The organism is Paenibacillus sp. FSL R5-0490, assembly GCF_001956215.1.
Lineage (GTDB): Bacteria > Bacillota > Bacilli > Bacillales > Cytobacillaceae > Cytobacillus.
In genome coordinates, this window is record NZ_MRTQ01000001.1 from 57,672 (window position 1) to 115,342 (window position 57,671).

General features: G+C 41.9%; 54 protein-coding genes (2 of these 54 cut by a window edge). 53 read left to right on the forward strand and 1 reads right to left on the reverse strand.

Features of this window, described 5'->3' with window-relative positions; genetic code table 11:
* The 4 genes from rsgA to spoVM all read left to right on the forward strand — a co-directional run.
* Positions 1-600: the 3' portion of a ribosome small subunit-dependent GTPase A gene (gene rsgA, locus BK139_RS00275; protein ID WP_076255709.1), read on the forward strand. Its footprint begins 282 nt before the window's first position; only the last 600 of its 882 coding nucleotides appear in the window; the start codon falls outside the window, past its left edge; the stop codon is at positions 598-600.
* 3 nt (positions 601-603) lie between these two features.
* On the forward strand, positions 604-1,254 hold the full coding sequence (rpe, locus tag BK139_RS00280; RefSeq protein ID WP_048007933.1) for a ribulose-phosphate 3-epimerase: 651 nt from the start codon (positions 604-606) through the stop codon (positions 1,252-1,254).
* A gap of 71 nt (positions 1,255-1,325) precedes the next feature.
* On the forward strand, positions 1,326-1,973 hold the full coding sequence (locus BK139_RS00285; RefSeq protein WP_076255711.1) for a thiamine diphosphokinase: 648 nt from the start codon (positions 1,326-1,328) through the stop codon (positions 1,971-1,973).
* Positions 1,974-2,150: 177 nt separating this feature from the next.
* The gene (gene spoVM, locus BK139_RS00290) at positions 2,151-2,231 is read left to right on the forward strand and encodes a stage V sporulation protein SpoVM (protein ID WP_019381739.1); all 81 of its coding nucleotides are present in this window, start codon (positions 2,151-2,153) and stop codon (positions 2,229-2,231) included.
* Positions 2,232-2,375: 144 nt separating this feature from the next.
* Here the strand turns inward: spoVM and rpmB are convergent, their stop codons facing one another.
* Entirely contained in the window at positions 2,376-2,564 is a 189-nt protein-coding gene (gene rpmB, locus BK139_RS00295; RefSeq protein ID WP_019381740.1) for a 50S ribosomal protein L28, read from the reverse strand.
* Between the two features lie 448 nt (positions 2,565-3,012).
* Here rpmB and BK139_RS00300 point away from each other — a divergent pair, with 448 nt between their 5' ends.
* The 49 genes from BK139_RS00300 to fliJ all read left to right on the forward strand — a co-directional run.
* Positions 3,013-3,375 carry an Asp23/Gls24 family envelope stress response protein gene (locus BK139_RS00300; protein WP_009330806.1) on the forward strand — a complete coding sequence of 121 codons (363 nt, stop codon included), beginning with the start codon at positions 3,013-3,015 and terminating at the stop codon, positions 3,373-3,375.
* Positions 3,376-3,391: 16 nt separating this feature from the next.
* Entirely contained in the window at positions 3,392-5,068 is a 1,677-nt protein-coding gene (locus BK139_RS00305) for a DAK2 domain-containing protein (protein ID WP_076255712.1), read from the forward strand.
* A gap of 229 nt (positions 5,069-5,297) precedes the next feature.
* A complete protein-coding gene (gene recG / locus BK139_RS00310; RefSeq protein ID WP_076256220.1) occupies positions 5,298-7,346 on the forward strand; it encodes an ATP-dependent DNA helicase RecG in 2,049 nt (682 codons plus the stop codon).
* A gap of 111 nt (positions 7,347-7,457) precedes the next feature.
* Entirely contained in the window at positions 7,458-8,018 is a 561-nt protein-coding gene (gene fapR / locus BK139_RS00315; protein ID WP_076255713.1) for a transcription factor FapR, read from the forward strand.
* A 20-nt stretch (positions 8,019-8,038) separates the two neighbouring features.
* Positions 8,039-9,043, forward strand: a complete 1,005-nt coding sequence (plsX, locus tag BK139_RS00320) for a phosphate acyltransferase PlsX (protein WP_076255716.1) — start codon at positions 8,039-8,041, stop codon at positions 9,041-9,043.
* 26 nt (positions 9,044-9,069) lie between these two features.
* A complete protein-coding gene (gene fabD, locus BK139_RS00325) occupies positions 9,070-10,017 on the forward strand; it encodes an ACP S-malonyltransferase (protein ID WP_076255718.1) in 948 nt (315 codons plus the stop codon).
* Positions 10,014-10,757, forward strand: a complete 744-nt coding sequence (fabG, locus tag BK139_RS00330) for a 3-oxoacyl-[acyl-carrier-protein] reductase (RefSeq protein ID WP_076255720.1) — start codon at positions 10,014-10,016, stop codon at positions 10,755-10,757. Before fabD ends, fabG begins: the two co-directional genes overlap by 4 nt.
* Positions 10,758-10,848: 91 nt before the next feature.
* The gene (locus BK139_RS00335) at positions 10,849-11,082 is read left to right on the forward strand and encodes an acyl carrier protein (protein WP_009330799.1); all 234 of its coding nucleotides are present in this window, start codon (positions 10,849-10,851) and stop codon (positions 11,080-11,082) included.
* Positions 11,083-11,648: 566 nt separating this feature from the next.
* Positions 11,649-12,389 (forward strand): ribonuclease III, encoded by a 741-nt coding sequence (gene rnc / locus BK139_RS00340; RefSeq protein WP_076255722.1) that lies wholly within the window; start codon positions 11,649-11,651, stop codon positions 12,387-12,389.
* A gap of 60 nt (positions 12,390-12,449) precedes the next feature.
* Positions 12,450-16,016: a chromosome segregation protein SMC gene (gene smc / locus BK139_RS00345; protein ID WP_076255724.1), complete on the forward strand. Its 3,567-nt coding sequence runs from the start codon at positions 12,450-12,452 to the stop codon at positions 16,014-16,016.
* Between the two features lie 69 nt (positions 16,017-16,085).
* The gene (gene ftsY / locus BK139_RS00350; protein ID WP_076255726.1) at positions 16,086-17,087 is read left to right on the forward strand and encodes a signal recognition particle-docking protein FtsY; all 1,002 of its coding nucleotides are present in this window, start codon (positions 16,086-16,088) and stop codon (positions 17,085-17,087) included.
* A gap of 305 nt (positions 17,088-17,392) precedes the next feature.
* On the forward strand, positions 17,393-19,768 hold the full coding sequence (locus tag BK139_RS00355) for a hypothetical protein (protein ID WP_076255728.1): 2,376 nt from the start codon (positions 17,393-17,395) through the stop codon (positions 19,766-19,768).
* Positions 19,765-20,700 (forward strand): ABC transporter ATP-binding protein, encoded by a 936-nt coding sequence (locus BK139_RS00360; RefSeq protein ID WP_076255730.1) that lies wholly within the window; start codon positions 19,765-19,767, stop codon positions 20,698-20,700. Before BK139_RS00355 ends, BK139_RS00360 begins: the two co-directional genes overlap by 4 nt.
* Positions 20,697-21,545, forward strand: coding sequence for an ABC transporter permease (locus BK139_RS00365; RefSeq protein ID WP_076255733.1), 849 nt, complete (start codon positions 20,697-20,699; stop codon positions 21,543-21,545). Before BK139_RS00360 ends, BK139_RS00365 begins: the two co-directional genes overlap by 4 nt.
* A 397-nt stretch (positions 21,546-21,942) precedes the next feature.
* On the forward strand, positions 21,943-23,553 hold the full coding sequence (locus BK139_RS00370) for a hypothetical protein (RefSeq protein ID WP_076255735.1): 1,611 nt from the start codon (positions 21,943-21,945) through the stop codon (positions 23,551-23,553).
* A gap of 5 nt (positions 23,554-23,558) precedes the next feature.
* Positions 23,559-24,563, forward strand: a complete 1,005-nt coding sequence (locus BK139_RS00375) for an AAA family ATPase (RefSeq protein WP_076255738.1) — start codon at positions 23,559-23,561, stop codon at positions 24,561-24,563.
* Positions 24,563-25,429 carry a DUF58 domain-containing protein gene (locus BK139_RS00380; RefSeq protein WP_076255740.1) on the forward strand — a complete coding sequence of 289 codons (867 nt, stop codon included), beginning with the start codon at positions 24,563-24,565 and terminating at the stop codon, positions 25,427-25,429. Before BK139_RS00375 ends, BK139_RS00380 begins: the two co-directional genes overlap by 1 nt.
* Positions 25,430-25,436: 7 nt before the next feature.
* A complete protein-coding gene (locus BK139_RS00385; protein ID WP_076255742.1) occupies positions 25,437-27,209 on the forward strand; it encodes a vWA domain-containing protein in 1,773 nt (590 codons plus the stop codon).
* On the forward strand, positions 27,193-29,970 hold the full coding sequence (locus BK139_RS00390; protein ID WP_076255743.1) for a VWA domain-containing protein: 2,778 nt from the start codon (positions 27,193-27,195) through the stop codon (positions 29,968-29,970). The genes BK139_RS00385 and BK139_RS00390 overlap by 17 nt, the downstream gene beginning before the upstream one ends.
* A gap of 144 nt (positions 29,971-30,114) precedes the next feature.
* On the forward strand, positions 30,115-30,447 hold the full coding sequence (locus BK139_RS00395; RefSeq protein WP_076255745.1) for a putative DNA-binding protein: 333 nt from the start codon (positions 30,115-30,117) through the stop codon (positions 30,445-30,447).
* 12 nt (positions 30,448-30,459) lie between these two features.
* Positions 30,460-31,812 (forward strand): signal recognition particle protein, encoded by a 1,353-nt coding sequence (gene ffh / locus BK139_RS00400; RefSeq protein WP_035328920.1) that lies wholly within the window; start codon positions 30,460-30,462, stop codon positions 31,810-31,812.
* Between the two features lie 110 nt (positions 31,813-31,922).
* The gene (gene rpsP, locus BK139_RS00405) at positions 31,923-32,195 is read left to right on the forward strand and encodes a 30S ribosomal protein S16 (RefSeq protein ID WP_009330784.1); all 273 of its coding nucleotides are present in this window, start codon (positions 31,923-31,925) and stop codon (positions 32,193-32,195) included.
* An 11-nt stretch (positions 32,196-32,206) separates the two neighbouring features.
* Positions 32,207-32,437 (forward strand): KH domain-containing protein, encoded by a 231-nt coding sequence (locus tag BK139_RS00410; RefSeq protein ID WP_048009045.1) that lies wholly within the window; start codon positions 32,207-32,209, stop codon positions 32,435-32,437.
* A gap of 152 nt (positions 32,438-32,589) precedes the next feature.
* Complete coding sequence (locus tag BK139_RS00415) at positions 32,590-32,976, forward strand: YlqD family protein (protein ID WP_048009044.1); 387 nt, start codon at positions 32,590-32,592, stop codon at positions 32,974-32,976.
* Positions 32,977-32,988: 12 nt separating this feature from the next.
* Positions 32,989-33,510, forward strand: a complete 522-nt coding sequence (gene rimM, locus BK139_RS00420) for a ribosome maturation factor RimM (protein WP_076255747.1) — start codon at positions 32,989-32,991, stop codon at positions 33,508-33,510.
* Positions 33,510-34,247, forward strand: a complete 738-nt coding sequence (gene trmD / locus BK139_RS00425) for a tRNA (guanosine(37)-N1)-methyltransferase TrmD (RefSeq protein WP_076256222.1) — start codon at positions 33,510-33,512, stop codon at positions 34,245-34,247. The genes rimM and trmD overlap by 1 nt, the downstream gene beginning before the upstream one ends.
* A 135-nt stretch (positions 34,248-34,382) precedes the next feature.
* On the forward strand, positions 34,383-34,727 hold the full coding sequence (gene rplS / locus BK139_RS00430; RefSeq protein WP_009330779.1) for a 50S ribosomal protein L19: 345 nt from the start codon (positions 34,383-34,385) through the stop codon (positions 34,725-34,727).
* A 211-nt stretch (positions 34,728-34,938) separates the two neighbouring features.
* A complete protein-coding gene (gene lepB, locus BK139_RS00435) occupies positions 34,939-35,490 on the forward strand; it encodes a signal peptidase I (RefSeq protein ID WP_035328928.1) in 552 nt (183 codons plus the stop codon).
* Between the two features lie 44 nt (positions 35,491-35,534).
* Complete coding sequence (gene ylqF / locus BK139_RS00440) at positions 35,535-36,407, forward strand: ribosome biogenesis GTPase YlqF (protein WP_076255748.1); 873 nt, start codon at positions 35,535-35,537, stop codon at positions 36,405-36,407.
* A 309-nt stretch (positions 36,408-36,716) separates the two neighbouring features.
* Complete coding sequence (locus BK139_RS00445) at positions 36,717-37,484, forward strand: ribonuclease HII (RefSeq protein ID WP_076255750.1); 768 nt, start codon at positions 36,717-36,719, stop codon at positions 37,482-37,484.
* A 21-nt stretch (positions 37,485-37,505) separates the two neighbouring features.
* Complete coding sequence (locus BK139_RS00450) at positions 37,506-39,362, forward strand: hypothetical protein (protein WP_076255752.1); 1,857 nt, start codon at positions 37,506-37,508, stop codon at positions 39,360-39,362.
* Positions 39,359-39,655 (forward strand): EscU/YscU/HrcU family type III secretion system export apparatus switch protein, encoded by a 297-nt coding sequence (locus BK139_RS00455; protein ID WP_076255754.1) that lies wholly within the window; start codon positions 39,359-39,361, stop codon positions 39,653-39,655. Before BK139_RS00450 ends, BK139_RS00455 begins: the two co-directional genes overlap by 4 nt.
* Before the next feature lie 303 nt (positions 39,656-39,958).
* Positions 39,959-41,119 (forward strand): ADP-forming succinate--CoA ligase subunit beta, encoded by a 1,161-nt coding sequence (sucC, locus tag BK139_RS00460; protein WP_076255756.1) that lies wholly within the window; start codon positions 39,959-39,961, stop codon positions 41,117-41,119.
* 118 nt (positions 41,120-41,237) lie between these two features.
* Complete coding sequence (gene sucD, locus BK139_RS00465; protein WP_035328940.1) at positions 41,238-42,140, forward strand: succinate--CoA ligase subunit alpha; 903 nt, start codon at positions 41,238-41,240, stop codon at positions 42,138-42,140.
* A gap of 114 nt (positions 42,141-42,254) precedes the next feature.
* Positions 42,255-43,130 (forward strand): DNA-processing protein DprA, encoded by an 876-nt coding sequence (gene dprA, locus BK139_RS00470; RefSeq protein ID WP_076255758.1) that lies wholly within the window; start codon positions 42,255-42,257, stop codon positions 43,128-43,130.
* Between the two features lie 397 nt (positions 43,131-43,527).
* Entirely contained in the window at positions 43,528-45,603 is a 2,076-nt protein-coding gene (topA, locus tag BK139_RS00475; RefSeq protein WP_076255760.1) for a type I DNA topoisomerase, read from the forward strand.
* A gap of 223 nt (positions 45,604-45,826) precedes the next feature.
* Positions 45,827-47,134 (forward strand): FADH(2)-oxidizing methylenetetrahydrofolate--tRNA-(uracil(54)-C(5))-methyltransferase TrmFO, encoded by a 1,308-nt coding sequence (gene trmFO / locus BK139_RS00480; RefSeq protein WP_076255762.1) that lies wholly within the window; start codon positions 45,827-45,829, stop codon positions 47,132-47,134.
* 63 nt (positions 47,135-47,197) lie between these two features.
* On the forward strand, positions 47,198-48,100 hold the full coding sequence (xerC, locus tag BK139_RS00485; RefSeq protein ID WP_076255764.1) for a tyrosine recombinase XerC: 903 nt from the start codon (positions 47,198-47,200) through the stop codon (positions 48,098-48,100).
* Between the two features lie 73 nt (positions 48,101-48,173).
* Positions 48,174-48,716, forward strand: coding sequence for an ATP-dependent protease subunit HslV (hslV, locus tag BK139_RS00490; RefSeq protein ID WP_076255766.1), 543 nt, complete (start codon positions 48,174-48,176; stop codon positions 48,714-48,716).
* Positions 48,717-48,733: 17 nt separating this feature from the next.
* Positions 48,734-50,137: an ATP-dependent protease ATPase subunit HslU gene (hslU, locus tag BK139_RS00495; protein ID WP_076255769.1), complete on the forward strand. Its 1,404-nt coding sequence runs from the start codon at positions 48,734-48,736 to the stop codon at positions 50,135-50,137.
* Between the two features lie 147 nt (positions 50,138-50,284).
* Complete coding sequence (gene codY / locus BK139_RS00500; protein WP_035328947.1) at positions 50,285-51,064, forward strand: GTP-sensing pleiotropic transcriptional regulator CodY; 780 nt, start codon at positions 50,285-50,287, stop codon at positions 51,062-51,064.
* 427 nt (positions 51,065-51,491) lie between these two features.
* Positions 51,492-51,887 (forward strand): flagellar basal body rod protein FlgB, encoded by a 396-nt coding sequence (gene flgB, locus BK139_RS00505; RefSeq protein ID WP_076255771.1) that lies wholly within the window; start codon positions 51,492-51,494, stop codon positions 51,885-51,887.
* A gap of 2 nt (positions 51,888-51,889) precedes the next feature.
* Positions 51,890-52,342, forward strand: coding sequence for a flagellar basal body rod protein FlgC (flgC, locus tag BK139_RS00510; protein ID WP_076255772.1), 453 nt, complete (start codon positions 51,890-51,892; stop codon positions 52,340-52,342).
* 12 nt (positions 52,343-52,354) lie between these two features.
* Positions 52,355-52,660 carry a flagellar hook-basal body complex protein FliE gene (fliE, locus tag BK139_RS00515; RefSeq protein WP_076255774.1) on the forward strand — a complete coding sequence of 102 codons (306 nt, stop codon included), beginning with the start codon at positions 52,355-52,357 and terminating at the stop codon, positions 52,658-52,660.
* A 149-nt stretch (positions 52,661-52,809) separates the two neighbouring features.
* On the forward strand, positions 52,810-54,417 hold the full coding sequence (gene fliF / locus BK139_RS00520; RefSeq protein WP_076255776.1) for a flagellar basal-body MS-ring/collar protein FliF: 1,608 nt from the start codon (positions 52,810-52,812) through the stop codon (positions 54,415-54,417).
* A 12-nt stretch (positions 54,418-54,429) separates the two neighbouring features.
* Positions 54,430-55,446 carry a flagellar motor switch protein FliG gene (gene fliG, locus BK139_RS00525; RefSeq protein WP_076255777.1) on the forward strand — a complete coding sequence of 339 codons (1,017 nt, stop codon included), beginning with the start codon at positions 54,430-54,432 and terminating at the stop codon, positions 55,444-55,446.
* On the forward strand, positions 55,430-56,215 hold the full coding sequence (fliH, locus tag BK139_RS00530; RefSeq protein ID WP_083675265.1) for a flagellar assembly protein FliH: 786 nt from the start codon (positions 55,430-55,432) through the stop codon (positions 56,213-56,215). Before fliG ends, fliH begins: the two co-directional genes overlap by 17 nt.
* Positions 56,212-57,528 (forward strand): flagellar protein export ATPase FliI, encoded by a 1,317-nt coding sequence (gene fliI, locus BK139_RS00535; protein WP_076255781.1) that lies wholly within the window; start codon positions 56,212-56,214, stop codon positions 57,526-57,528. Before fliH ends, fliI begins: the two co-directional genes overlap by 4 nt.
* Before the next feature lie 3 nt (positions 57,529-57,531).
* Positions 57,532-57,671, forward strand: partial view of a flagellar export protein FliJ gene (fliJ, locus tag BK139_RS00540; RefSeq protein WP_076255783.1) — the start only. Its footprint extends 304 nt past the window's final position; the window shows 140 of its 444 coding nt (coding positions 1-140); its start codon is at positions 57,532-57,534; its stop codon lies beyond the right edge, outside the window.

Here is a 57,671-nt window from a genome sequence, read left to right on the forward strand (position 1 = left end):
CGTTTCCTGGTGCTGGTTGAATTTAATCATATAAAGCCGCTCATCTGCATTACTAAAATTGACCTGGCAGATGAAAGTGAGTATAGGAAAATTCAGCAATATGCATCTGATTACCGCAAAGCCGGCTATGATGTTTTGCTGACATCCTCTGAAACAGAAGAAGGTGTTAAAGATCTGATGCCCTATCTGGAAGGTGAGATATCTGTTTTTGCCGGACAGTCAGGTGTGGGGAAATCTTCTTTGTTAAACGTTCTAAGACCGGACCTGGAGCTGAAAACAAATGATATATCTTCGCATTTGGGCAGAGGAAAGCATACGACCAGGCATGTAGAGCTGCTCGAGGTTGGAAAAGGGCTTGTTGCTGATACCCCGGGATTCAGCTCCCTCGAATTCACGGATATCGAATTGGAGGATCTCAATTATTGCTTCCCTGAAATTCAGGAGAAAAGTGAACTTTGTAAATTTAGAGGATGCCTGCACATGGCTGAGCCTAAATGCGCTGTAAAAGCCGCCTGTGAAAACGGTGAAATTCCATCCTACAGGTATGAACACTACAAAACCTTTCTGCAGGAAATCAAAGATAGAAAGCCGAGGTATTAATTTATGGTAAAAATCGCACCTTCTATTTTATCGGCAGACTTTTCTAAATTGGGAGAAGAGATTAAAGATGTTGAACGCGGCGGAGCTGATTATATTCACGTTGATGTAATGGACGGCCATTTTGTGCCGAATATTACAATTGGTCCATTAATAGTGGATGCCATCCGTCCTGTAACAAAGCTGCCCCTTGACGTTCATTTGATGATAGAAGATCCGGATAGTTACATTGAGGCATTTGCTAATGCGGGTGCCGATTACATCACTGTTCATGCAGAAGCATGCAGGCATCTCCACAGAACGGTTCATTTTATTAAATCCTTTGGCGTCAAGGCTGGAGTGGTTCTTAATCCAGCTACACCAGTTAATATGATAGAGCATGTTATCGAAGATATCGATATGGTATTGCTTATGTCTGTTAATCCCGGTTTTGGAGGGCAGAAATTCATCCCATCCGTTCTTCCGAAGATTGCAGCCGTAAAAAAATTGGCTGACGCAAAAGGCCTAAACATTGAAATAGAAGTGGACGGCGGAGTAAATGAAGAAACAGCGCAATTGTGCATTGAAGCTGGAGCCAATGTGCTGGTTGCCGGGTCGGCGATTTATAATCAGAAAGACAGAGCAGCAGCGATTGCTGCTTTAAAGGGTTCGCAATAAAAAGAAGCCAGCTGGAATACAGCTGGCTTTTTGTCATATATAAGATACATTAATGAATGGAGCAATGTATAATGATTATCAATATTTTAGCTGGCGGCCCGGATGACTTGCTGCCTGATCTGCATTCGTTCAGTAATACAGCTGATATTTGGGTCGGAGTAGACAGAGGGGTGCTTACTCTAATTCAAAGCGGCATTCAGCCGGAAATGGCATTTGGTGATTTTGATTCTGTGTCGGATGAAGAGCTTTTACTCATTGAAGAAAATGTAAAAGAGCTGAACAGGTTCAAACCGGAGAAGGATGAAACGGACATGGAGCTTGCCTTGAATTGGGCACTCGGCCAAAAACCTGAAAAAGTCAGTTTGCTTGGTGCCACAGGCGGCAGGCTTGACCACTTATTCGCAAACATTCAGCTGTTAATAAAGCCTGCACTAGCGGAAGACTTTGTTCCTGTCGAAATTATTGACAAGTCTAATAAGATTTACATTAAGACTCCAGGTAAATACAGCATAAAGCAGCATTCAAATTTCAAATACATTTCGTTTGTTCCGATTACTATGGAAATTAAAGGCCTCACCCTGAGAAATTTCAAGTATCCACTGACAGATCGGACCGTCCCTGCCGGTTCTACTCTTTGTATCAGTAATGAACTTATTGATGATTGTGGTACTTTTTCTTTTACTGAAGGCATATTAATGGTTGTAAGAAGCAAGGATTAAGTGCCGGGCCGGTGCTTCCCTGCAAGATGCGGGAAAGCTGGATATGAGTCTTAGCATGAATTGCTTTCTGATCATTTTTTGTAATCATGAGTACTCATCTTTCATTATTTGAATAAGATGGTAAAGACGATTTAAGGACAGAATGGATGCGTAAGATCGTGAGGAGGGACACGAGTAATGAGATTTTATACAATCAAACTTCCTAAATTTTTAGGGGGCATTGTGCGTGCCATGTTAGGGACCTTCAAAAAGGGGTAGACACCCATAAATTAAAAAGAAAATAGCATCAAAACTTGGCACCTCACCTGGGGTGCTTTTATTTTTTGCCTAAATGGGGGAGAATGATAGTGGGTCAAAAAAGGAAAATAAAAAGGACATCCAAAAGGGATGTCCCTGAGCATGTTATACGCGCTCAACTTTACCTGATTTAAGTGCTCTTGCAGAAACCCAAACACGTTTAGGTTTACCGTCTACAAGAATACGTACCTTCTGAAGGTTAGCACCCCAAGTGCGCTTGTTAGCGTTCATTGCGTGAGAACGTGCGTTACCTGAAGTTGTTTTTTTACCAGTTACTACACATTTGCGTGGCATGTATGTTTCCCTCCTTACTAAAAGCATAAGCTGAAACTATTTTTCAATGCTTTCATCTGCAATAGTCAGATTCATCCATCTGAATTAATGCGGAATCCCTGTGCGGATTTCGACATTAAAAGATACTTTAATAATTTATCATACAACCCTTCTGATTGCAATAGTTTGCTTTCAAGAAAATTTCCTTGACATAGGGGGATGGAACATGAGCTATAATAGAGATGGAGAAGTATAACTTTCAATATCACAGCCCATATAGTAAAATATTATAAGGTATGCTTTAAGCTTTGAAGTTAGAAAGACCGCTGCCCAGCTAAAAAAGGTGAATTGTCTCTTGCCGGAAGGCTTAGCCTCCAGGATGCAATTCAGGGGAAAGCCAGCACTATCGTTAAGCGGCAGTGCCTGAAGAAGCTTTTATGAAAAGCAATTTCCAAAGGGGGAACGAACCATGTCCATCGAATTAAAAACAAATTTCGGGCAAATTGATATCTCTAATGACGTAATTGCAACAATCGCAGGCGGAGCAGCAGTTGACTGCTACGGCATCGTAGGAATGGCCTCTAAAAATCAAATTAAGGATGGTCTTACAGATATACTGCGAAAAGAGAATTTTACCCGTGGTGTAATTGTTCGCCAGGAAGAAGATGAAGTACATATCGATATGTATATTATTGTAAGTTACGGAACGAAAATTTCCGAGGTTGCCCACAATGTGCAATCTAAAGTGAAATACACCCTTGATAAAACAGTTGGGCTTAGCACTGACTCGGTTAATATTTACGTTCAGGGAGTTCGAGTAACGAACCCGTAGTGAGGAGGAAAGACTTGTGTCAAAAAAAGATTTAGATGGGAAGCTTTTTGCCGAAATGGTCATACAAGGAGCGAACCATTTATCTGCTAATGCAAAATTAGTGGATGCGTTAAATGTTTTCCCTGTTCCTGATGGAGACACAGGAACCAACATGAATTTGTCAATGACTTCCGGAGCAAAGGAAGTTAAAGCTAATATCCAGGAGCATATTGGAAAGGTAGGTTCTGCTCTTTCTAAAGGTTTGCTTATGGGAGCACGAGGGAACTCGGGAGTAATTCTCTCCCAGCTGTTCAGAGGCTTCTCAAAAGCGATTGAACATAAAGCTTCCATAAATGGAAAAGAGTTTGCTGATGCTCTGAATTCTGGTGTGGAGACGGCATATAAAGCTGTGATGAAGCCGGTTGAAGGAACGATCCTTACTGTTGCAAAAGATTCCGCTAAGAAAGCGGTTCAGGCTGCTAATCATGAAGATGATATTATCGTGATTATGGAGGAAGTTTTGAAAGAAGCAAGGGCTTCCCTAAACCGCACTCCAGATCTTCTTCCAGTCTTAAAAGAAGTAGGAGTTGTAGACAGCGGCGGCCAGGGCCTTGTGTTTGTATATGAAGGATTCCTTGCCGAGCTAAAGGGCGAAAAACTTCCTGATACACCGGCAGCCCTTCCAAAAATGGATGACCTGGTTAGCGCAGAACACCATAAAAATGTTCACAGTTTTATGAACACTGAGGATATTGAGTTCGGTTATTGCACTGAATTTATGGTCAAATTCGAAGATGAAAAGCTTTCTGCTAATCCTTTTTCAGAAGACAGATTCCGCCAGGACTTAAGCCAATATGGCGACTCACTTCTGGTGATTGCGGATGAGCAGCTTGTAAAAGTACATATCCACTCTGAACAGCCGGGAGATTGCCTGACATACGGACAGCGCTATGGCAGTTTAATCAATATGAAGATTGAAAACATGCGCCAGCAGCACACCAACTTAGTCGAAGACGTTCCTACACCTTTGGCTGCTCAGGCTAAGCCAAAAGAAAAGCAGGAGTACGGAATTGTGACAGTATCAATGGGCAGCGGCATCGCGGATCTTTTCCGAAGCATCGGCGCACATGCTGTCATTGAAGGCGGACAGACAATGAATCCCAGCACGGAAGATATTGTAAAAGCCATCAAAGAAGTAAATGCAAAAAAAGTAATCATTTTGCCAAACAATAAAAATATTATTATGGCTGCACAGCAGGCTGCAGAAGTGACTGAAGAAGAAGCAGTGGTTGTTCCTTCAAAGACTGTTCCTCAGGGAATGGCGGCACTTCTTGCCTTTAATCCAAGTGCTGAGCTTACAGAAAACGAAGAAGGCATGACAGATGCACTTCAGCATGTGAAAACTGGCCAAATCACGTTTGCTGTCCGTGATACAAGCATCGATGGCCTTGAGATCGAGAAAGATGATTTCATGGGCATTGCAGACGGCAAAATTGTTGTGAAAAACAAGAATAGAGTTCAGGCTGCCAAAGATCTTCTGGAAGGAATGATCGACGATGACTCTGAGATCCTTACCGTCTTAAAAGGTGAAGATGCAGCAGAAGAGGAAGTAGACTCACTTATCAGCTATATTAAAGATAAATATGATGATATTGAGGTTGAGCTTCATGATGGAAAACAGCCTCTATACTCTTTTATTTTCGCAATTGAATAACCAATAAACAAAGCGAGGGCCCAGCCTTCGCTTTTGTCCATTTTAAACCTTTATTAAATGCTTTGAAGCATGAGTTTTTATTTGGTTTAAGGTTACTTTCTTGCGTTTTTTAATCACAATGTGCTAGTTATAAAGCAGGCGCTTTAGAAGCCTGTATATAAAAGTAACGGAGCAGGGAGGGATGGCGGACTGCCTGAAAGAAAAAATAATAGGCAGCCGTTCAATAAACGTGAATCCAAATTTAATCCAGTCTGTTACAGCTGTTAAAGGCATTGGGGAGGAATCAGCCGAATTACTGGCTGAAATGAATATTTACACTGTAAAAGACTTGCTTGAATATTTTCCATATAGATATGAAGATTACAGGCTCAAGGACCTGGCAGAAATGAAGCATGATGAAAGAGTGACGGTTGAAGGAAAGGTTCACAGTGAACCTTCACTTGCTTATTACGGCAGGAAACGCTCCAGGCTCACTGTTCGGGTGCTTGTAGGACGGTATCTCATCCAAGTGATTCTGTTCAATCAGCCTTATCTGAAGAACAAAATTGTATTAAACGAAACGGTTACGGTGACTGGAAAATGGGACCAGCATCGGCAGGTGATTACAGCCAGTGAACTTAAATTAGGAAATGCCTCTGGCAATAAGGATTTTGAGCCGGTTTATGCTGTAAAAGGTAATGTCACGGTCAAGGGCATCAGGCGATTTATTAAACTGGCTTTCTCACAGTATGGAAATGACATATCAGAAACTTTGCCTGAAAAATATTTATTGCAATATAGACTATTGAATAGGCGAGATGCTGTGAGATCGCTTCATTTTCCCGCCAATGAACAGGAACTCAAGCAGGGAAGGCGGCGTTTTGTTTATGAGGAGTTTTTCTATTTTCAATTAAAAATGCAGGCACTAAGAAAGATTGAAAGAGAGCAGTCAAAAGGGGTTGCGCAGGCTTATGATCTTTCAAGGCTAATGGAGTTCATTGACTCACTGCCATTTGATTTAACCGGAGCACAAAAAAGAGTAGTTAATGAGATCATGTCTGATTTGAAATCTCCATACAGGATGAACAGGCTATTACAGGGGGATGTTGGTTCCGGCAAAACGGCAGTGGCGGCGATTGCTCTTTTCGCCAGCAGGACAGCAGGCTTTCAGGGAGCATTAATGGTCCCGACCGAAATTCTGGCAGAGCAGCATGCGGAATCTTTAAAGTCGATGCTCGAGCCGTTTGGGCTGAGATGTGAACTCCTGACAAGCTCTGTTAAAGGAAAGCGAAGAAGAGAAATTCTCCAGCTTTTAAAGGATGGAGAGATTGATGTTCTCATAGGCACACATGCACTTATCCAGGATGAAGTGGAATTTAATAAACTGGGACTTGTCATTACTGATGAGCAGCATAGATTTGGGGTAGGGCAGCGACGGATACTCAGGGAAAAAGGGGAAAATCCTGATGTTCTGTTCATGACTGCAACGCCAATCCCAAGAACATTGGCCATTACCGTTTTTGGTGAAATGGATGTATCCATCATAGATGAAATGCCGGCAGGACGAAAAGCAATTGAAACCTATTGGGCAAAACCTGAAATGCTGGACAGGGTCCTGGGTTTTATGGAAAAGGAGCTTTCAGCAGGTCAGCAGGTTTATGTGATCTGCCCGCTTATTGAGGAATCAGACAAATTGGATGTTCAAAACGCTATAGATGTCCATGCGACTTTGATGCATCATTTTCATGGCCGTTATGATGCCGGACTCATGCATGGCAGGCTTCATCCGGATGAAAAGGAAAGTGTTATGAAAGCTTTCAGCCGTAATGAAACTCAGGTTCTTGTTTCGACGACGGTTGTTGAGGTGGGTGTAAATGTTCCAAATGCAACGATGATGGTGATCTATGATGCGGAGCGGTTTGGACTTGCACAGCTGCATCAGCTGAGGGGCAGGGTAGGAAGAGGAGATAAACAATCGTATTGTGTGCTTCTGGCTGACCCGAAATCGGAAGTTGGAAAAGAACGCATGAAAATCATGACAGAAACCAATGATGGCTTTGCCCTAAGTGAAAAGGACCTTGAGCTTCGGGGTCCTGGAGACTTTTTCGGAAGAAAGCAAAGCGGGCTCCCGGAATTTAAAGTCGCTGATATGGTCCATGATTACCGCGCACTCGAAACCGCCAGAAATGATGCCTCCATGCTAGTGGAATCGGATGAATTCTGGCACTCGGATGAGTACCTGCCTTTACGGCAATACTTAAAGGAAGCAGGAGTGCTGGAAGGGGAAAAACTGGACTAGAAATAAGGTATTCAGAGCGGATTGCAGAAAAGTTCTTTCTTGCAATCTGCTTTTTTTGATTATATACTACTATTAGTACCTAGTCTTAATATCTCGGACGGTGGGATTTTAATGAAAAGAAACAAAAAAGAACGTCAAGCATTATTAACGGACACCATAAAAGAAAATCCTTTTGTCACGGACGAGGAACTTGCGGACAAGTTCTCTGTCAGCGTCCAGACAATCAGGCTCGATCGGCTGGAATTATCAATTCCGGAATTGCGTGAGCGAATCAAGCATGTTGCCGAGAAAAGTTTTGAGGATGAAGTGCGATCTTTACCAATAGAAGAAATAATCGGTGAAATAATAGATATAGAATTGGATAAAACGGCGATATCCATTTTCGATGTAAAAAGTGAACATGTCTTCAAGCGTAATGGAATTGCCCGGGGCCACCACCTGTTTGCACAGGCCAACTCACTGGCGGTCGCCGTCATAAATGATGAGCTGGCATTAACGGCAAAAGCCAATATTCAATTTACAAGGCCAGTGAGATTAAATGAACGTGTCATCGCAAAAGCAAAAGTCCTTACAATAGATATTGACAGCGGAAGGACAATGGTTGAAGTCAATAGCTTTGTCAATAACGAACAGGTATTCAAGGGAGAATTTGACATGTTCAGAAAAAAATAATCATTAAAGGATGAAGCATCATGAAAATTGCCATAGACGCAATGGGTGGCGACAATGCCCCAAAGGAAATTGTCCTTGGGGCAATGAAAGCTGCCGCAGAATTTAAAGATGTACATATCACCCTTGTAGGTGATGAGTCAAAAATAAACCAATACCTTACTTCAAATGAGCGAATTGATATACTACATACAGATGAAGTCATCTTGCCGGATGATGAGCCGGTGAGAGCTGTACGCAGAAAGAAAAAAGCATCCATGGTGCTTGCAACGCAGCTTGTCACAGATGGCAATGCGGATGCATGCATTTCTGCAGGAAATACGGGTGCTCTTATGGCCGCAGGGCTTTTTGTGGTAGGAAGGATTGAGGGCATTGAACGCCCGGCATTGTCACCTACGCTTCCGACAATAGACGGAGAAGGGTTCCTTTTGCTGGATGTAGGGGCGAATGTGGACGCAAAGCCGGAGCATCTTCTTCAATATGCAATTATGGGATCTATATATACCGAAAAGGTCCGGGGTGTTGCCAATCCGAGAGTAGGCCTTCTAAATATCGGAACGGAAGAGAAAAAAGGCAATGAGCTGGCAAAAAATACATTTGATCTGCTGAAGAATGCGGATATCAACTTTATCGGCAATGTGGAAGCCCGCGATTTGCTTGAGGGAGCTGCAGATGTGGTCGTGACAGATGGATTTACCGGCAATATGGTGCTCAAGACAATTGAGGGTACTGCTCTATCTGTATTTAAAATGCTAAAAACAGCACTGACCAGCAGCTTTAAAACAAAATTGGCAGCAGCAGCCTTAAAGCCTGATTTATACCAGCTGAAATCCAAAATGGATTATTCCGAATACGGCGGTGCCGGTTTATTTGGATTAAAGGCGCCGGTTATCAAGGCGCATGGCTCTTCAGATGCAACAGCTTTATACAGTGCTGTGAGGCAGACCAGGAACATGGTCGAAAACAATGTCGCTGATACGATTAAGGAAGCGGTTGAAAAAGAAGCCAATAAAACAGCTCTTCAATAAACATTTTAAACTTGGGGGGAAGCATGATGGGTAAAATCGCCTTTTTATTCCCTGGGCAGGGATCCCAGACGGCAGGAATGGGGAAAGCCTTAGCTGAACAGGATGAAAAAGTAAAATCATACTTCGAGAGTGCCGATCAAAAACTTGGCTTTTCATTATCGAAACTTATTTTTGAAGGGCCTCAGGACAAATTGACGTTAACAACAAACGCACAGCCTGCACTATTGACTACTGGCATTGCCATTCTCGATTATTTTAAAAGATCTGGTATAACACCTGATTTTGTTGCGGGACATAGCCTTGGTGAGTATACTGCACTAGTCGCTGCGGAAGCTATATCCTTTGAGGATGGGGTATATGCTGTCCGTAAGCGGGGCGAATTCATGGAAGAAGCCGTTCCTAATGGCGAGGGAACAATGGCTGCTGTATTGGGCCTCGACAGGGACAAGCTTACTGCAGTTACAGAAGAGGTTACTGCAGGAGGAAATCCGGTGCAGCTTGCAAACCTGAACTGTCCTGGACAAATTGTCATTTCAGGTTCAAAAGCAGGCGTGGAACTGGCTTCTCTAAAGGCTAAAGAAGAAGGTGCCAAGCGTGTGCTTCCGCTGGAGGTAAGCGGCCCTTTCCATTCCCAATTAATGAAGCCTGCTGCGGAGAAGTTCAGGGGAATCCTTGATGAAATTGAGATTAAAGATGCAAAGGTTCCTGTCATTGCCAATGTAACAGCTTCTGAAATGACATCTGCTTCAGAAATAAATGGCAGATTGATTGAACAGCTGTATTCTCCTGTGCTCTGGGAGGATTCAATCCGCAGGATGATAGAGCTTGGAGTGGATACATTTATAGAAATAGGGCCAGGAAAAGTACTGTCAGGCTTAGTGAAAAAGGTAGATCGTTCCCTTAAAACGTATGCCGTTTCAGATGCAGAATCATGCCAGGCAGTTACAGAATCCTTGAAGGAGGAATTGAGATGAAGCTAGAGGGAAAAGCCGCTTTAGTAACAGGAGCTTCCCGCGGAATCGGAAGAGAAATCGCTTTAGGTCTTGCCAGGCAAGGTGCAGATATTGCGGTTAACTACTCCGGAAGTATGGCTGCGGCGAACGAAGTCGTTGATGAAATAAAGGCATTAGGCAGAAATGCTTTTGCTATCCAATGCGATGTGTCAAATAGTGATTCCGTGACAAGCATGGTAAAAGAAACAGTAGAAAAGTTTGGCAAGCTTGATATTCTGGTTAATAATGCGGGGATTACGAGGGACAACCTGCTTATGAGAATGAAGGAAGACGAATGGGATGATGTTATTAACATTAATCTGAAAGGTGTTTTCCTATGTACAAAAGCTGTTACAAGGCAGATGATGAAACAGCGCAGCGGCCGCATTATCAATATTTCATCCATTGTCGGTGTCAGCGGAAATCCTGGACAGGCTAACTATGTCGCTGCCAAATCAGGGGTTATCGGTCTGACAAAAACCTCAGCAAAGGAACTTGCATCAAGAGGGATAACAGTCAATGCCATTGCACCAGGCTTCATCACAACTGATATGACGGATAAGCTGAACGAGGATGTAAGGGATCAGATGCTAAAACAAATCCCATTGGCACGCTTCGGCGATCCTGCAGATATTGCAAATGTAGCAGTGTTTCTAGCTTCAGAGGACAGCCGTTATATGACAGGGCAAACACTGCATGTTGATGGCGGAATGGTCATGTAATTTGTAACAGGGTTGTAATGCAAAATTTTTTATAAAAGCTTTCAATAAAGGCTAAAAATAATCTATAATACTTGAGGGGAGGTGAACAAGCATGGCAGAAGTATTAGAACGTGTAACAAAGATCATCGTGGACCGTCTTGGTGTTGAAGAGTCTGAAGTGAAATTGGAGGCTTCTTTCAAAGATGATCTAGGTGCTGATTCCCTTGATGTAGTAGAATTAGTAATGGAATTAGAAGATGAGTTCGACATGGAAATTTCTGACGATGACGCTGAGAAAATCGCAACAGTCGGTGACGCTGTAAATTACATAAAAGCTAGCCAATAATCGTTAGTAGAACCACTCTGCAGTGAGGGAATCCCCCCTCACTGCAGCAATTTTTTCAGATGTTTACTGTCCGGTGTTACCTGCAGCATCGAAAGGGCAGCTTGGAATTAGGCTTTCAGCCTTTAGCAGGTGACTGTGGACAGTAAATACGATTCTCAAAAGCTCCGTTTGATAACGGGGCTTTCTTCTGTGAAAATGGCCGTAACCATATGAAACATAAAATTGCTTTATATCCAAGTTTTTTTGCGTTTTTCCTCTTTATTACGTAAAATTAGGGAAGACCAATTATTTAGATTTTATGAATGTAAGTTTCCTTAAGCCTTATGGCTTTTGGGCATTTATTTATATTTTTCGTTGAGTTGATTGGAGCGGAAGGTGCGAGATCCTCGAAAATGCTGCCGCATTTTCTTCGTGCGGTGTTCTTTCGAGGAGGCTCACCGCCCGCCCCGCGGAAAGCGAGTACCTGTAGCGGAAATCAACGGGCATAGTTCAAAACTAAAAACTCAATATTTTTGAAATGAGCCTATTATTAAAAAGAATATTAATTTTAGCAAGGTGGATGCAATATGCGCAGCAATAAAGATAAAGAAAGAAAATCATTTCGCGCAATCGAAAAACAATTTAAAGAATTCCAGACGGAAATCGGAATTCACTTTGAAAATGAAAAATTACTAAAACAAGCTTTTACCCATTCATCCTATGTGAATGAGCACCGGAGAAAGCCTTATGAAGACAATGAAAGACTGGAATTCCTGGGGGATGCCGTCCTCGAATTGACTGTTTCAAAATTCCTTTACCTTAAATATCCGATGATGAGCGAGGGTGAATTAACAAAGCTGAGGGCTGCGGTTGTCTGTGAACCATCCCTGGTCTCATTTGCCCACGAATTGTCATTTGGCAGCCTGGTGCTCCTTGGTAAAGGGGAGGAAATGACAGGAGGAAGAACCCGTCCAGCCCTGCTTGCAGATGTATTTGAAGCCTTTATAGGTGCATTGTACCTGGATAAAGGATTAGATACAGTTGTCGGTTTTTTGGAAAAAGTTATTTTTCCAAAGATTGATTCAGGTGCTTTTTCGCATGTGATGGATTTTAAAAGCCAGCTGCAGGAGCTTGTGCAGCGGGATGGTGCAGGTGCAATTGAATATAAAATCCTTCAGGAAAAGGGGCCTGCCCACAATCGTGAATTTGTTTCCACTGTTTCTCTAAATAGCAGGGAACTTGGGACAGGCACTGGCCGGTCAAAGAAAGAAGCCGAACAGCATGCGGCCCAAATGGCTCTTGAGGTATTAAAAAATCATATAAAGTGAAACATTTTCTAACTCTGACATCAAAGAGCAGAAACATGAGGAGACAGAGGGGGACCAAGGTTGTTTTTAAAAAGGCTTGATGTTATTGGATTTAAGTCGTTTGCTGAGCGGATAACGGTTGATTTTGTTCCAGGCGTCACAGCAGTTGTCGGTCCGAATGGAAGCGGGAAAAGCAATATTACTGATGCCATCCGCTGGGTATTAGGTGAACAATCAGCTAAGTCCCTTCGCGGTGCGAAAATGGAGGATGTCATTTTTGCGGGCAGTGATTCCCGGAGAGCACAGAATTTTGCAGAGGTGACACTGACGCTTGATAATGCCGATCAGGGTCTGCCGATCGACTATAGCGAAGTCAGTGTTACCAGAAGGGTCTACCGATCCGGAGACAGTGAATACCTGATCAATAAGCAAACATGCAGACTTAAAGATATTGTAGATTTATTTATGGATTCAGGCCTTGGCAGGGAAGCTTTTTCAATCATAAGCCAGGGCAGAGTTGAAGAAATTCTAAACAGCAAAGCTGAAGAACGCCGGACTATATTTGAAGAAGCGGCTGGCGTACTTAAATACAAGACAAGAAAGAAAAAGGCGGAAGGCAAGCTATCTGAAACCCAGGATAACTTAAACAGGGTGAATGATATTCTTCATGAACTGGAAACCCAGGTAGAGCCTTTAAAAATACAGGCCTCAATCGCAAAAGATTATCTGCAGCAGAAAGAAGAGCTGGAGAAAATAGAGGTTGCCCTTACCGTTTATGAGATCGAGGACCTGCATTCAAAATGGGAGCAGCTTTCACGTCAGCTCGAGCTGCATACCGAAGATGAAATGAAACTCTCTGCCGTTATCCAAAACAAAGAAGCGAAAGTGGAAGAGTTAAAGGATCATATTGCTGCAATTGATGAATCAGTCAATGATCTGCAGGATGTCCTCCTTCATGCCAGTGAAGAGCTGGAAAAACTGGAAGGCAGAAAAGAAGTGCTCAAAGAGCGAAAGAAAAATGCCACCCAGAATAAAGACCAGCTTCATAGAAATATGAAAGAACTTACCATGAAGATTGCTGAGTTAAAAGAGCAGAAAGAAAAGCACTCGGCTCTCAGGGGAAAAGTGAAGGCAGAAGCTGTTAAGCTTCAAAAAGCATTAAAGGAAAAGCAGGAGCAGCTCAAACTATTCAGTGAAAATACAGAAGAAAAAATAGAGTCACTGAAAAGTGATTATATTGAAGTGCTGAACAGCCAGGCAGCTTCAAGGAATGAATTGCAGAATATTGATCAGCAGCTGAGTCAGCAGGGGCAGCGCAGTTCAAGGCTTGAAATGGATAATGAAAAATATATTGCTGACCGCAAGAAAAATGAAGAGAAAAAACAAAAGATACAATCCAATCTTGAAAACCTGCAAAAGGAATTAGAAAATCAAGTTCATTTATTCCGTAATGAAGACCGCAAGCTTGAATCATTAAAGAATAATTATCAAAAGCAGGAAAAAACCTTGTATCAGGCTTATCAATATTTGCAGCAGGCGAAATCCCGCCAGGAAATGCTTGAAGAAATGGAAGAGGATTTTTCGGGTTTTTTCCAAGGAGTAAAAGAAGTATTGAAAGCAAGAGGCAGCAAGCTGCAGGGAATAGAAGGAGCCGTAGCGGAATTAATTCAGGTGCCAAAAGAATACGAAACTGCGATTGAAACAGCTCTCGGCGGTGCCATGCAGCATATCATTGTACAGGATGAACAGGACGGAAGAAGTGCCATCCAATTCCTGAAGAAGAATTCATACGGCAGAGCCACATTCCTGCCTTTAAGTGTAATTAAGGGGAAGAAGCTGAATACCATGCAAATGCAGTCGGTTCAAGCCCACCCTGCCTTTATTGGTGAAGCTGCTTCACTGATAGAATTTGAAGAGAGGCACCAGCCTGCTATCGAGAGCTTGCTTGGCAATGTGGTTATTGCCCGGGATCTTAAAGGTGCCAATGAACTTGCGAAGCTGCTTCAATACCGTGTGAGGCTCGTAACAATTGACGGAGATGTGGTTAATCCCGGCGGATCCATGACCGGTGGAGCTGTGAAACAAAAAAGTACTTCAATTCTTTCCCGTAAAGGTGAACTTGAAGAGCTGAAGTCCAGAATAAAGGATATGGAATCCAAAACAGCAAATCTCGAAAAGCAAGTAAAACTGCAAAAAAGTGAAATTCAAAAACAGGATTTACGCATTGAACAGCTTAGAAAAACAGGCGAAGAGCTTCGTTTGATGGAACAGAAGGTAAAAGGAGAACTTTTAGAAGCAGAGTTTGAAGAGAAAAGCATTAATGAGCGTCTATCCCTTTATGATATGGACAAAGCACAGTTTTCGCAAGATATAGAGAGACTGCTGGCAAGAAAAAGCGAGCTTTCAGTTTTATTGGAACAGCAGCAAAAGCAAATCACTAATCTTGATCAGGAGATCAAAGCATTAACAGAAAGAAAAAACACCCAGCAGACTTCAAAGGAAACTGTAGTATCTGAAATTAATGAGCTGAAAATTAGCTTCGCTTCCAAAAGTGAGCAGCTGAACCATGCTGAGGACAAGCTGGCCGCTATAAATTCTGAGCTTGCTGTTACCCAGGATAAGCTGAAAACCATTAAAGAAGATTTAGAATTGCTTTCATCCGAAATGACAAACAGCTCTTCAGGTGAACAGCATCTGGAAGAAGCAGCACAGCGAAAACTGAGGGAAAAGAATGAAACGCTTGAACTAATTGCTTCAAGAAGGAATGAGCGATTAAAACTCCAAGCATCTTTAGAGGACCTTGAGCTTGAGGCGAAAGAATTAAAACGTCAGCATAAAGGCCTTATAGAAGTGCTGAAAGATGAGGAAGTTAAACAGAACAGGCTGGATGTTGAGCTTGAGAATAGGCTGAATCATTTAAGGGAAGAATACCTGCTGTCTTTTGAAGCGGCTAAAGAAGAATACCCGCTGCAAATTGAAATTGAGGAAGCGCGAAAAAGAGTAAAACTTATAAAGCTGGCTATCGAGGAACTTGGTGCAGTAAATCTCGGGGCAATAGAGGAATATGAAAGAGTATCGGAACGCTTTGAATTCCTGCTTGAGCAAAAAACAGACCTTCAGGAAGCAAAAGATACATTATTCCAGGTAATTGATGAAATGGATGTAGAAATGAAAAGGCGATTTGAAGAAACATTTGAAGGGATCCGTTTTCATTTTGAGTCGGTTTTCCAATCTTTATTCGGCGGCGGCAGAGCGGATTTACGCTTGACCCAGCCTGAAGATTTATTGAATACAGGTGTGGAAATTGTCGCACAGCCGCCAGGCAAGAAATTGCAGAACCTCGGATTATTATCTGGGGGAGAAAGAGCACTTACAGCCATTGCTTTACTGTTTTCCATTTTGAAAGTACGGCCTGTTCCATTCTGTATTCTTGATGAAGTTGAGGCTGCTTTGGATGAAGCGAATGTCCAAAGGTTCAGCCAATACTTAAAAAGATACAGTGCAGAAACCCAGTTCATCGTTATCACCCACAGAAAAGGAACAATGGAAGAAGCAGATGTCCTTTACGGTGTGACCATGCAGGAATCCGGTGTCTCCAAACTGGTATCTGTGCGTCTGGAAGAAAGCAGAGAATTAATTACTCAATAGCAGGCTTAGTGCGGAACCGCGTGAAGCATTGTTCCGCACTTATACATATTGGATTAAGGAAGTGAAAACATGAGTTTCTTTAAAAAACTAAAAGAAAAAATCACAATGCAGACAGATAGTGTTACTGAAAAGTTTAAAGACGGATTAACCAAAACCCGCGATAATTTTTCAAATAAGGTAAATGACCTTGTTTCAAGATACCGGAAAGTGGATGAGGAATTTTTCGAGGAACTGGAAGAAATCTTAATTGGGGCGGATGTAGGTTTTGACACTGTCATGGAACTGGTGGATGAGCTGAGAAGAGAAGTAAAGCGCAAGAATATTCAGGATCCGCGCGAAGTTCAGGCAGTAATATCCGAGAAGCTTGTAGACATTTATGACAGCGCAGGCGAAACTTCTACAGAAATAAATATACAGACCGATGGACTTACGGTTATCCTGTTTGTTGGTGTTAACGGTGTAGGAAAAACAACGACAATCGGAAAACTTGCCCATAAGTTCAAAAGTGAAGGGAAAAATGTCCTTCTTGCAGCAGGTGATACTTTCCGTGCAGGAGCGATTGAACAGCTTGAGGTGTGGGGCGAACGTGTCGGAGTTGATGTCATTAAGCAGGGAGCCGGTTCTGATCCTGCAGCTGTCATGTATGATGCTGTTCAGTCTGCAAAGTCGCGCAAGGCCGATATTTTAATCTGTGATACAGCGGGACGTCTCCAAAATAAAGTTAATTTGATGAAAGAATTGGAAAAGGTAAAGCGTGTAATTGAAAGAGAAGTACCTGGTGCCCCGCACGAGGTATTGCTTGTTCTTGACGCTACTACCGGACAAAACGCCATGATTCAGGCTAAAACCTTCAAGGAAGCAACAGATGTTTCCGGTATTGTTCTTACAAAGCTGGATGGTACTGCAAAAGGCGGCATCGTACTGGCAATCAGAAATGAGCTGGAAATACCTGTGAAATTCGTAGGTTTAGGTGAAAAAATGGATGACCTGCAGGAATTTAATGCAGAACAATATGTCTATGGACTCTTTGCCGACATAGTTGAAAAAGAAGCAGAAGAAGAGGAAGAATAAAAATATTACTGATCAAACAGCCTGAGAATTCGTTCTCAGGCTGTTTTTTATATTATAGAAATAGAATGAAAATAAAAAATAGTTTAAAAAGTGCGATTTATAGTGTAAAATTACACTATAATACTGCTGTTCTTCATCAAGATTAACCTGTAAAACAAATTATTTTAATATCCTCAGGAACTTTTTGTCATTAAGCTGCGTCTATACAATGGAAGAAGTTATCAGGCTGGCAATAATTTATAGTTATAAAAGCTGCCTATAAATATAAAAAGCTAATATTTACGATATTTAAAGGGGAGATTGGGTTGCACGGTAAATTAAAAGTAATCATTATGGTTTTATTCTGCTTTGTATTAATGTTTCATCCATTCCAATCAGCAGAAGCTGCCGGTACAGGCATTAAAGTTACTCTCGATGAGGGCTTTGGCGGAAAAGTAAAAAGAGGAGAGGGATTTCCCCTGCGTATAAAGATGGAAAACTCAGGTGAATCATTTAGCGGTGATTTGCTGATAAGTTACCATCCATCCTACAATACCAGTGGTGCGGTTTCTGTAAAAGTAGAGCTGCCTGCCGGAACAGCTAAGGAGTATCTGGTTTCCATACCTGGAATGACGGAGGACCACCCCTCCATGTATCAGAACATTCCATTGCTGACTCTTTATGAAGGAGATTGGGAAGACGGAAAAAAAGTTAGTTTTAAAGGAGAAAATACACTAAAACCTAAATTTATAGATATGGCTACTGAAGTAATTGGAGTTCTAAGTGAAAACTATGACCGTGTAAAAGAGCTTCGGACACTTCCTTCTAAATCGCTGCTTGAACTTAAAGGGGAAGATTTGCCGGATGATGCAACAGGTCTGGAGACACTCGATTACTTGCTTATTGATGAATTTAAGGTTTCCCAGCTTAGTGAAAAACAGCAAAAAGCTATAAGGGACTGGATATTCAGTGGTGGAACACTGATTGCCGGAGGAGGACCAGATGCAAGCGGCTCCTATGGAAATTTATATTCACTTCTGCCGATGAAATCAGAAAATGAGGCATCCGCCCCAGTCAAATTCCTGCAGCCGGCAAAGGGAGATGAGCCAAAATTTGATGAGCTCAACTTCTTCACTGGTCCGGTTGATAAGAGTGCAGAAGTTATTGCAAAAAGCGGCGATCTCCCTGCAGCGTTGAAAAAGGAGTATGGAAGCGGGACAATTTTACAGACAGCTTTTTCACTTGGGGATGAGCCTTTATCTTCATGGCAGGGATATGATACATGGTTTGAAGACTATATGAAACAGGCATCAGGTTCAGGCATTGGATCGAGCCCCTATTCACAGGATTATCTCGACCAGCTTTATTGGGAATTTGCAGAAATAAATGAATTCTTTCCTGCATCCAATTTTTCAGTCGGACAGCTTATAGGACTTTTTGCCGGTTATATTATTCTAATAGTGCCTGTGCTTTATTTTGTGTTAAGAAAGCTTGATAAACGGGAGCATTCCTGGTGGATCATTCCTTCTATAGCCATTTTAATGGGGGCAGCTGTCTTTGGAATGGGGGCAAAAGACAGAATTTCTCAGCCGCAGCTGAACCAGATGGGGATATATAAAGTGAATAACAATCTGCTTACCGGTTATCAGGCTTCAACCCTGCTGTCAAATAAAAGCGGTGAATACATCCTCTCAATGCCAAAAGGTGAATATAATGCTGTGGTTTATTCAAACAATTCCACGTCATCTGACCCGCTTAGAGGCGGAATCTTGGCTGAAAGAGTAAAAAACAATGAGATAATTTTCCCGGAGGTAGAATATTGGTCATCCAAAACCATTTACGGAAAAGCTCAAACAGAAATAAATGGGAAATTGACTGCAGATATCACCCTTAAAGAAAAAAGATTAACAGGAACAATCCAAAACCAAAGTGACTTTGATTTTGAAGAATTATATATTTGGTCAGGAAATGAAGCAATTAAACTGGGTTCAATCAAAAAAGGTGAGACCATTAAAGTAGATAAAGCCACAAAACAGTCCCTTCTGAGCAGACCGTACGGAGGAGCATTTAATGGAGGAAATCCGGCCAATAGCCAAAATGATATTAATAAATTGAGAAGAGAAAAGCTTCAATATGCTTCCAATACATTTCTGCTGGAAGATCTTGCACAGCCAGTCCTTGCAGGAATTACAAGAGAATCTGTCATTGATGTAACCATGAAAGGGAAGAAAGCAAAACAGAATAACACCAATCTGATTATTCAGCCATTTGAGGCCAAAAATGAGTTTTCCGGCGAATTTACATTGAAGGATGGCATGATGGCAGCTGATTGGAATGTGATTAAGGGACAGATTTATGAAAAAGGCATGGATAGCACGAGTGGTGAAATGATGCTCGAAGATGGAGAATATGAATATTCTCTAAGCCTTCCGAAGCAGCTTAAGGAGAAAACCTATAAACTGGAAGAAATTTCGGTAAGGATTAATAGCCAAAACGTACAGTATTCATTAAAAAACCATAAAACAGGTGAATGGCTGCCGATTGAACCCGATCAAAGGAGCTTAAAGCTGACAAGTAAAGATGACTTGTCACAGTATGTCTCAAAAGAGGGGCAATTTATTTTAAAGCTTATTAAATCTTCACAGGGAGATCCATTCGTTCCATTGCCGGCTGTAACAATAAAAGGGGAGGTGGCGAAATGATCGAAATAATAGATTTAACGAAACAATATGGAAAATTCACAGCACTTGATTCCTTAAATCTTACTATTGAAAAAGGCAGTGTCTTTGGTTTTGTCGGACAGAATGGTGCAGGAAAATCCACAACCTTTTCCATTTTGGCAACACTGCTTGCCCCAACTTCGGGATCGGCTTATGTAAACGGGTTTGATGTGCAAAAGGAGCCAAAGCTCGTACGAAAGCAAATTGGCTATATGCCGGACTTCTTCGGGGTTTATGATCAGCTTAAGGCTGATGAGTACCTTCACTTCTACGGTGCAAGTTACGGTATTCCATTCGCAGAACGCGAGAAGCTGATTCCCCAGCTGCTGGACCTTGTCAACTTGTCACATAAAAGAGATTCATATGTGGACCTTCTATCGAGAGGGATGAAACAGCGTCTATGCCTGGCAAGATGCCTGATTCATGACCCTGAAGTGCTGATTCTGGATGAACCTGCATCAGGACTTGACCCGCGGGCAAGGGTAGAAATGAGGGAAATATTAAAAGAATTGAAAAGTATGGGCAAGACGATTTTAATATCTTCACATATTCTGCCTGAGCTTGCAGAAATGTGCGATACCATCGGCATTATTGATCAGGGTAAACTTGTGGCTCAGGGGTCTGTTGCTGATATCCAGTCGCAGCTTAGAGGAGAAAGGCTGATTCTTGTAAAAGTTCATGGAAATGCTGAAAATGCCATCTCCTTTTTCGAAGATGATCCAAATATTTTTAAATTATCTTTGCTGGAGGACGGGTTATCTTTTCGGTTTATTTATAAAGGGACGCCTGAACAGCAAACAGAACTTCTTAAAAGAGCCATATTAAGTAATCTGGCCATCACCAGCTTTGCAGAAGCGGAAACAGATCTGGAAGATGTCTTTATGGAAATTACAAAGGGAGTTGAGCTGACATGAAGAATTTAGTCGTAAATCCTGTACTGAATAAAGAATTTAAGCTCCGCTTCCGAAGCTTTAAAAGTTACCTTGGGGTCCTATTTTACCTCTTGGCATTAGGGCTTATCATTGTTGGATTCATTTTTATTGAATCACTGTCAAACAACATGCAGGGCTTTTTTAAACCGGAACAGAGCCGGACAATGTTTATGGTTTTATCTATATTGCAGCTATGCCTGATTCTATTTATTACCCCTGGATTAACAGCAGGCGTTATCAGCAGTGAAAGAGAGAGGCAGACCTTAAATATCATGCTCACGACGACTCAAAGCTCCTCAAGCATAATATTAAGCAAGCTGATCTCTTCCATTTCATATTTAATTCTGCTGATTGCGGCAAGTTTGCCTCTTTATAGCTTTGTGTTTTTATTTGGAGGTATTTCTCCAGGCCAGCTGCTTACGACAATGGGATTTTATTTGTTTACAATCGTGGTTTTCGGAAGCATTGGGGTCTTATTTTCAACGCTAATCAGAAAAACCATTGTCTCGATGGTTACCACCTATGGGGTTACTTTATTCTTAGCAGGCGGAACGGCTTTCCTTGCTTTAATTTTTATGCAATTAACAAATGCATATGGGTATACTGGAACTCAGCCGACGAATCCGCTGGCATATTTCCCGGCTATGCTCAATCCGGTCATTATTCTGATGAGTACCTTTGAGCCGGAAATGACCAATGAAATTACAAGATCAACAGGCATTGAATTTCCTTTGTGGATTTCATACTTAATTTCATATACTTTGATTTTCATTGGAGCTGTGCTGCTTAGCATTAAAAAACTCCGTCCCAATATGAAAAAAGGTTAGCAGTTTATCGCAGTCTAACGGGCAGTAAGACCCCCACTTCAAGACTAAAAGGAATCAAAGGAGGAAAAGTGAGTCAAACTGCCCAATCCAGCTGCGGCTCCTAGGGGCTCGAGGTCATAAGCCAATCAGCTGATGGGAAGAAAAGCACTTCCCGCCATCTGCTCGTCTTATGCTTGTCACCCCTAGGCAAGTCGCCTCGCTTTATAATGTAAAGGCCCGAAAGAAGGACAAAGACTAAGAACGCCACGTCCTCCCAAAAGCTACCGCTTTCGGTCGTGCGATGCTCATGCTGACGAAGCCTTCCTTGTCCTGTGGGCCTCAACTAACAATCAGTGGGGGATAAAGCCCCCCACTGATTGAAGTTTCACTTTATTCGGGCAAATCCCAGGAGAGGGAATTGCCCGAAATTTATAATAAGGGAATGATATCGGTGGAAGACCGCAATCAATATCTTAAACTCTTAAAACCGGTAAAAAGACAGCTCCTCATTCAGCTGATCGTTAAGGAATTTCAGGTATTCCTTTTAGCAGCCGCTGTCTTGGCCCTGTGTCTTATGGTTTTAGCAAGAATTTTCGTAATCCCCTACCTGCAAAACTATTTCCTGCTGATTATATTGCTCTCAGCTTTTGTCGCTGCTTTTCGGATTTGGAAGAAGCGGCCTGACATAATGCAGGCGGCTTCATTATATAACGGGTTTGTAGCGGAAGACAGGGTTATTACAGCCCATTCTTTCCTTTTGGATGATGCTGTTCTGGCAAGATTGCAGCTTGCAGATGCAGTAAAGCATATGAAAAAGGTACACCATCAGGTTTTAGGCAGGAAGAAGGCTTTCATCCACCCTATACCTGTTTTATTGTGTTTGGCTTTTCTAGGCCTGGCAGTACTTTTATACATGATTCCGGGAGATAAAATGGAATTGGCTCAAAAATGGGAGAAGGAAAACAAGTTAGTGGAAGCAGCAAAAGAGGAACTTGAGAAAAAAGCTGAAAAAGAAAAGAATCCTGAAGTAAAAAAAGCATTAGAGAAAGCGAAAGAGAAGATTGCAGAAAAAAAGTCTGCTGAGGAAGCTTTGAAGGAGCTTGCGAAACAAACAAAAAGTCTGGAATTAAAGGCGATCAAAGAAAAAGAAAAATCCCTGAGCCTGGAAAACATGAAAAACACCCTTGATAATAGCGGTTTAAAGCAATTAAGCCGAATGCTGGAGGAGAAAGATCTGGCTTCTTTCCGGGAAGAATTAGCAAAACTTGAGAAGGAGAAGAAAGAACTTACTGAAGAACAAAGCAATGCATTGAAACAGCTTACCGGCAGTGAGGGGCAGCTGTCTGAAGAGGAACTGTCAAAACTTATTGAACAGCTCGAGAACCTATTGCAATCAGAAGAGCTCATAAAACAGCTGGCAGCAGCTCAAAAAGCTCTTCAGAGTTCAGGTCTTTCATTACAGCAGCAAATGGCTGCCAATGGACTGACGCCGGGACAGCTTGCATTTTCACCTCCCGGGCAGCCGGGTAGCCAGGTAAATAATCCTAATTCATCGCCGTCTTCGCAGCAGAATAATCCAAATCCGCAAAATAATCAAAATCAGCCTGGCAATAGCCCAAACAACGGAAATGGCAGCAGCTCCGGAAGTGGTTCAGGCAGCGGCTCCGGAAGTGGTTCAGGATCTGGTTCAGGATCTGGTTCAGGCTCAGGCGCAGGGAGTGGTTCGGGCAGCGGTCTAGGTGGAGGTGCCGGACTTGGACAGGGATCCAGGGATCTGCTCACCATTCCATCCGGCATGGAAGGGAAGACGAATATTGAAAATGACAATGGCAGTCTTGGTCAAGGGACTCCAGGCCAGCAATTTGACGGGGAAGGTCCTGTATTAAAGGGAACGATCAGACCTTACAGTGAGGTATTTGGAAATTATGAGGCGTCATACAGGCAGAGCACCGACCGGTATAAGCTGCCGGCTGATTTAGAGGAAATCGTTAAAAATTATTTTACAAGTATAGATCCTGACAAGGAGTGACTTCAATGTCCGTAACACAGGAAAAAGAACAGCAATTCGCACAAGCAGCAGATATTATTGCAAGAGTGAGAGATGAAATTCAATCATTTATAGTAGGCCAGGAGGAAGTAGTCGAACAAGTATTATGGAGCATTTTCTCAGGAGGCCATGTTTTGCTTGAAGGTTTGCCTGGGCTTGGTAAAACGATGCTGATTAAGACTATTGCAGAAGTGCTGGACCTGAAATTTTCCCGTATTCAATTTACCCCTGATATTATGCCATCCGATATAACCGGAACGATGCTGCTTCAGCCTGATGAAGCAGGCAGGCAAACGTTCAGTTTTCATAAAGGGCCCATATTCGCCAACATCATCCTGGCAGATGAAATTAACAGGGCAACACCTAAAACACAAAGTGCCCTGCTTGAGGCAATGGGAGAAAAAACGGTTACCATTATGGGTGAAACCAAAAGAATGGAAAAGCCATTTTTTGTTCTTGCAACTCAAAACCCGATTGATATGGAAGGAACATATCCTCTGCCGGAGGCGCAAACCGACCGGTTTATCTGTAAGGTAAACGTAGCTTATCCGTCGCAGGAAGAATTAAAAGAAATTGTCCGGAGAACTACAGGTGTGCAAAATACTCATTTAAATAAAGCGGCCGGGCTAAATGATGTAGTTGCTCTTCAGGAACTCACAAGAGAAATCCTCGTATCAGAGGATATCCTTGATTATGCTGTTTGGCTGATCACTGCCACACATCCGGGTTCAGAGGATGCGCCGGAAACAGTGAAAGAATACGTCCAATACGGGAGCGGTCCCCGCGGACTTCAGAGTCTGATAAATATGGCCAAGGCAAGAGCATTATGCTTAGGAAGGTTCCATGTTTCCATAGGCGACCTTAAAAATGTTGCCTATCCCGTTCTGCGCCATCGCCTCATTATAAACTTTGAAGGAGAAGCAGCGGGGATTACGACAGATTCGATTATTGAAGCTCTGATAAAAGAAAATTCCAGGGGAGCTAAGAGCTGATGAACAGCCATCAAATCCTTCTTGGAAAGCTGCAGAAGCGTAAAGTTGCTGTAAAGACAAGAAAAAGAGGGTTTCATTCAGGTTCCAGGCAATCCCATAAATTTGGATCTTCCATGGAATTTTCTGACTTCAGAGCATATCAGCCCGGAGACGATATCCGGCAAATAGATTGGAATGTCTATGGCAGAACACAAAAACATTATATTAAACGTTTCCTTGATGAGCAGGAACTGTCTATTGCTGTTTATCTGGATGCCACTTCATCAATGACCAAAATGGAAGCAAAATGGGAGTATGCCAAAGCGCTGGCTGCGGCTTTGAGCTTTATGATTCTTTCTGGTGAAGACCGGCTCCTGTTTTCACCTGTTTCTTCTGCTGGCTTACAGCCTATTAAAAGAAAAGGCTCTGTTTACAGCAGGCGAACATTCATGGAAATCCAGAAAATTGAACCTTCAGCTCTGTCCAATAACTTTCTGGGCAGCTTAAAAGACACTCTTTCAAGGCACCAGCAGCTTGCTGTAATAATAGCGGATGGTTTTGAACCGCTTCAGGAATGGGAAAGCCTGTTTAGGAAGCTAAGAGGGCTGAAACAGGAGTTCTGGCTATTTCAGGTGCAGGCTGAAGAAGAAATGACACCGTCATATTCTGGAGATGTAAAGTTAATTGATAGTGAAACAGGGACCGCTGTAAATGTGAGTATGAGTCCTGCCGTATTGGCCGAATATGAAAAGCGACTAAAAAAACATAATGAACAGCTTGAGATTTTATGCAAGCGGTATGGCGGCCAATATATCTTTGCTCCTGAAACAAGAGATCTTCAGACTGTTCTTTTCAGGGATCTGTATGCGAAGGGGCTGGTCAGGTGAGAACAACATGCAATTCTTAAATCCTGTTTATTTTATTTTATCCATTTTTATCGGAGCGTTTGTCTTATTTTATTTCTTTCGGAAGCAGTATGCGGAAAAGACCAATTCATCCAATTTGCTCTGGGAACAGGTGCTGAATGAATGGCAGGCTTCCCCCTGGCTGAAAAAGCTCCAGCAGAATCTGTTATTTTGGCTGCAATTATTGGCACTTGTATTATTGATGCTGGCCCTTGTGCGTCCATTTTGGCTTGAAGATTCTTTAAAAGGAGAACACATAATCATCATCATTGATCCATCCGCTTCTATGACAGCTGAAAGTGGAGGGAAAAGCCGTTTTGAGACCGCAAAAGAGGAAATGCTTGATCTGGCAGGCAAGCTTAATGGCCAGCAGGTAAGCTTAATTAAATCAGGAGAGAAAAATGAGATTCTCTTAAGCCGGGAAGATGATCTAAATGCTATTGGAAGAACCATTGAGGGGCTGGAGCCTACTTATGAACATGAGAATATGAAAAAAGCCGTTCTTTTGGCAGGCTCCTTATCTTCAGGAAAAGACACGGCTCTTCATATATTTTCAGATTCTGCTGGAAAGAAAGATTTAATGAAGGAATTGGCCGGTCTATATACTGTGGTACATAATATTGGAGAGAACGCGGGGAATGTGTCACTGCAGTCGTTTGGGACAGCGGCCGCCGGTGATGGTATTTCGGCGGCTGCAGTGATAGAAAACCAGTCTTCTGGAAGTATAGAGACAGGTTTTACAGTGAAATTTGAGGAAGAAATCCTGTTTGAACAGAATCTCTCATTAAAAGCTAATGAGGAGAAAACCGTCCAAATAAAAAATCTGCTGGAAAAACCTTACTACGAGGCAGCTATCTCTATTAGCGATGGGTATAGAGCGGATAATCATTCAGCTTCTATTTACACCGACCCGAAACCAAAGGTTTACACAATGGGAGATGTAAATCCATTTGCGGTGAAGGGATTTCAAACAATTGGAGCCGAATTGCTGCAGACAGATCCGGCTGCTCTCAAAGGTTTGGATATGAAAGGTGTCGTTGTGGCGGAAGGAAGCACTTTATCGGAACTCCCGGAGCTGCCGATGATCTTTTTTAATACAAGCAAAGATAAAGCAAAACTTGAAGAAGCAATTTCGGGGGATGAGGATCCTCTTTTTGAATATGCAAACTTTGAAAAGGTGTATATCAGTTCTGCCTCCTCCGCTCTGAAAGGAGAATGGGAGACTTTATTGAAAAGCGGGGATATTCCTTTAGTCCAAAGGGGAATGCATAATGGACAGCCAATTATTATCGTCAATTTTGATCTATCCGACACAGATTGGCCTCTCCTGCCAGGTTTTCCAATCTTTCTATATAACTCTTACCAGTGGCTATCTCAGCAATCAGATTTCCTCGGATATTTCAGCTCCGGAGAAGAAAGATGGATAAATATCGGCAATGGAACTGGAAGCTGGGAAATTTTCAATAATAAAGACGAAAATCTATTCTCTCTTGATCTAAACAAGGAAACCTTTAAAGCTCCTATTATCCCCGGAACTTACCAGGCTGTATCAGGTAATCAAGTTTATTTTTTTTCCGTCCTTCTGGATGAAAGGGAGAAAAGTGCAGGAACAGAAGAATCCTTCACACTGAACGCTAAATCATCTGAAAAAAGCAGCATGACCCAAAGACCTAATGAAAGTCTCTGGTTCTGGCTGGCGTTAATAGCTTTAATACTGATTGCTATCGAATGGGAGGTATATCGCCGTGGGCATAGAGGTTAAATATCCCTTCCTGTTTCTGCTCCTGATTCCTGCTGTCATTATCGTCTTTTTATTTATTCGAAATCACAGCGGAAAAGGAAATGAAAAATTTTGGATTGCCGGTTTGAGGCTGATCATTTTCTCATTGTTAATTATTGCACTGACCGTTCCCCAAGTGGTTCTTCCGGTAAAGGGACAGACCGTCATATTTCTTGCCGACCGTTCTGCAAGCATTGGCACAAATGAGGAAGCACTTGCCTGGATAGAAAACAGCACCAGCCACAGGAAAAATGACGACCAATTTGCAGTGGCTGCATTTGGGAAAAATGCAGTACTTGAACAGAATCTGGGCAGAAACCGTGAAGCTATAAACGAATTTAACGGGGTGGCTGAAGATTCTCAAACGAATCTGGAAGCAGGCCTGCAATTTGCCGCATCACTCATTCCGAGGGAGTCTTCCGGCAGAATTGTCCTGATGACGGACGGGAATGAAACGGAAGGAAAAAGCCTGGAAGCAGCAGCAGTTTTAAAAAATCGGAATATCGAGATTGACCATGTGCCATTAAAAACGGCAGCAGGAGACGATGTCTCAATCTCAGAATTAAATGTTCCTCCTTCACTATATTTAGGAGAAGAGGCTCCGATTACAATAGAAGTTACCAGCAACGCTGCCAAAGAAGCTGATATCAGGCTATCGGTAAATCATAAAGAAGTATTAAAGGAAACTGTTCATGTGAACGAAGGGAAAAATGTTTATACGTTTACCCACAAAGCGGATACCGCAGGGTTAACGGTATATAAAGCAGAGATAGCTGCAGACCGGGATGCCTACTCTGAAAACAATGCACTTCATTCAGTTGTGAATGTGAAGGGTACCCCTAAGATCCTAATCGTACAAGGAGAGGAAGCTGGCGATCTTGCAAATCTTTTAAAGGGTTCAGGCCTGGAGACAGACATCGTTATTCCAGAGAAGCTTCCGACCGTACTCTCAGGTTATTTGCAATATCAGTCGATTATTTTTAATAATGTCCCTGCAACTGTCATCTCAGAGCAGCAAATGATGCTGATGGAGAAGGCAGTGAAAGAATTCGGCACTGGTTTTATTATGTTTGGCGGTGAAGAAAGCTTCGGGCTGGGGGGCTATTTTAAAACTCCGATTGAGAAATTGCTACCGGTGGATATGGATATCAAAGGCAAGAAAGAAATGCCTTCCTTAGGTCTTGTGTTAGTTATGGACCGTTCTGGAAGCATGGCAGGAAATAAAATCGAATTGGCGAAAGAGGCGGCTGCCCGTTCAGTTGAACTGCTGCGTGAAGAAGATACACTCGGATTCATTGCATTTGATGACCGCCCATGGGAAATCCTTGAAACCAAGCCTCTCAAGGATAAGCAAAAGGCAATTGAAAAAATCAAATCCATTACACCGGGCGGGGGTACAGAAATCTTTACCTCTCTGGAACAGGCATACAGTGAGCTTGAAGATTTACAGCTGCAAAGAAAGCATATCATTTTGCTGACAGATGGCCAATCTGCCACAAATGGAGACTATGAGCTTTTAATTGAAAGCGGGAAAGAGAAGAATATCACTCTCTCAACTGTTGCACTTGGCCAGGATGCTGATAGAGGCCTGCTGGAAGAACTTGCGGGAATGGGATCTGGGCGTTTTTACGATGTTACAGACTCTTCCGTTATACCAAGCATTTTATCACGTGAAACCGTAATGGCCACGCGAACTTATATCGAGGACAAACCTTTTTACCCAAGTATCCAGCCTTACCCTGACTGGTCCTCTCTTTTTGAAAAAGGTGTGCCGGAAATGAATGCCTATATAGCTTCCACTGCTAAGCCGAGGGCACAGGTGCCGCTGTTAAGTGAAAAAAAAGACCCGATACTTGCTGAATGGCAATATGGAATGGGGTGGACAGCGGCCTTTACATCCGACATCTCAGGCAAGTGGTCGGGAGAATGGGCAAGCTGGGAAAAGTGGCCGGCCTTTATTAATCAGCTTGTTACTAAAACCCTGCCGCAGTATGAAAGTGAACCATATAGAGTCGATGTTGAGAACAAGGATGGTAATACAGTACTCAGCCTGGAGTCTGCGGCAAGTATTTCTTTGCCTATTGAGACATCAATCGTGTCAGAAACGGGTGAACAGATAGAAGCTAATATGAGGCTTACTGCGCCAGGTAAGTATGAGGCGCTGATGCCTGAAAGTGCGGGCATGTATTTTTTAAATATTAAACAGACAGATCATAATGGGAATGTTCAGGTTCATCAGACCGGTTTTACTATTCCCTACTCTGAGGAGTATTTGCAAAAGGGAACAAATAAAGAGCATTTGAAGTCACTCTCAAAAATGACTGGAGGCAAGGAGCTCGCGAGCGGAGATGAAGCATTCCGGCCGCTGAAAAAACCGGCAAGCACCAAACAGCCAATCAGCGAATGGCTTCTTCTCGCTGCATTCCTGTTCTTTTTTTCAGAAATCACAGTAAGGCGCTTTGGCCTAACGGGTCTTGCAGCGGGAATTTTGAAGAAAAACAGAAAAGTAAAAGAAAAGCCAGAAGCGCCTCTGAAGGTACCAAAACTTAAAGCATCCAGAAAAAAAACCTCTCCTTCCGAACAGGCAACTGTTAAACTTCAAGGTGATATTCCTGTCAAGGAAACACCGGAGAAAACAAAAGCAAAGAAGCCGAACCGTCCAAATCCAGCAGCAGAACTCTCGCCGAAAGAGAGAGAGGAGCGGATGAAAAGACTGCTGGATGCAAAAAACAGGAAAAAATAAGTGAAATCAGAGTTGAATGATGCCTTCAGGGTTCACCCGGAATTAGATACTGCCAACACTGTAAAGATATTTTCTTGACATGATGTAAAAATCTATGTAAACTTTACTTTGTAAAGGCTTTTCACTTAACAAGGGGGAATAGGGATGCTCGAAAAGACAACGAGGATGAACTACCTTTATGATTTCTATCAATCGTTGTTAACTCCTAAGCAGAGAAGCTATATGTCCCTTTACTACCTGGATGATTTTTCGCTTGGAGAGATTGCCGAGGAATATGAAGTTAGCCGGCAAGCGGTTTATGACAACATTAAGAGAACAGAGGCAATGCTTGAAGAGTATGAAGAAAAGCTACTATTATTTCATAAATTTCAAGAGCGCAGCAAGCTGATTGCAGAAATAAAAGAGATGCTTCAGGAAGGCTCCCCTTCCCGGGAGGCATTGGAAGAAGCAGTGGCAGAGCTTGAGAAATTAGATTAGGAGGCGGCATATATGGCATTTGAAGGATTGGCCGACCGACTGCAAAATACAATTCAGAAGATCCGCGGAAAAGGCAAAATTAATGAAGCGGATGTAAAAGAAATGATGCGTGAAGTCCGTCTCGCCCTTTTGGAAGCGGATGTTAACTTCAAAGTTGTCAAGGAGTTCGTCAAAAAAGTCAGTGAACGCGCTGTCGGGCAGGAAGTATTAAAGAGCCTGACGCCGGGACAGCAGGTAATAAAGGTTGTTAAAGAAGAATTAACGGAACTGATGGGCGGAGAGCAGAGTAAAATTGCTGTTTCCAATCGCCCGCCGACAGTCATTATGATGGTCGGTCTTCAGGGTGCCGGTAAAACGACTACAACCGGAAAGCTTGCGAACCTGCTCCGCAAAAAGTATAACCGCAATCCGATGCTGGTTGCTGCAGACATTTACCGCCCTGCGGCGATTAAACAGCTCGAAACGCTTGGCAAACAGCTGAATATGCCTGTCTTCTCCCTTGGCGATCAAGTCAGTCCTGTTGAAATTGCAAAACAGGCGATCGCAAAGGCAAAAGAGGATCATAATGATTATGTTCTAATCGATACAGCAGGAAGACTGCATGTGGATGAAGCTTTAATGGATGAGCTGAAGCAAATCAAAGAGCTTTCCAATCCAGATGAAATTTTCCTTGTTGTAGATGCCATGACTGGTCAAGATGCGGTTAATGTAGCACAAAGCTTCAATGATCTGCTGGGTCTTACAGGAGTAGTCCTGACAAAGCTGGATGGCGATACCCGAGGCGGAGCGGCTCTATCTATTAGATCCGTAACAAACACGCCGATTAAATTCGTCGGTCTGGGCGAAAAACTGGATGCCCTTGAAGCGTTCCATCCAGAAAGGATGGCATCCCGTATTTTAGGTATGGGGGATGTCTTATCCCTAATTGAAAAAGCACAGGCCAATGTGGATGAAGAAAAGGCAAAAGAGCTTGAGCAGAAGATGCGCACTGCTTCTTTCACATTTGATGACTTTTTGGATCAGCTTGGTCAGGTCCGCCAAATGGGACCTCTTGATGAGCTTCTGAAAATGATGCCTGGCGCCAACAAAATTAAAGGCTTGAATAATATGCAAATCGATGAGAAGCAAATCACTCACGTTGAAGCCATTATTAAGTCGATGACTAAGGAAGAGAAAACTCATCCGGAAATCATCAATTCAAGCCGCCGCAAACGGATTGCCAAGGGAAGCGGAAGAACCGTCCCTGAAGTTAACCGTCTGCTGAAGCAGTTTGAAGACATGAAAAAGATGATGAAGCAAATGGCAGGCATGCAGCAAAAAGGCAAGAAAAAAGGCGGATTCAAGCTTCCTTTTAACCCTTTTTAAGCCGCTATTTAAGCTTTTCATAACATGTAAAGAAAAAAACCTTTACAAACTAATTAACTATCTGATATTATACTATCTTGTGTGAAACTATTCGGAGGTGCTTATTTAAAATGGCAGTAAAAATTCGTTTAAAGCGTATGGGTGCTCATAAAAACCCTTTCTATCGTATCGTTGTAGCTGATTCTCGTTCTCCTCGTGACGGACGTTTCATTGAAACAGTAGGAACTTACAATCCGGTTGCTCAACCAGCGATCGTTGAAATCAATGAAGAGTTGGCTCTTAAATGGCTTCAGACAGGTGCTAAGCCATCTGATACAGTACGTAACCTTTTCTCTAAGCAAGGCATTATGGAAAAATTCCATAACGCTAAAAACGGTAAGTAATTCATTATAAGATGAAAGAGCTTATCGAAACGATTGTTAAGCCCCTTGTTGATTTTCCGGAAGATGTTCTAGTGAATGTCCAAGAAGAGGATCAGCGCGTAACCTATCAGCTTTCTGTCAACAAGAATGACATGGGGAAAGTAATTGGGAAGCAAGGGCGCGTTGCGAAAGCAATACGGACCGTTGTTTATGCAGCAGGTTCATCAGAACAAAAGAAGATCTTTTTAGAGATCATCGAATAATTATCCTGCAATGAGCAGGATGCAGCCAAAAAAGGAGGGGTTTCCCCTCCTTTTTTTACAATTTAAAAAAATAACATCGCCAACTAAGAACATGACAGCAGTGTCAGTAACGCCGTTTTTTCATTCGGATTATGATTTGGGAGGCGCTGTACATGAACATTATCCAAACGGTTACAGTTAAACAGGTGCTGACAGAGAACAGCAAGCAGGAACTGCTGGAAGGCTATGCGGCCAAAAAAAAGCAGCTGCAGAAAGAAAGTGATCAGCTAAGGTTTGAACTGAAAAAACAGGAAAAAACCAAAAAGCTGCATCCTGCCAGTCTGAAACAGCACTTTGAAAAGGAAATTCAACTGAGGCAGGAAAAAGTTCAGCTGCTGGATTTTCAAATAGAACAATTACATATGCTACCATTAGGAAGTGAATTAAAAGAAAAAGAAGTCCAGGCGATTATCGAGGTTCAAAAGGGTACACCCTGGGAAGACATAGAAAAAGGGAAAACAATCATCATAAGAGATGGAATTGTTGATGAAATACGCTAGAGGTGATAGTGCATGCAGAAATGGTTTAACGTTGGAAAAATTGTGAACACCCATGGCATTAAAGGGGAAGCGAGAGTCATTTCAAAAACAGACTTTGCTGAAGAGAGGTATAAGCCGGGAAATAAACTTTATTTGTTCATGCCTGACACAGAAGGTGATCCCGTTGAGCTGACAGTGAAATCACACCGCACTCATAAATCGTTTGATCTGCTTACCTTTGAAGGATACGAGAACATCAATCAGATTGAAAAAATGAAGGGCGGCATTCTGAAAATTTCAGAAGATCAGCTTGGCGATCTTGAAGAGGATGAATTTTACTACCATGAAATCATAGGGTGTACGGTTGAAACTCTTGATGGAGATGAAGTAGGCAAAATCAAAGAAATTCTTTCTCCCGGAGCAAATGATGTGTGGGTAATTAAAGCAAAAGGCGGTAAGGAAATTCTAATCCCGTATATTGAAGATGTTGTTAAGGAAGTTAATGTGGAAGATAAACTTGTGAAAATTAATGCGATTGAAGGATTGCTTTCATGATGAATATTGATGTGCTCACGCTGTTTCCTGAAATGTTTGAAGGGGTCTTTGGGCATTCCATATTAAAAAAAGCCGCAGAAAATGAAGCGGTAACGTACAATGTGGTCAACTTTAGGGAGTATGCCGACAATAAGCACAAAACCGTTGATGACTACCCATATGGCGGAGGAGCGGGGATGGTTTTAAAACCGCAGCCGATATTTGATGCGGTTGAGGATCTTCGCAGTAAAAGCGGTGCGTCTCCGAGGGTTATCCTGCTGTGTCCCCAAGGGGAACGCTATACGCAAAAAAAAGCCGAAGAACTGGCAGAAGCAGATCACCTGATTTTTGTATGCGGCCATTACGAGGGGTATGATGAAAGAATACGTGAACATGTTGTGACAGATGAAATTTCAATTGGTGATTTTGTGCTGACTGGCGGAGAGCTTGGAGCGATGGTTGTAATCGACAGTGTCGTCCGATTGCTGCCTGGTGTATTAGGCAATCAGGAATCTCATATGAAAGATTCTTTTAGTACAGGGTTTCTTGAACATCCTCATTATACACGTCCTGCCGACTTCAGAGGCATCAAAGTTCCGGATGTTCTCATGTCAGGCAATCACCGTCTTGTCGAAGAATGGAGAGCCAAAGAATCCTTGAGAAGAACGTATTTAAGACGACCGGATCTTCTTGAAGATGCAGAATTAACAAGTGAACAGCAAAAATGGCTAAATGAAATAAAAAAAGAAGATAAATAACATTGAAGTTGCCGTCCAAATATGATATGATACTTTTTGTGACTTAGGCTGAACTTGTTCAGTTTGCGTCTGATAAAGATGTTCCGCTGCAAACATAGGTTGTGCAAGAGCGTCTGTTGAGAGGAGTTGAAAACGATGCAAAAGTTAATTGAAGAAATCACAAAAGAACAGCTTCGTACTGACCTTCCGTCTTTCCGTCCTGGTGATACTGTACGTGTACACGTAAGTATTGTTGAGGGAACTCGTGAGCGTGTTCAGGTATACGAAGGTGTTGTGATTAAGCGTCGTGGTGGTGGAATCAGCGAAACTTTCACAGTTCGTAAGATTTCTTACGGTGTAGGCGTTGAGCGTACATTCCCTGTGCACACACCTAAGATTGCGAAGCTTGAAGTTATCCGCCGCGGTAAAGTCCGCCGTGCGAAACTTTACTACCTGCGTAACCTTCGCGGTAAAAAAGCTCGTATCAAAGAAATTCGATAATAAAGAAAAGAAGGAGCTTGATAATCAAGCTCCTTTTTCTTTCATGAAGCAGAATGCAAATAATATTACATAAATGTTAAATAATATATAAATGAGATTCCCATCGTGTTTATTAAGATGAATTTTTGTACAATAAACAATAGAAATCACTTACTGCGGGACATGCAGGGATATAAGCATAATTTTTGACGGAAGAATGGTGGGGAAGGCTATGGCAAAAAAGAAAAATGAATTGTGGGAATGGACAAAAGCTCTTGTAATCGCAGTCCTGTTAGCGGCAGTCATCAGATATTTTTTATTTGCGCCGATTGTGGTTGACGGCTTATCAATGATGCCAACATTGCATGATCAGGATCGAATGATTGTTAATAAGTTCAGCTATAAGATTGGAGAGCCGGAGCGCTTCGACATCATTGTATTCCATGCACCGGAAAACAAAGATTACATCAAAAGAGTAATAGGTCTTCCAGGAGATAAGATTGAATATAAAGATGATACTCTTTATGTAAATGGAAAAGCCTATGAAGAGCCTTACCTGGATGAATATAAGAAACAGGTAATCGATGGACCTTTGACAGAGCCATTTACTCTAAAGGAAAAGATCGGACAGGAAACAGTTCCAGAAGGGCATTTGTTTGTAATGGGCGACAACCGCCGCTTCAGCAAGGACAGCCGTCATATTGGCCCTGTTGCAATGGAAGAAGTACTGGGCGATGCCGGAGTAATATATTGGCCAATAGAGGATATTCGCATCGTTGATTGACGATTGTTTGTTATATAAATACATATTGGATGGAGGTGCCGGCTGTGACAATCCAGTGGTTTCCCGGCCATATGGCGAAGGCCAGAAGGCAGGTTACAGAAAAATTAAAACTGGTTGATATCATCTTTGAGCTCGTTGATGCAAGGATTCCTTATTCATCACGAAATCCGATGATCGATGAAATCATTCAGCACAAACCCCGGCTTGTTTTGTTGAATAAAGCTGACATGGCTGATAAAGAAGCGACGAAGAAGTGGATCAGACATTTTGAAAATAAGGGCATAAGAGCACTTGCGATAAATTCACAAGCCGGACTAGGCATGAAAGAAATCGTCTCCGCATCTCAGGAAATCCTTCAGGAGAAATTCGATCGAATGAGAGCGAAAGGTGTCAAGCCAAGGGCAATTCGGGCAATGATTGTTGGTATTCCGAACGCCGGAAAATCCACACTTATCAATCGGCTGGCCAAAAAGAATATTGCAAAGACAGGAAATACTCCCGGCGTTACGAAAGCCCAGCAGTGGATAAAGGTAGGGAAAGAGCTGGAGCTGCTCGATACACCGGGAATTTTATGGCCGAAATTCGAAGATCAGGAAGTGGGTCTTAAGCTTGCTCTGACAGGAGCGATCAAGGATACTATTCTAAATCTCCAGGATGTTGCAATATACGCCCTGCGCTTTCTCGGCGACAGATATCCGGATCGTCTGAATGACCGCTACCAGATCGAAGAAATCCCGGAAGATATCGTTGAAGTCTTTGATAAAATTGGCAGGCTGCGCGGCTGCCTGATGGGCGGCGGCGAAATTGATTATGATAAAGTAACAGAGCTGGTAATCAGGGAATTCCGTTCTGAAAAAATGGGACCAATTACATTGGAGCTGCCGGAGGAAATGGCAGTGCGGAATGAAGCTGAATAATTTTAATGAAGACCTTCTGTTCACAGAAGGCCTTTATTTTTTTGCAGAAATGCCGATACATAGGATAGATTAGAATGTATTCGTAAAGTTTGTTGCTTTTCGGCAGGTAACTAAATTAGACCTCTGAGTTGATTGGAGCGGAGGGCACTTGACTCCTGCGGGAGGAGAGGGAAGTGTGAGACCCCGCAGGCGAAGCCGAGGAGGCTCGCATTCCTCCCCGCGGAAAGCAAGTGCCTGGAGCGGAAATCAACGGGCTGAATTCAAAACAACAATCATTAAAAAAGAGCCTGAGATGATAAAGGAGAAATAATGGAAAAGCTAACCATTCGCCAAATAGAAGAAAAGATGAAAACAATTGAGTTAGAGGATGATCCATTCCTTCACTCAATCAAACAGGATGACAGAAAAGGCGTGCAGCAGCTTTTGGCAAAATGGCATTCACGTCAGCTGCTGCAAAAGAAAATATATGAGAAGCATAAAGAAATGACCAGGTATGAACGTCAGTACAGAAGCCAGGGTTTTCAATTAATTGCCGGAATAGATGAAGTCGGCAGAGGGCCGCTTGCGGGGCCGGTAGTAGCTGCAGCAGTTATTCTGCCTGAAAACTTTTATCTGCCGGGATTAGATGATTCAAAAAAAGTGCCTGAACAAAAAAGAGCAGAATATTTTCAAATCATTAACGCTGAGGCCGAGGCGGTCAGCGTTGGGATCATCGAGCCAGAGGAAATCGACCGCATCAATATTTTTGAAGCGACAAAAAAGGCAATGCTGTCAGCGATTGAAGGCCTGAATCCAAAACCGGAATTCCTGCTTGTAGATGCCGTAAAACTTTTAACACCTTATCCAATGGAAGCAATCATTAAGGGAGATGGCAAAAGCGCAACGATTGCTGCAGCCTCAATCATAGCCAAGGTTACAAGAGACAGAATGATGGCTGAAATAGACAAAGAGTTTCCACAGTATGGATTCGGGAAAAATATGGGCTATGGAACTAAGGAGCATCTTGAAGCGATAACACTTCATGGAATTACGCCTTATCACCGGAAAAGTTTTGCGCCAATAAAAGATTCTTATTGAAATAGAATAGAAGGTGAAGGTATGAAGCCGTCTGAAATAATTCAAAAAATCATAAGGCATGACCAGAGCAATGCAGAAAAGACGGCTGCGCTCAGGCCAGGGCAAATTGTCAGCGGAAAAGTAGCAAAGCTATTTCCTAATCAAACGGCAGAGGTGCAGATCGGGTCACATAAAGTGATTGCGCAGCTTGAAACCCCTTTGTCAGCGGACAATAGATATTGGTTCAGAGTAGAAACTGGTGAAGGACTGCTGCGCTTAAGAGTTATGGAATCTGTAAACGGCCAAAGTAAAGGAGCTCCTGCTGAAAGCCTTTTAAGTCAGCTGGGAATGAAATTGTCCAGGGAAAATAAAATGCTGATTCAATATTTTCTTAAAGAGCAGCTGCCGATTACAGGTGAAACTTTAAGAATGGCATCGGAATGGATCTATGAAAGCAAATCTGCAGCGGAAGGCCTGAGGACGGTAAAAGAGATGATATTAAGGCAGCTTCCCTTTTCGAAAGATGTTTATTCAGCGCTATTTTCAGTCTTAAACGGTGACTCTCTTTCTTCGATTATGGGAGAATTACAGGATGAGTTAAAGAGAGCCGATTTATCATCCAATGGGCAGAAAATATACTCCCTGCTGGGCAATATGACAAAGACTTCAAGGGACAAACTTGGCCAGCAGGCAGTTGTCAGACTGTTTTCAGAGTGGCTGAATGCAAAAGATCAGGCAGGATCCCTCTCAGCTTTCCAGCTCCTGAAAGCAGTGGGGATGTTTCCAGCTGAGGCTGACGAGGGTGCTGCCATAAAAAAGCTTATTGGGGACGGCGTGCAAAATATACCGATTATTCAAACACTGAATGACCTTCTGAAAACAAGCGAATCAGGGAACAGGCAGCAATTTATATTGAATTTAGCCAAACTCAATGGAGTTATCGTACAAAGTTCTAAAAGCAGCGGACAAGCACAAGCTCTACAAAACTTACTCAATGATTTTCGAAATGGCAGTATATCTTTTCCTGCAGAAAAAAATATACTTACCACCGTTTTTAAATCGGTCCTATCTCTTATAATTAATGATGATATAGAACATTTATTAGATGGAGACAAGTTCCGTCTGGCTGCTGTTCAGGCGGGGAAATTATTGGGCGGTGAAAAACCCTTCGCTGCAGCTGCACTAAGCCCTCAGGAAATCACAATGCTGGAAGAAATAAAAAATAGCCTGCGTCCCGAATCTCATTTCCCATATGATCAGCGTAATATACATAGTGAGTTAAAGAGAATAATCACAGCATTAGGGTTTTCTCATGAACATGACGTCCTAAAGTTATTAAAACAGCATGATGATGGAGCCGTCAAAAATCTGGATACTCTCAAACAGCTTCTGATGGGCTTCTTAACCGAAGAACCAGCACATGCAGCTAAAGATGCAGCGGAACGGCTGCTGCATAAAATAACCGGCTTTCAGGCTCTCTCGCAGGAATCAGGGCCATTGCAGCATTTTATCTTTCAGCTTCCGGTTTCTTTATGGGGAAAGATCTCTGATATGACAATGCAGTGGAGCGGAAGGAGAACAGAAGGCGGAAATATTGATCCAAACCATTGCCGTGTTATCTTTTATTTAGATTTGGAGCACCTGAATGAAACGATTATCGACCTTCAGGTCCAAAACAGAATCATCAGCATTTCAGTTATTAACGGGCACAGCGAAATAAAGGATTTGACAGCTCCATTTGCAGCTGAATTAAAAGCAAATTTATTGAAATTAAATTATAAGATGTCCTCGGTTTCCTTCCAGAAGCCTGAGCCTGAAGGTGATTCACTTTTAGCAAGAGAAACAATGACATCAATTGTACAGGCAAATCAATTCAGCGGAGTAGATATTAGAATATGAAAAAAGAGCGTGTTGCACAAAGGAAAGAAGCGGTAGCATTAACATATGATTCTGAGAGTCATGGGGCACCTAGGATATCTGCAAAAGGGAAGGGTCTGACAGCTGAAAATATCCTTGAAAAGGCTAAGGAACATGGTATTCCGGTTCAGGAAGACCCTGCCCTTGTTGAGCTTCTTGGCAAGCTTAATATCAATGAAGGGATTCCTGAAGAGCTTTATCAGGCTGTTGCTGAGGTATTTGCTTTCATCTACAGGGCTGATCAGGAGGCTGGAAAGAGGAAAAATAGTAAATAATCTATTCTGGTAAACCAATATGTTTCTCTTAAAGTAATCATTCCGAGTATAAAAAAACGGGATAATACTTAAATCAACTAGAATCGAAAGCTGTCGAAGGGCAGTTTTTTTTTATTTTAATAAAATATTTTCCTGTGAGATCAGGTTCAAATCCGCTATGATAACAGGGTTTGTGCACTGACCAATATTTATAATTTTTAAAGAAATATAATATTTTAGAGTAAATGGTAGACAAGGGTTGTGTCATTTAATAAAATGAAAGCGCAGTCTATTTTTTTGAAGAGTTAGATAGGAGGATGGGAAATGAATATACATGAGTATCAAGGTAAAGAAGTCCTCAGACAATACGGGGTAGCCGTTCCGAACGGAAAAGTTGCATTTACAGTTGAAGAAGCTGTTGAAGCTGCGAAAGAACTTGGCACTGAGGTGTGTGTGGTTAAAGCGCAAATCCATGCCGGAGGACGCGGTAAAGCTGGCGGTGTAAAAGTTGCCAAAAATCTTGACGAAGTTCGTACATATGCAAGTGAAATCTTAGGAAAAACACTTGTTACACATCAAACAGGCCCGGAAGGCAAGGAAGTAAAACGTTTACTTATTGAAGAGGGCTGTGACATTAAGAAGGAATATTATGTGGGCCTTGTACTGGACCGAGCTACATCTCGCGTAGTATTAATGGCTTCAGAAGAGGGCGGTACAGAAATCGAAGAAGTGGCTGAAAAAACGCCAGAAAAAATCTTCAAGGAAGAAATCGATCCTGTTCTTGGTTTAACAGCATTCCAGGCCCGGAGAATCGCTTTTAATATCAATATTCCATCAAAGCTTGTCGGACAAGCTGTTAAATTCATGATGGGCTTATACAGAGCTTATATTGAAAAAGATTGCTCTATTGCTGAAATCAATCCATTAGTTGTAACTGGCGACGGCAAGGTTATGGCTCTGGATGCTAAGCTGAACTTTGATGGGAATGCCCTTTACCGTCAAAAAGACATCATGGATCTTCGTGACCTTGAAGAAGAGGATGCAAAGGAAATCGAAGCATCAAAATATGACCTAAGCTATATTTCCCTTGATGGAAACATCGGCTGCATGGTTAACGGTGCAGGTTTAGCGATGGCTACTATGGATATCGTTAAGCATTATGGCGGAGACCCGGCCAATTTCCTTGATGTTGGGGGCGGAGCAACAGCTGAGAAAGTAACAGAAGCTTTCAAAATCATCCTTTCTGATAAAAACGTAAAAGGTATTTTTGTAAATATCTTCGGCGGAATCATGAAGTGCGACATCATCGCCACTGGTGTAGTGGAAGCAGCGAAGCAAGTAGGCTTGAATGTGCCATTAGTTGTACGTCTGGAAGGCACGAATGTTGAAATGGGCAAGAAAATTCTTGCTGAATCCGATATCGATATTATCGCAGCTGAATCCATGGCTGACGGCGCACAAAAAATCGTTTCTTTAGTAGGCTAAGAATTAAAAATGAGCGGCCGTTCAGCATTAAAGGCATATAGCGGAAACCGATCTTCAGTTTTTGATTTAAGCCTTTGAGCATATGACGGCACTCTTTAGACCAGGAAGGAGAATTAATGTGAGCGTATTTATTAATAAAGATACTAAAGTTATAGTTCAAGGGATTACCGGCTCAACAGCCCTCTTCCATACAAAGCAAATGCTTGAATACGGAACGCAAATTGTCGGCGGTGTAACTCCGGGTAAAGGCGGTACTGAAGTAGAGGGTGTTCCTGTCTTCAATACAGTGGAGGAAGCAGTTAAGGCAACGGGTGCAAATGCCTCCGTAATCTATGTTCCGGCTCCATTTGCTGCAGATGCTATTCTTGAGGCTGTAGATGCAGAATTGGATCTTGCAATTTGTATCACTGAGCATATTCCAGTATTGGATATGGTTAAAGTTAAGCGTTATATGGAAGGCAAGAAGACACGCCTTGTAGGTCCTAACTGCCCAGGTGTTATCACTCCTGAAGAGTGTAAGATCGGCATTATGCCTGGTTACATCCACACTAAAGGCCATGTTGGAGTTGTGTCCCGTTCCGGAACATTGACTTATGAAGCTGTACATCAGCTGACACAGGAAGGAATCGGCCAATCTACTGCTGTTGGAATCGGCGGAGATCCGGTTAACGGAACAAACTTCATTGATGTTTTAAAAGCATTCAATGAAGATCCTGAAACTTATGCTGTCATCATGATTGGTGAAATTGGCGGAACTGCTGAAGAAGAAGCTGCAGAATGGGTTAAAGAGAACATGACTAAGCCTGTTGTAGGCTTCATCGGAGGGCGCACTGCACCTCCAGGAAAGCGTATGGGCCATGCAGGCGCAATTATTTCAGGAGGCAAAGGAACAGCTGATGAAAAGATCCGTGTAATGAATGAATGCGGAATTCAGGTAGCTGACACTCCATCCGTAATGGGTGAAACCCTGATTAAGGTCCTGAAAGAAAAAGGCCTTTATGACCAGTGTAAAACACACTAATCTTTTCGAATAACTAAAGAGTAGTCCCTCTTTTTGAGGGACTATTTCTGCATTGTCAAATACGGTTATCCCCCCACTTACCCCGTTTTTTAAAAAACATTTCAGGAGGCTCCCATGAATGAATTTAATATGAGGCTCACCCATCTCCACCACTGCAGAGGAATGAGCTGGAAGATGATTTATTACATTCTGAAAACAGATCCCGAATTGAAATTTCTGTATAATGATACACCCCGCCAAATTATGCCCCAGGTAATCACCACTCAGGAAACACTTTCCAATGCACTCGAGGATCTGCATTCTAATCGAATCCAGGAACAAATTCGCCAATACTCACCAAATGGCATTAAAGCCATTACAATTTTTGACGAGGAATATCCGGTTCTGTTAAAAGAAACATACCAGCCGCCTTGGGTTTTATATGCCCGGGGTGATACCTGTCTTTTGAATAGCGGAGTCCATCTGGCCGTTGTTGGTTCCAGACAGGCAACAGATTATGGCGAAAAAGCCATTCAGTCCATTTTCCCCAAGCTTATTGAACAGGGGGTTATTATTGTAAGCGGGCTGGCGGCCGGCATCGATGCCATTGCGCATAAAGAAACAATAAAAAATAAAGGAAAAACAATCGGTGTCATAGCCGGGGGCCTGTTTAATATTTATCCACAGGCAAACCAGAAGCTTGCTTATGAAATGATGAAAAACCATCTGGTTATTTCTGAATATCCGCCAGACACAAGGCCCTCAAGATGGCAGTTTCCAATGAGAAACCGAATCATAAGCGGCATTAGCAGAGGAACACTGATTATTCAGGCGAAAAGCAAAAGCGGCTCTCTTATTACAGCTAATTATGCTGTGCAAGAAGGCCGGGAAGTGTTTGCGGTACCAGGGAATATTTTTAGCCCATTCTCGTGTGGAACCAATGAGCTAATTCAGCAAGGCGCCAAACTGGTTAAATCAGCTGAAGAAATCTTAGAGGAGTTCCATTACTGATCAGGTCAAATAAAAAAGGAGCCTTGATATAGATTAAAGGCTCCTAATCTTTCATTAGTCATAATAAATTTGTTTATTTAAAGGATTTTTTACAAAAAGGTTGAAATTCTATTAAAACTGTTATACATTTTGCAACAGGTATGAATGAAAGTAAGAGAATGCTTAGTTCGTTAATTTAGGATCTTTTCTTGGAAACGGTTGCGGAAATAATCCGATTAAGTTTGACAAACTTGAATAGAATGTAGAATAATAATGAATATTTCAATACACATGCAATAAAGAGGCTGTTCTATTGATATAGATAAAGAAGACAGGCAATTTTAGCAGGTGAAAAATACCGTGTTTCAAAAAGATTTTGCCTGAGTGTTTTAAAATTCCCTCTCAAGGAGGACTATTGATGTCAGAGTTTCTTGTTATCGTTGAGTCACCTGCAAAGGCAAAAACGATTGAACGTTATTTAGGAAAAAAATATAAAGTAAAAGCTTCCATGGGACATGTCAGGGATCTGCCCAAAAGCCAAATGGGCATTGATGTGGAAAATAATTTTGAACCCAAATACATAACAATTCGCGGAAAGGGCCCTGTATTAAAGGAGCTTAAGACAGCGGCCAAAAAAGCTAAGAAAATTTATCTCGCGGCTGACCCCGACAGAGAAGGTGAAGCCATTGCCTGGCATTTGGCACATAGCCTGGATATGGATATTAAGTCGGATTGCCGTGTTGTCTTTAATGAAATCACGAAAGATGCCATTAAAGAATCCTTCAAACATCCTAGGCCGATCAACATGGATCTTGTTGATGCGCAGCAGGCAAGAAGGATGCTGGACAGACTGGTCGGCTATAATATCAGCCCTTTACTATGGAAGAAAGTGAAAAAAGGCTTAAGTGCGGGGAGAGTACAGTCTGTTGCTGTCCGATTGATCATCGACCGTGAAAAGGAAATTAAGGACTTTATCCCAGAAGAGTACTGGTCAATTGATGGGGAATTCCTTAAAGGAAAAACAGCCTTTGATGCATCATTTTACGGATTTAAGAATGAAAAAGTTGAATTGAAGTCGGAAAGCGATGTTCAAAATATTTTAAGTAAAATGAAGGGCAATAAATTCAAGGTGGAATCGGTTACCAAGAAGGAAAGAAGGCGGAATCCGGCAGCCCCTTTTACTACGTCATCACTTCAGCAGGAAGCTGCAAGAAAATTAAATTTCCGTGCCAAGAAAACGATGATGCTTGCACAGCAGCTTTATGAAGGAATTGAACTCGGCAAGGAAGGAACTGTCGGTTTAATCACTTATATGAGAACTGACTCAACACGCATATCCGAAATTGCGCAAAGTGAAGCTGCGGACTATATTCAAAGCTCTTACGGGAAAGAGTTCCTGCAGAGTGAAAAGAAAAAAGAAAAGAAAAACAGCAATGCCCAGGATGCCCATGAGGCCATCCGCCCGACAAGCACATTAAGATCGCCTGCAAGTTTAAAAGAATACTTGTCGCGTGATCAGCTTCGATTATACAGGCTTATATGGGAACGATTTGTTGCAAGCCAAATGGCACCAGCGGTTATGGACACCATGAGTGTTGATTTGAAAAATGGTGAAGTGATCTTCCGGGCAACAGGCTCAAAAGTGAAATTCGCAGGATTCATGAAAGTATATGTTGAAGGCACTGATGACCAGTCGGAGGAAAAAGATAATATGCTCCCTGATCTGAAGGAAGGGGATGAAGTCCTTAAAAAAGACATCGAACCTAAACAGCACTTCACACAGCCCCCTCCAAGGTATACTGAGGCAAGGCTGGTAAAAACACTTGAAGAACAGGGCATTGGGCGGCCATCCACCTTCGCTCCGACACTTGATACAATCCAAAAACGGGGCTATGTTGCTCTGGATAATAAACGTTTTATACCGACCGAACTGGGTGAAATCGTCCTGGAATTAATCATGGAATTCTTCCCTGAAATCCTTGATATCGAGTTTACCGCGAAAATGGAAAAAGACCTGGACTATGTTGAAGAAGGCAAAGTCAACTGGGTACAGATCATAGATGATTTCTATATAGATTTTGAAAAAAATCTTAAAATAGCGGAAAAGGAAATGCAGGAAGTAGAAATTAAGGATGAACCTGCCGGTGAGGATTGCGAACAATGCGGAAATCCTATGGTGTTCAAGATGGGACGCTATGGAAAGTTCATGGCCTGCAGCAATTTCCCTGACTGCCGCAATACTAAACCGATTGTCAAGGATATCGGTGTGAAATGTCCAAAGTGCGAAGAAGGCAATATCATTGAAAGAAAAAGCAAAAAACGCCGGATCTTCTACGGCTGTGACAGGTTCCCTGAATGTGACTTTATTTCTTGGGATAAGCCCCTGCCGAGAAGCTGTCCAAAATGTGATAACCTGCTGGTTGAGAAAAAACTCAAAAAAGGTGTTCAGGTTCAGTGTGTTGAATGCGACTATAAGGAAGAAAAGCAAAGTTAAGGGTGAGCTTAAATGCTCACTCTTTTCTATTGAGGGATGAGGATCCAAAATACTTCCAGTCTGGCTATTTTCAAAGGAATTAGTACATGAAACTTTTTTATTTTTAAATCGTATTGTAAAATGGCAAAATGAATAAGAACAGGGTAAAGTAAGAGAGACTGTTTTTAATAAATATAAATTATTCATGATATCGTCATCATAAATATATATGGAGGTTCAATTTATGAAAGATACAGCAGTGAATGTAATTGGCGCAGGATTGGCAGGCAGTGAGGCCGCTTGGCAGCTTGCCAGCAGGGGGATAAAGGTAAATTTATATGAAATGAGGCCGGTAAGGCAGACTCCTGCTCATCACACAGATAAATTTGCAGAACTTGTCTGCAGCAACTCCCTGCGTGCAAATACTTTAACAAATGCAGTCGGGGTTTTAAAAGAAGAAATGAGAAAGCTGAATTCTGTCATTATCCATTCAGCTGACAGCAGTGCAGTTCCTGCCGGTGGCGCATTGGCAGTTGACCGCCATGATTTTGCTGCCCGCGTAACCGAACAAGTCAAAAACCATCCGAACGTAACAGTAATAAACGAAGAAGTAACAGATATTCCGGAAGGGCCAACTGTTATTGCTACTGGACCGCTCACAAGTGAAGCTTTATCCGCAAAATTAAAAGAGCTGTCCGGGGAAGATTATTTATATTTTTATGATGCGGCTGCTCCAATTCTCGAAAAAGATTCAATCGATATGAATAAAGTTTATTTGAAATCACGTTATGATAAGGGAGAAGCGGCATATCTGAATTGTCCAATGACAGAAGAAGAATTTGACCGCTTTTACGAGGCTCTTACCACAGCGGAAACAGTTCCGTTAAAGGAATTTGAAAAGGAAATCTTTTTCGAGGGCTGTATGCCAATAGAAGTGATGGCAAACAGGGGGAAGAAAACCATGCTTTTCGGCCCGATGAAGCCTGTTGGATTAGAAGATCCTAAAACAGGAAAAAGGCCATATGCAGTTGTCCAGCTTCGCCAGGATGATGCAGCAGGAACTCTTTATAATATAGTAGGTTTTCAGACACATCTGAAATGGGGTCCTCAAAAAGAAGTAATCCGATTGATTCCTGGTCTTGAAAATGCTGAGATAGTAAGATATGGTGTTATGCACCGGAATACATTCATCAATTCTCCAAAAGTCCTTCGTGCAACATATCAGTTCAAGAATAGGGATGATTTATTCTTTGCAGGACAAATGACCGGAGTTGAAGGGTATGTGGAATCTGCAGCCAGCGGACTTGTGGCAGGCATCAATGCTGCAAGGCTTGTTACAGGAGAAGATCCAATAGAGTTTCCTCATGAAACGGCGATTGGAAGTATGGCTCGATATATTACTACAGCAAATCCGAAGAGTTTCCAGCCTATGAATGCTAACTTTGGATTATTCCCGGAACTTCCTGAAAAAATTAGAGGAAAAAAAGAAAGAAATGAAAAACATGCAGAAAGAGCATTAGGAACAATTCAGAACTTTATGAAAAATTTGTAAATTATGTTGCGTGCGCTGCTGAGTTGTGATACTATTTAGTAGCCCATACGAGGTGACCAATTAATGTCTGAAAATGTGAACGTTTCTTTAAAGTTGTTTATTGAATATTTACAAATAGAGAAAAATTATTCACAATATACTATTGAACATTACCAGCATGATATAAGTGAGTTCTTTATGTTCATGTCTGAACAAGCCATTTCAGATTTAACAAAAGTCGAGTATCAGGATGTCAGGATACATCTCACTAATCTTTTTGAAAGAAAGATGTCACGCAAGTCTGTTGCCAGAAAGATATCAAGTCTAAGGAGCTTTTTTAAATTTTTGCTAAGAGAAGAGATAGTCGCTGAGAATCCTTTCGCACTTGTTTCCATTCCCAAAGCACAGAAAAAGCTGCCGGAATTTTTCTATGAAGAGGAAATGAAACAGCTTTTTAATGCTTGTGAATCCAGCACTCCTCTTGGGCAAAGAAATAAAGCCCTTCTTGAATTATTATATGCAACCGGCATCCGTGTAAGTGAGTGCAGTCAAATCCGCTTAAAAGACCTGGATATGCATTTATCAACTGTTCTTGTACGGGGAAAGGGCAGCAAAGAACGATATGTTCCTTTCGGCAGCTTCGCCCAGGACGCAATTGACACATACATAAACCATGGACGTAAAGAATTGCTTGCAAATGGGAACGTGCAGGAAAATTTGTTTTTGAACGCCCGGGGCGGTCCTCTTACAGCAAGGGGAATCAGGACAATTCTTGACCGGATCATAGAGAAATCATCCTTAACAGGCAAAATTCATCCCCATATGCTTCGCCACACATTTGCGACTCATTTAATGGCTAATGGGGCTGACATGAGAACGGTCCAGGAATTGCTGGGACACGCATTTCTTTCTTCGACCCAGGTATATACACATGTTACGAATGAATACTTGAAAAAAACGTATATGGCCCATCATCCGCGGGCGTAGCGGAAAAACAGCCATTATCGAATAGTCTGCAGAAAAAAATCAAAGGCAATATGCTCCAAAGGAGGAGTCTTTCATGTCCGAATTTCATGCAACAACAATATTTGCTGTGCATCATAATGGAGAATGTGCAATGTCTGGCGACGGCCAGGTTACCTTTGGAAATGCAGTTGTAATGAAACACACTGCAAGAAAAGTCAGAAAGCTTTTTAACGGGAAGGTGCTTGCTGGATTTGCAGGCTCAGTAGCTGATGCTTTTACGTTATTCGAAATGTTTGAAGGAAAGCTTGAAGAGTATAATGGCAACCTTGAGAGAGCAGCTGTGGAGCTTGCAAAAGAATGGAGAAGCGACAAGGTTTTGCGCAAGCTTGAAGCAATGCTTATCGTTATGAACAAGGATAGTCTGCTGCTTATCTCAGGTACAGGTGAAGTTATCGAGCCGGATGATGGAATTCTGGCTATTGGATCAGGAGGCAATTATGCTCTGGCAGCAGGACGTTCTTTAAAAAGGTTCGCAGGCGAACACTTGTCAGCAAGAGAAATTGCCAAGGCCTCACTTGAAATGGCTGCCGAAATATGTGTATATACAAACCACAATATTATTGTGGAAGAACTCTAATAAAGGAGTGCTGTTGAATGGGTAAAGGAACAAGCTTAACTCCGCGCCAAATTGTTGAGCGCTTGGATCAATATATTATCGGTCAAAAGGATGCAAAAAAAGCGGTTGCTATAGCTCTTCGAAATCGTTATCGCCGCAGCTTGCTGGAAGAAAAATTGCGGGAAGAAGTAAATCCTAAAAATATATTGATGATCGGGCCAACTGGTGTTGGAAAAACTGAAATAGCGCGCAGAATGGCTAAATTGGTGGGCGCACCATTTGTAAAAGTGGAGGCAACCAAATTCACTGAAGTAGGATATGTGGGCAGGGATGTTGAATCCATGGTCAGAGATCTTGTGGAAACATCCGTCCGTCTGGTAAAAGAAGAGAAGATGGCCAGTGTAAGGGAAAGAGCAGAAGAAAGTGCCAACCGCCGCATACTTGAACTGCTTGTGCCTGGTGCCAAAAAGGCCGCTAATTATAAAAATCCACTTGAAATGCTATTTGGCGGAGGTAATGATCAGCAGCAGGATACGAATCAGACAGAAGATTTAAATCTTCAGGAAAAGCGCAAGATTGTAAAAGAAAAGCTTGCACTTGGCGAATTGGAAAATGAAGTGATTACCGTTGAGGTGGAAGAGCAGCAGCCTTCCATGTTTGACATGCTGCAGGGCTCTGGGATGGAGCAAATGGGCATGAATATGCAGGATGCCCTCAGCAGCCTTATGCCAAAGAAAAGGAAAAAGAGAAAACTGACTGTAAGGGAAGCCAGAAAGATCCTGACAAATGAAGAAGCCCAAAAGCTGATTGATATGGATGAAGTCAGCCAGGAGGCTGTATTCCGTGCTGAACAGTCAGGAATAATATTCATTGATGAGATCGATAAAATTGCCAGCAAAAACAGCGGCGGTTCATCAGCAGATGTCTCAAGGGAAGGGGTTCAAAGAGATATTTTGCCGGTGGTAGAAGGTTCAACAGTAGTAACCAAATACGGTTCTGTTAAAACGGATCATGTATTGTTTATTGCTGCGGGTGCTTTCCATATGGCTAAGCCCTCTGACCTTATTCCTGAATTACAGGGACGTTTTCCGATTCGTGTCGAGCTTACAAAGCTAACGGTAGAAGACTTCTACAAAATACTTGTGGAGCCCGATAATGCCTTAATTAAACAATATGAAGCATTATTGGTAACTGAAGGTATACAAATTGAATTTTCTGACGATGCTATTCGTAGGATTGCTCAATTTGCTTTCGAAGTTAATCAAAATACAGATAATATCGGTGCAAGGCGTCTTCATACAATCATGGAAAAGCTGCTCGAAGATTTATCGTTTGAAGCACCGGACATCACCATGGAAAAAATCACGATTACCCCTCAGTATGTTGAGGAAAAGCTCGGAGCCATATCCCGCAATAAGGATTTAAGCCAGTTTATTCTGTGATCTCATAGTTTAAAGATTAAGGACAGAGGGTAACGGAAAGTGAATCCTGAAAAAAGTAAAATTACTTTTGATTCAAACAGAAGCAATTAGATATCTAATTTTAACAAAATATATGTTTATGGGTTGCAGCAAATAGGAGGAAATACAATGGATTTATTAACAAAAACAAGAAAAATTAATGCAATGCTTCAAAGGGCAGCCGGAAAGCCGGTTAACTTCAAAGAAATGTCAGAAACACTTAGTGATGTAATCGAAGCAAATATCTTCGTAGTAAGCCGCAGGGGCAAACTGCTTGGATTTGCAGTAAACCAGCAAATCGAGAATGAACGCATGAAGCAAATGCTTGAAGATCGTCAGTTCCCTGAGGAATATACGAAAAACTTATTTAACATCCAGGAAACTTCATCAAACCTGGATATGGAAAGCGAATATACTGCATTCCCAGTTGAAAACAAGGACCTTTTTGCAAGTGGTTTGACTACAATTGTTCCAATCATTGGCGGCGGTGAGCGTCTCGGCACACTTATTCTTGCGAGATTGCAGGAACAGTTCCATGATGATGATTTAATTCTTGCTGAATATGGTGCTACTGTAGTTGGCATGGAAATTCTGCGTGAAAAAGCGGAAGAAATTGAAGAAGAAGCGCGCAGCAAAGCTGTTGTGCAAATGGCAATCAGTTCTCTTTCTTACAGCGAGCTTGAAGCGATCGAGCATATTTTCGAAGAGCTTAACGGCAACGAAGGACTTCTTGTTGCGTCAAAAATTGCTGATCGTGTAGGAATTACCCGCTCTGTAATCGTAAATGCCCTAAGAAAACTGGAAAGTGCAGGAGTTATTGAGTCCCGTTCTTTAGGAATGAAGGGTACGTATATTAAAGTCCTAAATGATAAGTTCCTGGTTGAATTGGAAAAGCTTAAATCCAACTAATATAATCTGAAACCCGTCCCTCAGTGGCGGGTTTTTTTGTTACAAAATTATTACGAATAAATTTGGTAAATTTATGTAATTAAAACAAAATTTATAAGTTCATTAGTCATAGATAACCTAATCATAAAGTGTAATATTAAAAAAAATAGTAAAAAAGAACTATTGAAGGAGATGTAAGGAAAAATCAGAAAGGATAAAGGATATAGTAATTATGGTAATTATTACAAAAATACTTATATAACTTTCAGCATATTTAAAAGATTTGTCGAAAATAGGTCGAAAGAATCACTAATTTTAACCTTAAGTACATAGACATATTATTTCATATTCATTACAATAATGTTTATGATGACATATTTTGTCCATTATCACCAAAATTCTACAATAATTACCATGTAAAAATTGTTTTTAATACGAGGTGTTATGATTGAAGCTGTTTTCCGGTACTATATCTACATTAGAACAAGCACTGAACTATTCTTCGCTTAAACAAAAAGTAATATCACAAAATATTGCAAATGCAGATACTCCAAACTATAAAGCAAAAGATGCCAGCTTTAAAGCTGCTTTCAAAAACGCTTTAAATGATTCAATGGAAGCAAAAAAAAGTGACTACAGACATTACGATTTTAAAAATGGTTCATCCTCAGGGCAAGGTATAGTGACAAAACCTGATACTTCTTACAATCATAATGGCAATAGCGTTGATTTAGATAAGGAAATGGCGGAACTGGCTACAAATCAGATTTACTATAATGCAGTTATTGAACGGGTAAGCGGTAAGTTTTCCAGTCTGCAGAATGTATTGCGGGGAGGCAAATAGTAATGTCTATGTTTCATAGTATGAATAACACTGCATCGGCACTAACTGCCCAAAGGCTCCGTATGGATGTAATTTCTTCTAATATGGCCAATGCAGATTCTACAAGAAGTATAAATGGAGATGGACCCTACAGAAGGAAGTCGGTAGTACTGGAACCGAGAGAAGGACAATTTTCCTCTTTTTTAAATATGGCCATGAGCCAAAAAGGAGGTAGTTCTGCAGGGAATGGAGTAAAGGTGTCAAGAATTGTAGAAGATCGGGTGACCCCAACTAAAATGGTTTATGATCCTTCCCATGTTGATGCTAATGAAGATGGATATGTTGAAATGCCCAATGTGGACCCTTTGAGAGAAATGACAGATCTTATTAGTGCAACAAGATCCTATGAAGCAAATGTAACGGTTTTTAATGCCTCTAAAGGCATGATGATGAAAGCTTTGGAAATCGGCAAATAAGGAGAACCTTAAATGAATAATGTAACTTTTATGCCAGTAAATGCTATAAAGCCTGCTGAAAATCAAAAGACTCATACGTATACATCATTCGATGCTCAGCAGAGTTTTTCGTCGGTCTTAAAGCAATCAATTGAAAACATCAATAATGCACAGATTCAGTCAGATGTTATGACTGAAAAACTTGCTAGGGGAGAAAATATTGATCTTCACCAGGTGATGATTACATCTCAAAAAGCGAGCATTACAATGCAGGCTGCACTGGAAATTAGAAATAAAGTTATTGAAGCTTATCAGGAAGCTATGAGAATGCAGGTTTAATAATACAGCTGTTTCATTGAAAAAACTTAGGAATTGAAAGAATCCGCTGATTGGTGGGGTTTTTTCAATTTTTTAATGAAGGAAATTGATTAAAGCTAAAAACTAGTTATGGCGGTTATTAGCTAAGACAGAATAACCGGAGGATTGTGATGAAAGAGACGCTGCAGAGATATATAAGCAAATTGAAAGAGTACTGGGGAAGCAGGTCAAAAAAACAAAAGACAATTATGATTAGTGCAGCTGCAATATGTATACTGCTGATTGCAGCTGCAGCTATCTTTAGTACCAGGACCAATCTCGTTCCTCTATACAGCAACCTGACACCTTCAGAAACTGGAACGATAAAAGAAAGTCTCGATACTAGAGGAATTGTATCAGAAATAGCAGATGGCGGAACTACAATTAAAGTACCTGAAGAGTCAGTAGATACCCTGAAAGTAGAACTGGCAGCAGAAGGAATTCCGAAATCAGGAAGCATTGATTATTCATTTTTCAGCCAAAATGCAGGGATTGGCATGACAGAAAACGAGTTCAATGTTCTAAAGCTGGAAGCAATGCAGACTGAGCTTGCGAATTTGATGAAAGGGATCGATGGAGTCAATGATGCCAAGGTAATGATTAACCTCCCGGCGAAAGGCATCTTTGTAAATGATCCTTCAGAGGAAGCCTCCGCATCTATTGTCCTTAACACAAAACCAGGTCATCAGTTTGAAGAATCGCAAATTCAGGCGCTTTATCACCTGGCTGCGAAAAGTGTACCAAACCTTCCCACTGATAATATCGTCATTACCAACCAGTTTTTTGAGTATTTTGATTTAAAAAATGAACAAAATTCTTCTCCTGAAAGCACTTTTGCGGCACAGCATGAAATCAAAAAAGAAATTGAGCGTGATGTACAGCGCCAGGTACAGAATATGCTGGGCACTTTAATGGGACAGGATAAGGTGGTTGTATCCGTAACTGCCGATATTGACTTTACCCAGGAAAACAGGGAAGAAAACCTGGTTACGCCTGTTGATGAAGAAAATATGGAAGGTATAGCGATCAGTGCTCAAAAGATTACGGAAACGTTTACTGGAAACGGTGATGCTGCAGGCGGATTTACTCCGGCTGGAGGCAATGATGAACCTGCGGGCACTGACGCTGCTACTTATCAGGAAAGCGGAAATTCCAACGGGGATTATGAACGAATAGAAGAGACTATTAATAATGAAGTAAATAAAATCCGCAAAGAGATCGTTGAAAGCCCATATAAAGTCAGAGACCTGGGCATTCAGGTAATGGTGGAACCGCCGACAGCGGATGACCCTGCATCGCTTCCGCAAGAGAGAATTAATGATATTACTCAAATTCTTGGAACTGTAGTCCGCACGACAATTAATAAGGATGCGGCAGCTGATGCAGAATTAACAGATGAGGCAATTCAGGATAAAATTGTCGTTTCAGTACAGCCATTCAACGGTAAAGTTGAGTTCCCTGATCAGGCAAGCACCAGCATTCCCTGGTGGATTTATGCAATCGGGGGAGTATTGCTTATTATCATTGCTCTATTAATCTTCCTTTTTGCCAAAGCCAGAAAGAAGCAGAAACAAGAAGAAGAGATTGAATTACAGGAACCAGAGACATTCAACCTTCCGGATGTTAATGACGAGCATGAAACAGAAAGTACAATGAGGCGCAAACAGCTGGAGAAAATGGCAAAGGAAAAGCCTGAAGACTTTGCGAAGCTTCTTCGCACATGGATCGCAGAAGATTAAGGAGGATAAAAAATGCCAAAAAAAGAACAAAGAGAACTCACAGGTAAGCAAAAAGCGGCTATTCTTCTTATTTCTCTTGGTCCTGATGTTGCATCCTCTGTTTATAAACACCTAAGCGAGGAAGAAATTGAAAAATTGACCCTGGAGATCTCAGGAGTCCGAAAAGTTGATTCGGTTGCAAAAGAAGAAATTCTCGAAGAATTCCATCAAATTGCCCTTGCGCAGGATTATATTACGCAGGGAGGAATTGGATATGCAAAAACAGTTCTGGAAAAAGCACTCGGTACAGAGCAGGCTTCAGCTATTATTAACAGATTGACGTCTTCTCTGCAGGTAAGGCCATTCGATTTCGCCAGAAAAGCAGATCCGGCACAAATCCTGAATTTTATTCAGAATGAACATCCGCAAACGATCTCCTTGATATTATCTTATCTAGATCCAGCACAGGCAGGGCAAATTCTGTCAGAGCTGCCGCAGGAAATGCAGGCGGATATTGCAAGAAGGATTGCTGTTATGGATAGTACATCTCCTGAGATTATTAATGAAGTTGAACAGATTCTTGAAAGAAAGCTGTCTTCTACTGTAACTCAGGATTATACTCAGACCGGCGGCATCGAGTCTGTGGTAGATGTTCTTAATGGAGTTGATCGTGCAACAGAAAGGACTATTCTGGATGCACTGGAGATTCAGGATCCGGAGCTTGCTGAAGAAATTAAGAAGAGGATGTTTGTGTTTGAAGACATCGTTACTCTTGACAGTCGCGCTATACAGCGTGTTATCCGGGATTGTGAAAGTGAAGACCTTATGCTTTCACTCAAGGTATCCAGTGAAGAAGTTAAAGGAATTGTCTTTAAAAACATGTCTTCCAGAATGGTTGAAACCTTTAAGGATGAAATGGAATACATGGGTCCTGTGAGATTAAGAGATGTTGAAGAAGCTCAATCAAGAATAGTTGGCATAATAAGAAGACTGGAAGAATCAGGGGAGATCATCGTCGCTCGCGGCGGAGGAGATGATATTATTGTCTAGGCTAATAAAATCATACTCTCCCGCAGTGCCAAAAGAAGAAAAGAAAGTCATTTCGATCAGACTGCTGCAAAGTAATTCAAATCACAAAGAAGAGACAGTGGAGCAGAGTGCTGCGAGTCCCCATGAAGAGCTTCAAGCTATGCTGAACAGTGCCCGTGAGGAAGCTGAGAGGATTCTAAACGCTGCAAGAATAGATTCTGAAAATGTGGCCCGGCAAATGGACGAACAACGCATGGCGCTTGAACAGGAAAAACAAAAAATATTTGAAGAAGCCAGAATACAAGGGTTTGCTGCTGGAGCTGATGAAGGCAGACAAAGCGGTCTCAGGGAATACAGTGAACTGATTCATATGGCAAGAGAAGTTGTAAACACAGCCAAACATGATTATCAGCAGCACATCGAATCATCTGAACGGACCATACTGAACCTCGGATTAAAGGTTGCAGGGAAAATACTCAGCGAAGTTCTTGAACAGAATAGTGACCAATTCCTTTCTATAGTAAAAAGGGCTTTAAAAGAAGCGAGAGAATATACTGAGATTCAGCTTCATGTACACCCAATGCACTATGATTTGCTTTTGTCTCATAAGGAAGAACTAATCCGGGTATTTCCTAAAGAGACAGATTTATATATTTATCCGGATGAGGAACTAAGTAATACAAGCTGCATAATTGAATCAGCCAACGGACGAATTGAAGCCAGTGTTGACAGCCAGCTTGAAGAAATAAAAAGAAAACTCTTTGAGATGCTGGAGAGTGAACCAAATTGAAACTTGAACAGCTGATCAGCGAGATAGAAAAAATTGATAGCTTTAAGCGTTTTGGCAGAGTAAAAAGAGTAGTGGGTCTGATGATTGAGTCCCAAGGCCCGGAAAGTTCTATTGGGGATGTATGCATTATTCATATCGGCAAAGGACGCACAAGAAAGATCCAGGCGGAAGTAGTCGGATTTAAGAATGAGAATGTGATACTTATGCCTTATACAGATGTACAGGATATTTCACCAGGCTCTCTTGTCGAGACAACCTCGAGACCTCTTGAGGTGAAGATAGGCCCGGCTCTAATTGGACAAGCAATAGATTCACTGGGACAGCCTCTCGACGGGTCCTTGCTGCCAAAAGGGCTGACGCCAGTCCTAACGGAACAAACTCCTCCTAATCCTCTGAAAAGACCGCCGATTTCTGAACCTATTGAAGTAGGTGTAAGAATGATCGACAGTCTGCTGACTGTAGGAAACGGACAGCGGGTCGGGATATTTGCAGGTAGCGGAGTTGGGAAGAGCACTCTTCTTGGAATGATAGCCCGCAATACTAATGCAGATCTAAATGTGATTGCCCTTATTGGCGAGAGGGGCAGAGAGGTCAGGGAGTTTATTGAGAGGGACCTGGGGCCGGAAGGTTTGAGAAGATCCATAGTGGTTGTCGCTACGTCTGACCAGCCGGCACTCATGAGAATTAAAGGGGCATACACAGCCACAGCAATTGCTGAATATTTCAGGGACAAAGGCTTAAATGTCATGTTAATGATGGATTCAGTAACCAGGGTGGCAATGGCTCAGCGGGAAGTCGGTCTTGCAGTCGGAGAACCGCCAACAACTAAAGGGTATACGCCATCTGTTTTTGCTGTATTGCCTAAGCTTCTTGAAAGAACAGGTACAAACGAATACGGCTCTATAACGGCATTTTATACCGTACTGGTGGACGGGGACGATATGAATGAGCCAATCGCGGATACAGTCAGGGGAATATTGGATGGACACTTTGTTCTTGACCGGTCATTAGCGAACAAGGGACAGTATCCAGCTATTAATGTATTGAAAAGTGTAAGCCGTGTAATGAATCATATAGCAGATGCATCTCATGTTAAATCAGCTGAAAAGGTAAGAGAAATGCTGAGCACATATATCAATGCAGAGGATTTAATTAATATTGGAGCCTACAAACGCGGCTCATCGATGGAAATAGATGAAGCTATACGATTATATCCTTCGATCATCTCTTTTTTGAAACAAGAAACGAACGAAAAAATTTCTATCTTGGAAAGCGTTGGCCAATTAAAGGGATTAGCTGGAAAAGGGGAATAATAAATGCAGTACCAATTTAAATTCAATAAAATCCTGACGATTAAAGAAAGAGAAAAAGATCAGGCATTTGATGTATATAATCAGGCTGTAAAACGATTTGAAGAAACTGCAAAGAAACTGTACGATCTGCTGAAAAAGAAAGA

Coding starts and splice junctions, on each gene's coding strand:
- topA (WP_076255760.1), top strand. CDS start 43,528: ATGTCAGAGTTTCTTGTTATCGTTGAGTCACCTGCAAAGGCAAAAACG.
- BK139_RS00300 (WP_009330806.1), top strand. CDS start 3,013: ATGTCCATCGAATTAAAAACAAATTTCGGGCAAATTGATATCTCTAAT.
- BK139_RS00385 (WP_076255742.1), top strand. CDS start 25,437: ATGCAATTCTTAAATCCTGTTTATTTTATTTTATCCATTTTTATCGGA.
- BK139_RS00380 (WP_076255740.1), top strand. CDS start 24,563: ATGAACAGCCATCAAATCCTTCTTGGAAAGCTGCAGAAGCGTAAAGTT.
- BK139_RS00415 (WP_048009044.1), top strand. CDS start 32,590: ATGAACATTATCCAAACGGTTACAGTTAAACAGGTGCTGACAGAGAAC.
- rpsP (WP_009330784.1), top strand. CDS start 31,923: ATGGCAGTAAAAATTCGTTTAAAGCGTATGGGTGCTCATAAAAACCCT.
- ffh (WP_035328920.1), top strand. CDS start 30,460: ATGGCATTTGAAGGATTGGCCGACCGACTGCAAAATACAATTCAGAAG.
- fliH (WP_083675265.1), top strand. CDS start 55,430: ATGATATTATTGTCTAGGCTAATAAAATCATACTCTCCCGCAGTGCCA.
- spoVM (WP_019381739.1), top strand. CDS start 2,151: ATGAGATTTTATACAATCAAACTTCCTAAATTTTTAGGGGGCATTGTG.
- trmD (WP_076256222.1), top strand. CDS start 33,510: ATGAATATTGATGTGCTCACGCTGTTTCCTGAAATGTTTGAAGGGGTC.
- rnc (WP_076255722.1), top strand. CDS start 11,649: ATGCGCAGCAATAAAGATAAAGAAAGAAAATCATTTCGCGCAATCGAA.
- ftsY (WP_076255726.1), top strand. CDS start 16,086: ATGAGTTTCTTTAAAAAACTAAAAGAAAAAATCACAATGCAGACAGAT.
- fliF (WP_076255776.1), top strand. CDS start 52,810: ATGAAAGAGACGCTGCAGAGATATATAAGCAAATTGAAAGAGTACTGG.
- fliE (WP_076255774.1), top strand. CDS start 52,355: ATGAATAATGTAACTTTTATGCCAGTAAATGCTATAAAGCCTGCTGAA.
- BK139_RS00455 (WP_076255754.1), top strand. CDS start 39,359: ATGAAAAAAGAGCGTGTTGCACAAAGGAAAGAAGCGGTAGCATTAACA.
- dprA (WP_076255758.1), top strand. CDS start 42,255: ATGAATGAATTTAATATGAGGCTCACCCATCTCCACCACTGCAGAGGA.
- rplS (WP_009330779.1), top strand. CDS start 34,383: ATGCAAAAGTTAATTGAAGAAATCACAAAAGAACAGCTTCGTACTGAC.
- flgC (WP_076255772.1), top strand. CDS start 51,890: ATGTCTATGTTTCATAGTATGAATAACACTGCATCGGCACTAACTGCC.
- xerC (WP_076255764.1), top strand. CDS start 47,198: ATGTCTGAAAATGTGAACGTTTCTTTAAAGTTGTTTATTGAATATTTA.
- BK139_RS00360 (WP_076255730.1), top strand. CDS start 19,765: ATGATCGAAATAATAGATTTAACGAAACAATATGGAAAATTCACAGCA.
- rpe (WP_048007933.1), top strand. CDS start 604: ATGGTAAAAATCGCACCTTCTATTTTATCGGCAGACTTTTCTAAATTG.
- BK139_RS00445 (WP_076255750.1), top strand. CDS start 36,717: ATGGAAAAGCTAACCATTCGCCAAATAGAAGAAAAGATGAAAACAATT.
- BK139_RS00285 (WP_076255711.1), top strand. CDS start 1,326: ATGATTATCAATATTTTAGCTGGCGGCCCGGATGACTTGCTGCCTGAT.
- BK139_RS00450 (WP_076255752.1), top strand. CDS start 37,506: ATGAAGCCGTCTGAAATAATTCAAAAAATCATAAGGCATGACCAGAGC.
- fapR (WP_076255713.1), top strand. CDS start 7,458: ATGAAAAGAAACAAAAAAGAACGTCAAGCATTATTAACGGACACCATA.
- trmFO (WP_076255762.1), top strand. CDS start 45,827: ATGAAAGATACAGCAGTGAATGTAATTGGCGCAGGATTGGCAGGCAGT.
- fliG (WP_076255777.1), top strand. CDS start 54,430: ATGCCAAAAAAAGAACAAAGAGAACTCACAGGTAAGCAAAAAGCGGCT.
- BK139_RS00335 (WP_009330799.1), top strand. CDS start 10,849: ATGGCAGAAGTATTAGAACGTGTAACAAAGATCATCGTGGACCGTCTT.
- BK139_RS00395 (WP_076255745.1), top strand. CDS start 30,115: ATGCTCGAAAAGACAACGAGGATGAACTACCTTTATGATTTCTATCAA.
- plsX (WP_076255716.1), top strand. CDS start 8,039: ATGAAAATTGCCATAGACGCAATGGGTGGCGACAATGCCCCAAAGGAA.
- fabD (WP_076255718.1), top strand. CDS start 9,070: ATGGGTAAAATCGCCTTTTTATTCCCTGGGCAGGGATCCCAGACGGCA.
- fabG (WP_076255720.1), top strand. CDS start 10,014: ATGAAGCTAGAGGGAAAAGCCGCTTTAGTAACAGGAGCTTCCCGCGGA.
- hslU (WP_076255769.1), top strand. CDS start 48,734: ATGGGTAAAGGAACAAGCTTAACTCCGCGCCAAATTGTTGAGCGCTTG.
- BK139_RS00375 (WP_076255738.1), top strand. CDS start 23,559: ATGTCCGTAACACAGGAAAAAGAACAGCAATTCGCACAAGCAGCAGAT.
- rimM (WP_076255747.1), top strand. CDS start 32,989: ATGCAGAAATGGTTTAACGTTGGAAAAATTGTGAACACCCATGGCATT.
- sucC (WP_076255756.1), top strand. CDS start 39,959: ATGAATATACATGAGTATCAAGGTAAAGAAGTCCTCAGACAATACGGG.
- BK139_RS00410 (WP_048009045.1), top strand. CDS start 32,207: ATGAAAGAGCTTATCGAAACGATTGTTAAGCCCCTTGTTGATTTTCCG.
- lepB (WP_035328928.1), top strand. CDS start 34,939: ATGGCAAAAAAGAAAAATGAATTGTGGGAATGGACAAAAGCTCTTGTA.
- BK139_RS00365 (WP_076255733.1), top strand. CDS start 20,697: ATGAAGAATTTAGTCGTAAATCCTGTACTGAATAAAGAATTTAAGCTC.
- hslV (WP_076255766.1), top strand. CDS start 48,174: ATGTCCGAATTTCATGCAACAACAATATTTGCTGTGCATCATAATGGA.
- codY (WP_035328947.1), top strand. CDS start 50,285: ATGGATTTATTAACAAAAACAAGAAAAATTAATGCAATGCTTCAAAGG.
- rpmB (WP_019381740.1), bottom strand. CDS start 2,564: ATGCCACGCAAATGTGTAGTAACTGGTAAAAAAACAACTTCAGGTAAC.